General features: G+C 65.7%; 59 protein-coding genes, 1 tRNA gene and 1 pseudogene (1 of these 61 running past the window's edge). 20 read left to right on the top strand and 41 right to left on the bottom strand.

All coding sequences use genetic code 11. The features are described from left to right. From fdx to uvrB, 9 genes are all read right to left on the bottom strand, one after another. A protein-coding gene (gene fdx, locus KDH83_RS02600; RefSeq protein WP_212312616.1) for an ISC system 2Fe-2S type ferredoxin crosses the window boundary here: on the bottom strand, positions 1-28 show its 5' portion. 314 nt of this gene lie to the left of the window's left edge; only the first 28 of its 342 coding nucleotides appear in the window; the start codon lies at positions 26-28; its stop codon lies off the left edge, out of view. Between the two features lie 9 nt (positions 29-37). Further along, complete coding sequence (hscA, locus tag KDH83_RS02595; protein ID WP_212312615.1) at positions 38-1,900, bottom strand: Fe-S protein assembly chaperone HscA; 1,863 nt, start codon at positions 1,898-1,900, stop codon at positions 38-40. A 69-nt stretch (positions 1,901-1,969) separates the two neighbouring features. Further along, positions 1,970-2,482: a Fe-S protein assembly co-chaperone HscB gene (gene hscB / locus KDH83_RS02590; RefSeq protein ID WP_212312614.1), complete on the bottom strand. Its 513-nt coding sequence runs from the start codon at positions 2,480-2,482 to the stop codon at positions 1,970-1,972. Between the two features lie 3 nt (positions 2,483-2,485). Further along, positions 2,486-2,809: an iron-sulfur cluster assembly protein IscA gene (gene iscA / locus KDH83_RS02585; protein ID WP_212312613.1), complete on the bottom strand. Its 324-nt coding sequence runs from the start codon at positions 2,807-2,809 to the stop codon at positions 2,486-2,488. A 1-nt stretch (position 2,810) separates the two neighbouring features. Then, positions 2,811-3,212, bottom strand: a complete 402-nt coding sequence (iscU, locus tag KDH83_RS02580; protein ID WP_212312612.1) for a Fe-S cluster assembly scaffold IscU — start codon at positions 3,210-3,212, stop codon at positions 2,811-2,813. 33 nt (positions 3,213-3,245) lie between these two features. Next, on the bottom strand, positions 3,246-4,457 hold the full coding sequence (locus KDH83_RS02575; RefSeq protein WP_103275063.1) for an IscS subfamily cysteine desulfurase: 1,212 nt from the start codon (positions 4,455-4,457) through the stop codon (positions 3,246-3,248). Between the two features lie 22 nt (positions 4,458-4,479). Then, positions 4,480-5,019, bottom strand: a complete 540-nt coding sequence (gene iscR, locus KDH83_RS02570) for a Fe-S cluster assembly transcriptional regulator IscR (RefSeq protein WP_103275064.1) — start codon at positions 5,017-5,019, stop codon at positions 4,480-4,482. A gap of 188 nt (positions 5,020-5,207) precedes the next feature. Then, positions 5,208-5,699, bottom strand: coding sequence for a low molecular weight protein-tyrosine-phosphatase (locus tag KDH83_RS02565; RefSeq protein WP_103275065.1), 492 nt, complete (start codon positions 5,697-5,699; stop codon positions 5,208-5,210). A gap of 259 nt (positions 5,700-5,958) precedes the next feature. Beyond that, entirely contained in the window at positions 5,959-8,178 is a 2,220-nt protein-coding gene (uvrB, locus tag KDH83_RS02560; RefSeq protein WP_249204777.1) for an excinuclease ABC subunit UvrB, read from the bottom strand. A gap of 76 nt (positions 8,179-8,254) precedes the next feature. Between uvrB and KDH83_RS02555 the strand changes: the two genes are divergently transcribed. The 3 genes from KDH83_RS02555 to KDH83_RS02545 all read left to right on the top strand — a co-directional run bounded on the left by KDH83_RS02555 (position 8,255) and on the right by KDH83_RS02545 (position 10,555). Continuing rightward, on the top strand, positions 8,255-9,454 hold the full coding sequence (locus KDH83_RS02555) for an amino acid aminotransferase (RefSeq protein ID WP_212312611.1): 1,200 nt from the start codon (positions 8,255-8,257) through the stop codon (positions 9,452-9,454). Between the two features lie 165 nt (positions 9,455-9,619). Then, entirely contained in the window at positions 9,620-10,270 is a 651-nt protein-coding gene (lexA, locus tag KDH83_RS02550) for a transcriptional repressor LexA (RefSeq protein ID WP_212312655.1), read from the top strand. Positions 10,271-10,297: 27 nt separating this feature from the next. Then, on the top strand, positions 10,298-10,555 hold the full coding sequence (locus tag KDH83_RS02545; RefSeq protein WP_212312609.1) for a hypothetical protein: 258 nt from the start codon (positions 10,298-10,300) through the stop codon (positions 10,553-10,555). On the opposite strand, the gene lon is transcribed toward KDH83_RS02545, so the two are convergent. The 5 genes from lon to KDH83_RS02520 all read right to left on the bottom strand — a co-directional run bounded on the left by lon (position 10,545) and on the right by KDH83_RS02520 (position 17,452). Beyond that, entirely contained in the window at positions 10,545-12,995 is a 2,451-nt protein-coding gene (lon, locus tag KDH83_RS02540) for an endopeptidase La (RefSeq protein WP_212312607.1), read from the bottom strand. The two genes, KDH83_RS02545 and lon, sit on opposite strands and share 11 nt — an antisense overlap. Before the next feature lie 173 nt (positions 12,996-13,168). Beyond that, a complete protein-coding gene (gene clpX / locus KDH83_RS02535) occupies positions 13,169-14,467 on the bottom strand; it encodes an ATP-dependent Clp protease ATP-binding subunit ClpX (RefSeq protein ID WP_212312605.1) in 1,299 nt (432 codons plus the stop codon). A 102-nt stretch (positions 14,468-14,569) separates the two neighbouring features. Beyond that, a complete protein-coding gene (gene clpP, locus KDH83_RS02530) occupies positions 14,570-15,223 on the bottom strand; it encodes an ATP-dependent Clp endopeptidase proteolytic subunit ClpP (protein WP_212312603.1) in 654 nt (217 codons plus the stop codon). A 5-nt stretch (positions 15,224-15,228) separates the two neighbouring features. Continuing rightward, complete coding sequence (tig, locus tag KDH83_RS02525) at positions 15,229-16,539, bottom strand: trigger factor (protein WP_212312601.1); 1,311 nt, start codon at positions 16,537-16,539, stop codon at positions 15,229-15,231. A 157-nt stretch (positions 16,540-16,696) separates the two neighbouring features. Beyond that, positions 16,697-17,452 (bottom strand): M48 family metallopeptidase, encoded by a 756-nt coding sequence (locus KDH83_RS02520; protein ID WP_212312599.1) that lies wholly within the window; start codon positions 17,450-17,452, stop codon positions 16,697-16,699. A 292-nt stretch (positions 17,453-17,744) separates the two neighbouring features. Between KDH83_RS02520 and KDH83_RS02515 the strand changes: the two genes are divergently transcribed. Further along, positions 17,745-18,293, top strand: a complete 549-nt coding sequence (locus KDH83_RS02515) for a TIGR00645 family protein (protein WP_212312654.1) — start codon at positions 17,745-17,747, stop codon at positions 18,291-18,293. Positions 18,294-18,481: 188 nt separating this feature from the next. Next, positions 18,482-18,841 (top strand): hypothetical protein, encoded by a 360-nt coding sequence (locus KDH83_RS02510; protein WP_212312597.1) that lies wholly within the window; start codon positions 18,482-18,484, stop codon positions 18,839-18,841. A 122-nt stretch (positions 18,842-18,963) separates the two neighbouring features. On the opposite strand, the gene KDH83_RS02505 is transcribed toward KDH83_RS02510, so the two are convergent. The 5 genes from KDH83_RS02505 to KDH83_RS02485 form a co-directional block, all read right to left on the bottom strand. Next, entirely contained in the window at positions 18,964-19,170 is a 207-nt protein-coding gene (locus KDH83_RS02505) for a cold-shock protein (protein WP_103275074.1), read from the bottom strand. A gap of 333 nt (positions 19,171-19,503) precedes the next feature. Then, the gene (locus tag KDH83_RS02500) at positions 19,504-20,067 is read right to left on the bottom strand and encodes a DUF924 family protein (protein WP_212312595.1); all 564 of its coding nucleotides are present in this window, start codon (positions 20,065-20,067) and stop codon (positions 19,504-19,506) included. A gap of 196 nt (positions 20,068-20,263) precedes the next feature. After that, entirely contained in the window at positions 20,264-20,467 is a 204-nt protein-coding gene (locus tag KDH83_RS02495; RefSeq protein ID WP_006220190.1) for a cold-shock protein, read from the bottom strand. 381 nt (positions 20,468-20,848) lie between these two features. Continuing rightward, positions 20,849-21,169, bottom strand: coding sequence for a hypothetical protein (locus tag KDH83_RS02490; protein WP_103275076.1), 321 nt, complete (start codon positions 21,167-21,169; stop codon positions 20,849-20,851). Positions 21,170-21,262: 93 nt separating this feature from the next. Beyond that, positions 21,263-21,661: a hypothetical protein gene (locus KDH83_RS02485; RefSeq protein ID WP_212312593.1), complete on the bottom strand. Its 399-nt coding sequence runs from the start codon at positions 21,659-21,661 to the stop codon at positions 21,263-21,265. Between the two features lie 211 nt (positions 21,662-21,872). Here KDH83_RS02485 and KDH83_RS02480 point away from each other — a divergent pair, with 211 nt between their 5' ends. After that, positions 21,873-22,202: a DUF2513 domain-containing protein gene (locus tag KDH83_RS02480; RefSeq protein ID WP_212312591.1), complete on the top strand. Its 330-nt coding sequence runs from the start codon at positions 21,873-21,875 to the stop codon at positions 22,200-22,202. A gap of 16 nt (positions 22,203-22,218) precedes the next feature. Here the strand turns inward: KDH83_RS02480 and KDH83_RS02475 are convergent, their stop codons facing one another. Genes KDH83_RS02475 through KDH83_RS02465 form a run of 3 tightly spaced genes read right to left on the bottom strand, consistent with a single transcriptional unit; the run spans position 22,219 to position 24,138 of the window. Beyond that, entirely contained in the window at positions 22,219-22,500 is a 282-nt protein-coding gene (locus KDH83_RS02475; RefSeq protein ID WP_212312653.1) for a hypothetical protein, read from the bottom strand. 58 nt (positions 22,501-22,558) lie between these two features. Beyond that, on the bottom strand, positions 22,559-22,951 hold the full coding sequence (locus KDH83_RS02470) for a RidA family protein (RefSeq protein ID WP_212312590.1): 393 nt from the start codon (positions 22,949-22,951) through the stop codon (positions 22,559-22,561). Positions 22,952-22,974: 23 nt separating this feature from the next. Beyond that, on the bottom strand, positions 22,975-24,138 hold the full coding sequence (locus KDH83_RS02465; RefSeq protein ID WP_212312588.1) for a DSD1 family PLP-dependent enzyme: 1,164 nt from the start codon (positions 24,136-24,138) through the stop codon (positions 22,975-22,977). Positions 24,139-24,306: 168 nt separating this feature from the next. Here KDH83_RS02465 and KDH83_RS02460 point away from each other — a divergent pair, with 168 nt between their 5' ends. Continuing rightward, positions 24,307-25,239, top strand: a complete 933-nt coding sequence (locus KDH83_RS02460; RefSeq protein ID WP_212312587.1) for a LysR family transcriptional regulator — start codon at positions 24,307-24,309, stop codon at positions 25,237-25,239. A 33-nt stretch (positions 25,240-25,272) separates the two neighbouring features. Here KDH83_RS02460 and KDH83_RS02455 read toward each other — a convergent pair. Both KDH83_RS02455 and KDH83_RS02450 read right to left on the bottom strand, forming a co-directional pair. Next, positions 25,273-25,671 (bottom strand): annotated as a pseudogene (locus tag KDH83_RS02455) (RidA family protein). Between the two features lie 69 nt (positions 25,672-25,740). Continuing rightward, positions 25,741-26,937 (bottom strand): MFS transporter, encoded by a 1,197-nt coding sequence (locus tag KDH83_RS02450; protein WP_212312586.1) that lies wholly within the window; start codon positions 26,935-26,937, stop codon positions 25,741-25,743. A 135-nt stretch (positions 26,938-27,072) separates the two neighbouring features. Here KDH83_RS02450 and KDH83_RS02445 point away from each other — a divergent pair, with 135 nt between their 5' ends. From KDH83_RS02445 to KDH83_RS02435, 3 genes are all read left to right on the top strand, one after another. After that, on the top strand, positions 27,073-27,657 hold the full coding sequence (locus KDH83_RS02445) for a TetR/AcrR family transcriptional regulator (RefSeq protein ID WP_212312585.1): 585 nt from the start codon (positions 27,073-27,075) through the stop codon (positions 27,655-27,657). A 180-nt stretch (positions 27,658-27,837) separates the two neighbouring features. Then, positions 27,838-29,256, top strand: coding sequence for an MFS transporter (locus tag KDH83_RS02440; RefSeq protein WP_212312584.1), 1,419 nt, complete (start codon positions 27,838-27,840; stop codon positions 29,254-29,256). A 174-nt stretch (positions 29,257-29,430) separates the two neighbouring features. After that, a complete protein-coding gene (locus KDH83_RS02435; RefSeq protein WP_212312583.1) occupies positions 29,431-29,739 on the top strand; it encodes a hypothetical protein in 309 nt (102 codons plus the stop codon). A 40-nt stretch (positions 29,740-29,779) separates the two neighbouring features. Here the strand turns inward: KDH83_RS02435 and KDH83_RS02430 are convergent, their stop codons facing one another. From KDH83_RS02430 to aqpZ, 4 genes are all read right to left on the bottom strand, one after another. Continuing rightward, positions 29,780-30,088, bottom strand: coding sequence for a carbohydrate isomerase (locus tag KDH83_RS02430; RefSeq protein WP_103275086.1), 309 nt, complete (start codon positions 30,086-30,088; stop codon positions 29,780-29,782). 65 nt (positions 30,089-30,153) lie between these two features. After that, complete coding sequence (gene kdsA, locus KDH83_RS02425) at positions 30,154-31,011, bottom strand: 3-deoxy-8-phosphooctulonate synthase (RefSeq protein WP_212312582.1); 858 nt, start codon at positions 31,009-31,011, stop codon at positions 30,154-30,156. 90 nt (positions 31,012-31,101) lie between these two features. Continuing rightward, complete coding sequence (locus KDH83_RS02420) at positions 31,102-31,665, bottom strand: cytochrome b (RefSeq protein WP_212312581.1); 564 nt, start codon at positions 31,663-31,665, stop codon at positions 31,102-31,104. 124 nt (positions 31,666-31,789) lie between these two features. Continuing rightward, a complete protein-coding gene (gene aqpZ / locus KDH83_RS02415) occupies positions 31,790-32,497 on the bottom strand; it encodes an aquaporin Z (RefSeq protein ID WP_212312578.1) in 708 nt (235 codons plus the stop codon). 176 nt (positions 32,498-32,673) lie between these two features. Between aqpZ and KDH83_RS02410 the strand changes: the two genes are divergently transcribed. Then, a complete protein-coding gene (locus KDH83_RS02410; RefSeq protein ID WP_212312576.1) occupies positions 32,674-33,090 on the top strand; it encodes a hypothetical protein in 417 nt (138 codons plus the stop codon). 18 nt (positions 33,091-33,108) lie between these two features. Here the strand turns inward: KDH83_RS02410 and KDH83_RS02405 are convergent, their stop codons facing one another. Beyond that, positions 33,109-33,501: a VOC family protein gene (locus KDH83_RS02405; protein WP_212312574.1), complete on the bottom strand. Its 393-nt coding sequence runs from the start codon at positions 33,499-33,501 to the stop codon at positions 33,109-33,111. Positions 33,502-33,637: 136 nt separating this feature from the next. Between KDH83_RS02405 and KDH83_RS02400 the strand changes: the two genes are divergently transcribed. Both KDH83_RS02400 and KDH83_RS02395 read left to right on the top strand, forming a co-directional pair. Then, positions 33,638-34,036, top strand: coding sequence for a lysozyme inhibitor LprI family protein (locus tag KDH83_RS02400; RefSeq protein WP_212312572.1), 399 nt, complete (start codon positions 33,638-33,640; stop codon positions 34,034-34,036). An 18-nt stretch (positions 34,037-34,054) separates the two neighbouring features. Beyond that, positions 34,055-34,966 (top strand): GNAT family N-acetyltransferase, encoded by a 912-nt coding sequence (locus KDH83_RS02395; protein ID WP_212312571.1) that lies wholly within the window; start codon positions 34,055-34,057, stop codon positions 34,964-34,966. 194 nt (positions 34,967-35,160) lie between these two features. On the opposite strand, the gene KDH83_RS02390 is transcribed toward KDH83_RS02395, so the two are convergent. From KDH83_RS02390 to eat, 6 genes are all read right to left on the bottom strand, one after another. Then, on the bottom strand, positions 35,161-36,639 hold the full coding sequence (locus tag KDH83_RS02390) for a M81 family metallopeptidase (protein WP_212312570.1): 1,479 nt from the start codon (positions 36,637-36,639) through the stop codon (positions 35,161-35,163). 28 nt (positions 36,640-36,667) lie between these two features. Continuing rightward, entirely contained in the window at positions 36,668-37,831 is a 1,164-nt protein-coding gene (locus KDH83_RS02385) for an iron-containing alcohol dehydrogenase (RefSeq protein WP_212312569.1), read from the bottom strand. A gap of 14 nt (positions 37,832-37,845) precedes the next feature. Continuing rightward, complete coding sequence (locus KDH83_RS02380) at positions 37,846-39,243, bottom strand: aldehyde dehydrogenase family protein (RefSeq protein ID WP_212312568.1); 1,398 nt, start codon at positions 39,241-39,243, stop codon at positions 37,846-37,848. A gap of 23 nt (positions 39,244-39,266) precedes the next feature. Further along, complete coding sequence (locus tag KDH83_RS02375) at positions 39,267-40,664, bottom strand: glutamine synthetase (RefSeq protein ID WP_349291592.1); 1,398 nt, start codon at positions 40,662-40,664, stop codon at positions 39,267-39,269. Between the two features lie 256 nt (positions 40,665-40,920). Next, complete coding sequence (locus tag KDH83_RS02370; protein WP_212312566.1) at positions 40,921-41,910, bottom strand: helix-turn-helix domain-containing protein; 990 nt, start codon at positions 41,908-41,910, stop codon at positions 40,921-40,923. 110 nt (positions 41,911-42,020) lie between these two features. Next, a complete protein-coding gene (gene eat / locus KDH83_RS02365; protein ID WP_212312563.1) occupies positions 42,021-43,433 on the bottom strand; it encodes an ethanolamine permease in 1,413 nt (470 codons plus the stop codon). A gap of 435 nt (positions 43,434-43,868) precedes the next feature. Here eat and KDH83_RS02360 point away from each other — a divergent pair, with 435 nt between their 5' ends. Beyond that, a complete protein-coding gene (locus KDH83_RS02360; RefSeq protein WP_212312561.1) occupies positions 43,869-44,078 on the top strand; it encodes a hypothetical protein in 210 nt (69 codons plus the stop codon). Between the two features lie 140 nt (positions 44,079-44,218). On the opposite strand, the gene KDH83_RS02355 is transcribed toward KDH83_RS02360, so the two are convergent. The 3 genes from KDH83_RS02355 to KDH83_RS02345 all read right to left on the bottom strand — a co-directional run bounded on the left by KDH83_RS02355 (position 44,219) and on the right by KDH83_RS02345 (position 45,904). Beyond that, entirely contained in the window at positions 44,219-44,491 is a 273-nt protein-coding gene (locus KDH83_RS02355) for a DUF2164 domain-containing protein (RefSeq protein ID WP_212312559.1), read from the bottom strand. Positions 44,492-44,576: 85 nt separating this feature from the next. Then, the gene (locus KDH83_RS02350; RefSeq protein WP_212312557.1) at positions 44,577-45,509 is read right to left on the bottom strand and encodes a cation transporter; all 933 of its coding nucleotides are present in this window, start codon (positions 45,507-45,509) and stop codon (positions 44,577-44,579) included. Between the two features lie 119 nt (positions 45,510-45,628). Next, entirely contained in the window at positions 45,629-45,904 is a 276-nt protein-coding gene (locus KDH83_RS02345) for a BrnA antitoxin family protein (RefSeq protein WP_212312555.1), read from the bottom strand. Positions 45,905-46,316: 412 nt separating this feature from the next. Between KDH83_RS02345 and KDH83_RS02340 the strand changes: the two genes are divergently transcribed. After that, on the top strand, positions 46,317-46,820 hold the full coding sequence (locus KDH83_RS02340) for a DUF4189 domain-containing protein (protein ID WP_349291591.1): 504 nt from the start codon (positions 46,317-46,319) through the stop codon (positions 46,818-46,820). Between the two features lie 100 nt (positions 46,821-46,920). Here KDH83_RS02340 and KDH83_RS02335 read toward each other — a convergent pair whose 3' ends face one another. The 3 genes from KDH83_RS02335 to KDH83_RS02325 all read right to left on the bottom strand — a co-directional run bounded on the left by KDH83_RS02335 (position 46,921) and on the right by KDH83_RS02325 (position 48,664). After that, a complete protein-coding gene (locus KDH83_RS02335) occupies positions 46,921-47,676 on the bottom strand; it encodes a hypothetical protein (RefSeq protein ID WP_212312553.1) in 756 nt (251 codons plus the stop codon). Beyond that, positions 47,654-48,085: a hypothetical protein gene (locus KDH83_RS02330; RefSeq protein ID WP_212312551.1), complete on the bottom strand. Its 432-nt coding sequence runs from the start codon at positions 48,083-48,085 to the stop codon at positions 47,654-47,656. Before KDH83_RS02330 ends, KDH83_RS02335 begins: the two co-directional genes overlap by 23 nt. A gap of 492 nt (positions 48,086-48,577) precedes the next feature. Beyond that, positions 48,578-48,664, bottom strand: a tRNA-Leu gene (locus KDH83_RS02325). Between the two features lie 46 nt (positions 48,665-48,710). Here KDH83_RS02325 and dapC point away from each other — a divergent pair. From dapC to KDH83_RS02300, 5 genes are all read left to right on the top strand, one after another. Beyond that, positions 48,711-49,907, top strand: a complete 1,197-nt coding sequence (gene dapC, locus KDH83_RS02320) for a succinyldiaminopimelate transaminase (protein WP_212312548.1) — start codon at positions 48,711-48,713, stop codon at positions 49,905-49,907. A 29-nt stretch (positions 49,908-49,936) separates the two neighbouring features. After that, the gene (dapD, locus tag KDH83_RS02315; RefSeq protein ID WP_212312547.1) at positions 49,937-50,758 is read left to right on the top strand and encodes a 2,3,4,5-tetrahydropyridine-2,6-dicarboxylate N-succinyltransferase; all 822 of its coding nucleotides are present in this window, start codon (positions 49,937-49,939) and stop codon (positions 50,756-50,758) included. Next, positions 50,758-51,912 (top strand): succinyl-diaminopimelate desuccinylase, encoded by a 1,155-nt coding sequence (gene dapE / locus KDH83_RS02310; protein ID WP_212312546.1) that lies wholly within the window; start codon positions 50,758-50,760, stop codon positions 51,910-51,912. The genes dapD and dapE overlap by 1 nt, the downstream gene beginning before the upstream one ends. Positions 51,913-52,003: 91 nt before the next feature. Further along, entirely contained in the window at positions 52,004-52,900 is an 897-nt protein-coding gene (gene prmB, locus KDH83_RS02305; protein WP_212312545.1) for a 50S ribosomal protein L3 N(5)-glutamine methyltransferase, read from the top strand. Beyond that, on the top strand, positions 52,897-54,059 hold a 1,163-nt coding region (locus tag KDH83_RS02300; protein ID WP_212312544.1), incomplete at its 3' end, for an ABC-F family ATP-binding cassette domain-containing protein. The genes prmB and KDH83_RS02300, both read left to right, overlap by 4 nt.

Below are 54,059 nucleotides of genomic sequence, written 5' to 3'. Positions count from 1 at the left end.
GGTGAGGCAGTATGGTCAGTTTCGGCATAGCTTGTTATCAGGCGATCTCGTCAAGTTTGCGGCCGGCCAGCGCCGCACGGATGCTGCGGTCCATGCGCCGCGCGGCGAATTCGTCGGTCGCGGCCGACAACGCCTCGACGGCGGCCTTGACCGCGTCCACGTCCAACAGCTCCTGCGCGCCGGCGGCGGCGCTCAGGCAATCGTCCACGCGCTTGCGCTCGTCGGCGTCCAGCAGGTCGCCGTCGGCGGCCAACGCGGCCTGCACCGACTCCACCAGCTGGCGCGCGTCGACCTGCTGCTCGCGCAGCATGCGCGCGCGCGCGTCTGAATCGGCCTGCGCCACGCTGTCGGCCAGCATCCGGGCGATCTCGTCGTCGCTCAGGCCATACGAAGGCTTGACCGAGACAGCCGCCTCGACCCCGCTGCTCTGCTCGCGCGCGGTCACGCTCAACAGGCCATCGGCATCCACCTGGAAAGTCACGCGGATGCGCGCCGCGCCCGCCACCATGGACGGAATGCCGCGCAGCTCGAAGCGGGCCAGCGAGCGGGAATCGCTCACCAGGTCGCGCTCGCCCTGCACCACGTGAATGCTCATGGCGGTCTGGCCGTCCTTGAACGTGGTGAATTCCTGGGCGCGCGCCACGGGTATCGTGCTGTTGCGCGGAATCACGCGCTCCACCAGGCCGCCCATGGTTTCCAGGCCCAGCGATAGCGGAATGACATCGAGCAGCAACCAGTCTTCGCCCGGCGCCCGGTTGCCGGCCAGCAGGTTTGCCTGCAGCGCGGCGCCCAGCGCCACCACCTGGTCGGGGTCCAGGTCGGTCAGTGGCGTCGTGCCGAACATCTCGCCCACGGCCGCGCGGATCACGGGCATGCGCGTGGCGCCGCCCACCATCACCACGCCGCGCACGTCGGCGGGGCGCAACTCGGCGTCGCGCAAGGCGCGGCGCGCGCAATCCAGCGTGCGCTGCACCAGCGGCTGGGCCAGCGATTCGAATTGCTGCCGGCTAAGCGCGAGGTCCAGCTCGCGGCCATCCGACAAGGTCAGGCGCAGGCGCGTTTCGTCGGTATCGGACAGCGCTTCGCGCGCCGCGCGCGCCGCCACCAACAGCGCGCGGCGGTCGGCCGGCGGCAGTTCGGCGGAACCCAGGCCGCTCGCGGCATGGTCGGCGATCAGCGCATCGAAGTCGTCGCCGCCCAGGGCCGTGTCGCCGCCGGTGGAGATCACTTCGAACACGCCGTGCGTCAGGCGCAGGATGGACACGTCGAACGTGCCTCCGCCCAGGTCGTAGACCGCGTACACGCCTTCGGCGGCGTTATCCAGGCCGTAGGCGATGGCGGCGGCGGTGGGTTCGTTCAGCAGGCGCAGCACGTTCAGGCCGGCCAGCCTGGCGGCGTCGCGCGTCGCCTGGCGCTGCGCGTCGTCGAAATAGGCGGGCACCGTGATCACGGCGCCGACCAGGTCGTCGCCGAGGACGTCCTCGGCGCGCTGGCGCAGCACGGCCAGGATCTGGGCCGACACTTCCACCGGACTCAGGTCGCCCTGCACCGTGCGGATGCGCACCATGCCGGGCGCGTCCACGAATTCATACGGCGCGCGCGAGGCCCGCGCCTCTTCCAGCGTACGGCCCATGTAGCGCTTGACCGACACCACGGTGTTCAACGGGTCCAGCGCCTGCTCGGCCAGCGGCTCGCGACCGGTCGTGACCCGGCCTCCGGGGAAATAGCGCACCGCCGAAGGCAGCAGCGCATGGCCTTGCTCGTCGCGCAGGACTTCGGCCACGCTGCTGCGCACCGCGGCGACCAGCGAATTGGTGGTGCCGAGGTCGATGCCCACCGCCAGCTTGCGCTGGTGCGGCGCGGGCGATTCGCCAGGCTCGGAAATCTGCAATAAAGCCATGATTGTGTTTTTCTGCTCAGTGGGCGCAGCCCGGCCGCAAGTTCGGTGGCGGCCGTCCGGCGCCCTGGACTATTCCGCCGGTTGCGCGTGGGCCAGCTCCTGCGCCAGCTTCTCCACGAACATCCATTCCCGCACTTTCTGCCCCGCCGCCGCGTAGTCCTTGTCCACGTCTAGCAGTTGCGCCAGGCGTGCGCGCATCTGTCCGCGCGCCTCCTGCAGCTCTGCTTGCAGCGATGCCAGCGCAGCGGCATCGCCGCGCGCATCGTCCAGCGCTTCGCGCCAGCTCATCTGCTGCATCAGGAACGCCGGATCCATGGACGTGTTGCTCTCGGTCTGCAGGTCCACGCCCGCCTGTTCGCACAGATAGCGCGCCCGCAGCATCGGATCCCGCAGTTGGCGATAGGCCTCGTTGGCCCGCGCCGCCCATTGCATCGCCACCCGGCGCTCGGCCGGGCTGGCGGTGGCATAGCGGTCTGGGTGCACCTGCGCGGCCACAGTGCGCCACGCCGATTCCAGCATTTGCGTATCGAGGTCGAAGCGCGCCGGCAAGCCGAACAGGCTGAAGTGATCGTCTCCAGCCAAGACTTACACCGTGAACGACTCGCCGCAGCCGCAGGTCGCCTTCTCGTTGGGGTTGCTGAACTTGAAGCCTTCGTTCAGGCCTTCGCGCGCGTAGTCGAGCTCGGTGCCGTCCAGATAGGCGAGGCTCTTGGGATCGACGTAGACATTCACGCCGAAGCTCTCGAAGACCATGTCCTCGGGCGCCGCCTCGTCCACGTATTCCAACTTGTACGCCATGCCGGAGCAGCCCGTGGTCCTAACTCCGAGCCGCAAGCCGATGCCCTTGCCGCGCTTTTGCAAGTAGCGGCCGATGTGGTTGGCTGCCTTCTGGGTCAGGGTTACGGACATTTCAGTTCGCCACCTCGGCCGGAACCGAGTGCTTTTCCTTGTAGTTCTGCACCGCGGCCTTGATCGCGTCTTCGGCCAGGATGGAACAGTGGACCTTCACGGGCGGCAGCGCCAGTTCCTCGGCGATCTGCGTGTTGCGGATCGTCAGCGCTTCGTCCAGCGTCTTGCCCTTGACCCATTCGGTCACGAGCGAGCTGGAGGCGATGGCCGAGCCGCAGCCGTAGGTCTTGAAGCGCGCGTCTTCGATCACGCCCGATTCGTTGACCTTGATCTGCAGCTTCATGACGTCGCCACAGGCGGGAGCGCCGACCATGCCGGTGCCGACGGAGTCGTCCGACTTGTCGAACGAACCGACGTTGCGCGGGTTTTCGTAGTGGTCCAGGACCTTAGTGCTGTAAGACATATTGATTCTCCACGTATTTCAAGGCGCGGGCGCTTAGTGCGCAGCCCACTGCACGGTGTTCAGGTCGATGCCTTCCTTGGCCATTTCCCAAAGCGGCGACATGTCGCGCAGCTTGCCCACGCGGCTCTTGAGCAGTTCGACCGCGTAGTCGATTTCCTGCTCGGTGGTGAAGCGGCCCAGCGTGAAACGGATCGAGCTGTGCGCCAGCTCGTCGTTGCGGCCCAGGGCGCGCAGCACGTAGGAAGGTTCCAGGCTGGCCGAGGTGCAGGCCGAGCCGCTGGACACGGCCAGTTCCTTGATCGCCATGATCAGGGACTCGCCTTCGACATAGTTGAAGCTGACGTTCAGGTTGTGCGGCACGCGCTGGTCCATGTCGCCGTTCAGGTAGACCTCTTCGATCTGCGACAGGCCAGCCCACAGACGATCGCGCAGCATGCGAATGCGCTCGTTCTCGGTGCCCATTTCCTCGCGCGCCAGGCGGAAGGCTTCGCCCATGCCGACGATCTGATGCGTGGCCAGCGTGCCCGAGCGGAAACCGCGCTCGTGGCCGCCGCCGTGCATCTGCGCCTCGATGCGCACGCGCGGCTTGCGACGCACGTACAGCGCGCCGATGCCCTTGGGGCCGTAGGTCTTGTGAGCCGAGAACGACATCAGGTCGACCTTGAGCTTCTGCAGGTCGATTTCGACCTTGCCGGTCGCCTGCGCGGCGTCCACGTGGAAGATGATGCCCTTTTCGCGGCAGATTTCACCCAGCGTTTCGACGTCCTGGATCACGCCGATTTCGTTGTTCACCATCATGATCGAGACCAGCACGGTATCAGGGCGCAGCGCGGCCTTGAACACGTCCAGGTCGATCAGGCCGTTTTCCTTGACGTCCAGGTAGGTCACCTCGAAGCCCTGGCGCTCCAGCTCGCGACAGGTGTCCAGCACGGCCTTGTGCTCGGTCTTGACGGTGATGATGTGCTTGCCGCGTTCGGCGTAGAAGTTGGCGGCGCCCTTGATGGCAAGGTTGTCGGACTCGGTCGCACCGGAGGTCCAGACGATTTCGCGCGGATCGGCGTTCACCAGCTTGGCGACTTCCTCGCGGGCGCGCTCGACGGCGTCCTCGGACTCCCAACCGAAGGCATGGCTGCGCGAGGCCGGATTGCCGAAGTTCTCGTACAGCCAGGGCACCATCTTGTCGACGACGCGGGGATCGACCGGCGTGGTGGCCGAGTAGTCCAGATAGATCGGGCGGGTGGTCATTTCTACAAACTCCTGATGCTGCTTATGCGGTGGCGTTGGCGGCGACGGTCGTGGTCGGGGCGTTGGCGGCGTTCGCGCCACCCACCCGGTTCACGCGCACGGCGCAGGCCTGGGCCTGATTGTTGGCTTCCTGCAATTGGCGCACGCGCTGCTGATCCACGAGATCCTGCAGGGACACCGAATCCAGGTAATCGACCATCTTGCGGTTCAACGTGGCCCAGAGTTCGTGCGTCATGCACTTGCCCGGCTTGCCGTCATTGCCGCTGGTACAGTCGCGCTTGCCACCACAGCTGGTGGCATCCAGCGGCTCGTCCACGGCGAAGATGATGTCGGCAACGGTCACGTTGCGCGCCAGGCGGGCGAGCGAATAACCGCCGCCCGGGCCGCGCACGCTGTCCACGAGTTCGTGGCGGCGCAGCTTTCCGAACAGCTGTTCCAGGTAGGAAAGCGAAATATTCTGGCGCTGGCTGATGGCCGCGAGAGTGACCGGACCGCTATGCTGCCGCATAGCCAGATCGATCATGGCAGTCACGGCGAAACGCCCTTTGGTAGTTAACCGCATGGTGGGTTCCCTGTGAATCGGCCATGGCCGCCAGAGAATCCAACGGCCAATACCCGAGTAATTGGCTCAAGTATAGCAAATTCCCGACTAAATTGGTATGGCTCGTAACCAGAAAAAACCGCGCTGACGCGCGGTTGATTCACTGCCAATTCAGTTCGGGCCAGCTATCGCCGACCCGAGCCAGGGGCTCAGGCCGCCTGGTATTGGGTAGCGCGCTTGCGGACCAGTTCGAGCACGCCCTGACAGGCGTCTTCCAGGTAGTCCAGCACCTTGCCGAAACCGTCGGCGCCGCCATAGTAAGGATCGGGCACGGTGGCTTCTTCGAACTCGTTGGCGAAGCGCATCAGCAGCATCAGCTTGTGCTGATAGGCCTTCGGGCACTGCTGCTGCATGGCGGACAGGTTGTCCCAGTCCATGGCGAGGATGAGATCGAATTCGCGGAAATCTTCCGCGGTGACCTGACGCGCCTCGCAGTGCGTGATCTCGTAGCCGCGCTTGCGCGCCGCGGCCTGCGCCCGGGCATCAGGCGCCTCGCCGATGTGAAACGCGTGCGTGCCGGCGGAATCGATGCGAACCACGTCGCCCAAACCCGCGTCGTTCACCAAATGGCGAAACACGCCCTCTGCGCTCGGCGAGCGACAGATATTGCCCATGCAAACGAAAAGTACCTTGGTCATCATGCTGGCAAGTGTGCGGGAAAACCCGCGATAAGGCAAGCTTTTTTTGCACCAAAAAGGGGGTTGCAGGACAAAATGCCGTATCAAAAATTTACTTTGAAATCAATGAATTGGAATAAAAAATCCAGACCTGCCCCGAGCTTGTCCGGGAAAAATCTGCGCAAAATTTGAACGTCCGATTGCGCTGCGCCGGAACAACATTTTTCAGCTTTTCGTCAGCGATCAGACAGGTTCACGGGCGGCCCCATGAGCCGCCCGCAGCTCACACCGCGCCGTCCAGCAGGACGCGCTGCTTCAATGCCGTCAGCGCGTCGCGGGCGGCGGCCGCCTGTTCGAACTCCAGATTCCGGGCATGGTCCATCATCAGCTTTTCCAGGCGCTTGATCTCGCGCGCCAGCGCCTTTTCGTCGTTCAGGAATTCCGCGGGGACCGCCGCTTCCAGCGCATCGTGCTGGACCGGCGCCACAATGCCGTCGATCAGCTCGCGCACCGCCTTGCTGACACCGCGCGCCGTGATGCCGTGGTCCGCGTTGAACTGCAGCTGCTTGACGCGCCGCCGCTCCGTTTCCTGCATGGCCCGCTGCATCGAATCCGTGATGCGGTCGGCGTAAAGGATCGCGTGCCCATTGAGGTTGCGCGCGGCGCGGCCGATGGTCTGGATCAGGCTGCGTTCCGAGCGCAGGAAACCTTCCTTGTCGGCATCCAGGATCGCCACGAGCGAAACCTCGGGAATGTCCAGCCCCTCGCGCAGCAGGTTGATCCCGACCAGCACGTCGAATGTGCCCAGCCGCAGGTCGCGGATGATCTCCACGCGCTCGACCGTATCAATATCGGAATGCAGATAGCGCACCCGCACGCCGTGTTCGCTCAAGAAGTCGGTCAGATCCTCGGCCATGCGCTTGGTGAGCGTGGTCACCAGCACGCGCTCCGACACCGCCACCCTGGCCTTGATCTGGCCCAGCAGGTCGTCGACCTGGGTGCGCGCCGGCAGCACCTGCACCTCCGGATCCACCAGGCCGGTGGGACGCACCACCTGCTCCACCACGTTGTCCGTATGCTCGCGCTCATAGGCGGCCGGCGTGGCCGACACGAACACGCACTGGCGCATGCGCGCCTCGAATTCCTCCAGCTTCAGCGGCCGGTTGTCCAGCGCCGAAGGCAGGCGGAAGCCATATTGGACCAGCGTTTCCTTGCGCGACCGGTCGCCCCGGTACATGGCGCTCAACTGTCCGATGGTGACGTGGCTCTCGTCGATGAACATCAGCGCATCGCCGGGCAGATAGTCGATCAGCGTGGGCGGAGGCTCGCCCGGCGCCGCGCCCGACAGATGCCGCGAATAGTTTTCGATGCCCTTGCAGAAGCCCAGTTCCTGCAACATTTCCAGATCGAAGCGGGTGCGCTGCTCCAGCCGCTGCGCCTCGACCAGATGGCCGTCGTCGACATAACGCTTGACGCGCTCGCGCAGCTCTTCCTTGATGGTCTCGATGGCGCGCAGGACGGTGTCGCGCGGCGTCACGTAATGCGACCCCGGATACACGGTGAAGCGGGGCAGCTTCTGGCGGATGCGGCCGGTCAGCGGATCGAACAGCTCCAGGCTCTCGATCTCGTCGTCGAACAGCGTCAGCCGCAGCGCCAACTCGGCGCTTTCGGCCGGAAAGATGTCGATCGTCTCGCCACGCACGCGGAACACGCCGCGCGTGAACTCGGCGTCATTGCGGGTGTACTGCATGGCAACCAGCCGCGCCAGGATCTCGCGCCTGGAAATCCGGTCGCCCGAGCGCAGGATCAGCACCATGGCGTGGTAGTCGCCGGGATTGCCGATACCGTAGATGCAGGACACCGTGCCCACGATCACCGTGTCGCGGCGTTCCAGCAGGCTCTTGGTGGCCGACAATCGCATCTGCTCGATATGCTCGTTGATGGACGAGTCCTTCTCGATGAACAGGTCGCGCGTCGGCACGTAGGCCTCGGGCTGGTAATAGTCATAGTACGAAACGAAGTACTCGACCGCGTTCTTCGGAAAGAACTCGCGCATTTCGGCGTACAACTGCGCGGCCAGCGTCTTGTTGGGCGCCAGCACCAGGGCCGGACGACCCAGGCGGGCGATCACGTTGGCCATGGTGTAGGTCTTGCCCGATCCGGTCACGCCCAGCAGCGTCTGGTACATCAGGCCGTCTTCCATGCCCTGGGCCAGGCTGTCGATGGCCGTCGGCTGGTCGCCCGCCGGCGGATACGGCTGGTACAGCTGGAATGGACTGCCCGGATACTCGACAAAGCCCGGGGCAGCACCCGGAACGGTGGTGTCTCCACCCCCGCCGCCCTCGCCGGCGCGCGTGCCGGCCTGCCCGGCGGACTCGTCCGCCAGGCCAGTCGCATTCAGGCCTACCTCCAGGCCTTCCCCCAGGCCCGCGCCCAGGCTTTCGTCCAGACTTTCAGCCTGCTTTTCGACCGTTTTCCGGCCCCGTCGCTCGCTCTTGGACATGCTAGACTGTTCCCGAGGTAAACCCCTCATTATCCACAGCACCAATTCCTGCGTCCACCCAGCCAAATAGACTCCCATGAGCACCCTTTTCGATTCCGTCGAACTCGCGCCGCGCGACCCCATCCTTGGCCTGAACGAACAATTCAACGCGGACACCCGTCCCGGTAAAGTCAATCTGGGCGTGGGCGTGTACTACGACGACCAGGGTCGCATCCCTCTGCTGGGCGCGGTGCGCAAGGCCGAAGCTGCCCGCATCGAGGCCGCCGCGGCCCGTGGCTACCTGCCGATCGAAGGCATCGCCGGCTACAACAAGGGCGCGCAGGCGCTGCTGCTGGGCAACGACTCCCCGCTGGCCGCCGCCGGCCGCGTGCTGACCACGCAGGCCCTGGGCGGCACGGGCGCGCTCAAGATCGGCGCCGACTTCCTGCACCAGCTGCTGCCGGGCTCCAAGGTCCTGATCAGCAACCCCAGCTGGGAAAACCACCGCGCCCTGTTCGAGCGCGCCGGCTTCGAAGTCGGCACCTACACGTACTATGACGCCGCCACCCGCGGCCTGAACTTCGAAGGCATGCTGGCCGACCTGAAGGCCGCGCCGGCCAAGACCGTCGTCGTGCTGCACGCCTGCTGCCACAATCCGACCGGCGTGGATCCCACGTTCGAGCAGTGGAAGCAGATCGCCGACGTCGTCAAGCAGAACCAGCTGGTCCCGTTCCTGGACATCGCCTACCAGGGCTTCGGCGACAGCCTGCAGGAAGATGCCGCGGTCGTGCGCATGTTCGCCGAGCAGGACCTGACGATGTTCATCAGCTCCTCGTTCTCCAAGTCCTTCTCGCTGTACGGCGAGCGCGTCGGCGCCCTGACCGTGGTGGCCGGCAGCAAGGACGAAGCCGTGCGCGTGCTGAGCCAGCTCAAGCGCGTCATCCGCACCAACTACTCCAACCCTCCCACCCACGGCGGCACGGTGGTGTCGACGGTGCTGAACTCGCCCGAACTGTTCGCCCTGTGGGAAGAAGAACTCGCTGGCATGCGCGACCGCATCCGCCTGATGCGCAAGCAGCTGGTCGAGAAGATCAAGGAACACGGCGGCAAGCAGGACTTCAGCTTCGTGCTGGCCCAGCGCGGCATGTTCTCGTACTCGGGCCTGAGCGCCGCCCAGGTCGACCGCCTGCGCGAAGAGCACGGCGTGTACGCCGTCTCCAGCGGCCGCATCTGCGTCGCCGCGCTGAACAGCGGCAACATCGACAAGGTGGCCAAGGCCATCGCCGCGGTGCTCTGAGCCTGACGCCCGGCGCGGCGCCATGCCGCCGCTGGCAACTGGCGATGCAAGACGGGACCCATGCGGGTCCCGTTTTGTTTTGGCGGCGTGCGCTTGCATTTTTCCGTTATGTCCCCCAGAATGGCGCTGTATATATGTACAGTCCGCAAGCAACGGATCATCGCCATGGCCAGCAAACTCACGGAACGCCAGCAGCAAATCCTCGACCTCATCCGGCAAACCGTCGCGCGCACGGGCTTTCCGCCCACTCGCGCCGAAATTGCCCAGGCATTGGGTTTCCGATCTCCCAACGCGGCTGAGGATCACCTCAAGGCGCTGGCCCGCAAAGGCGCCATCGAGCTTACCGCCGGCGCCTCGCGCGGCATTCGCCTGAAGGACGCCGCCACGACACCAGCGCAAGCCATGCTGCCCCACCCTGCCCTGGCCCAGCTGCTGCTGCCGCTGGTTGGCCGCGTTGCCGCGGGCAGCCCGATCCTGGCGGCCGAGCATGTGGAGCGCGAGGTCGGCGTCGACCCCGGCCTGTTCGCCCAGACACCCGATTACCTGCTGAAAGTGCGCGGCATGAGCATGCGCGACGCCGGCATTCTTGAAGGCGACCTGCTGGCGGTCAAGCGCGCCACCGAAGCGCGCAACGGCCAGATCGTCGTCGCCCGCCTGGGCGACGACGTGACGGTCAAGCGCTTGCAGCGCCAGAATGGCCGCCTGGAACTGCTGCCCGAGAACCCCGATTTCGCCCCCATCATCGTGGACGCCGAACAGGAATTCGCGCTGGAAGGCATCGCTGTCGGGTTGATCCGCACTCAAGCCCTGCACTGAGCACTCGCCATCGCGGCCGACGCGAGCTTGGCCAAGCCCGGCCGCCGCAACATCGATCGCTACACCGCGACAGGAAACCCCGCCATGGCGGGGTTTTTGTTTGGCGATGCATCGGGGCACGACACCATGCCGGCCCGGCGCCGACACGCACCTGGTATCGGCGACAGCTCGACCAAAAGCCCAATGCCGACGCCAGGCGCATCCATCGGATCCATCGGCGCCGCCAAAAAAGAAAAGCGCCGCGTAAGCGGCGCCTTTCTCATCTACCCAGGTTTCAGTGCTTGAGCACCGGATCCGTGCTACCCGGTTCCGCCGGCTTGGCCACCAGCGGTTCCTTCACGGCTTCTTCCTCGGCCAGCGGCTCCGGCAGACGCTCCAGGGCCAGCTCCAGGACCTTGTCGATCCAGCGCACCGGCACGATTTCCAGATGGTTCTTGACGTTGTCCGGAATCTCCGCCAAGTCCTTGACGTTTTCTTCCGGAATCAAGACCGTCTTGATGCCGCCGCGATGCGCCGCCAGCAGCTTTTCCTTCAGGCCGCCGATGGGCAAGACTTCGCCGCGCAGCGTGATCTCGCCGGTCATGGCGACGTCGGCGCGCACCGGGATGCGCGACAGGGCCGACACCATGGCCGTGGTGATCGCGATACCTGCGGACGGACCGTCCTTGGGCGTCGCGCCTTCCGGCACGTGCACGTGCATGTCGTGCTTCTCGAACACGCTGTCCGCGAAGCCCAGGCGCCGGGCGCGCGAGCGCACCACGGTGCGGGCGGCCTCGACCGATTCCTTCATGACGTCGCCGAGCGAGCCCGTGCGCTGGATCACGCCCTTGCCGGGCATGTCCGCCACTTCGATCGTCAGCAGGTCGCCGCCGACTTCCGTCCAGGCCAGTCCGGTGACCTGGCCGATCTGGTTTTCCTTCTCGGCCATGCCAAACGTGTAGCGACGCACGCCCAGGTAGTCGGACAGATTCTCACCGGTGACGTTGACCACCTTGGCTTCCGGGGTCTTGCCCTCGGCCTTGGCCTTGTCGCTCTGGGTGAGCAGCTGCTTGATGACCTTGCGGCAGATCTTGCCCACTTCGCGTTCGAGCGCACGCACGCCGGCTTCCCGGGTGTAGTAGCGCACGATGTCGCGCAGCGCGGACTCGTCGACCGTCAGCTCGTTGTCCTTGACGCCGTTGTTCTTCATCAGCTTGGGCAGCAGATGGTCGCGGGCGATATGGATCTTTTCCTCTTCGGTGTAACCCGACAGGCGGATCACTTCCATGCGGTCCAGCAGCGCCGGCGGAATGTTCAGCGTGTTGCTGGTCGCGACGAACATCACGTCGGACAGGTCGAAGTCGACCTCGATGTAGTGGTCCTGGAACGTGTGGTTCTGTTCGGGATCCAGCACTTCCAGCAGCGCCGACGAGGGATCGCCGCGGAAATCCATGCCCAGCTTGTCGATCTCGTCCAGCAGGAACAGCGGGTTGCGCACGCCGACCTTGGTCATGTTCTGGACGATCTTGCCGGGCATCGAGCCGATGTACGTGCGGCGATGGCCGCGGATCTCGGCTTCGTCGCGCACGCCGCCCAGGGCCATGCGCACGAACTTGCGGTTCGTGGCCTTGGCGATGGACTGGCCGAGCGAGGTCTTGCCCACGCCCGGAGGCCCGACCAGGCACAGGATCGGCGCCTTGACCTTGTCCACGCGCTGTTGCACCGCGAGGTATTCAAGAATGCGTTCCTTGACCTTCTCGAGGCCGTAGTGGTCGTTGTCCAGCACCGTCTCGGCGTTGCTGATCGAGTTGTTGATCTTGCTCTTCTTCTTCCAGGGAAGATTGATGAGCGTATCGATGTAGTTGCGCACCACCGTGGCTTCGGCGGACATGGGCGACATGAGCTTGAGCTTCTTGAGCTCGGCGTCGGCCTTCTTACGGGCCTCCTTGGGCATGTGCGCGGCGATGATCTTCTTTTCGAGTTCCTCGATGTCAGCGCCTTCCTCGCCTTCGCCCAGTTCCTTCTGGATGGCCTTGACCTGTTCGTTCAGGTAGTAGTCGCGCTGGCTCTTCTCCATCTGCTTCTTGACGCGGCCACGGATACGCTTTTCGACCTGGAGGATGTCGATTTCGGTTTCCAGCTGCGTCAGCAGGCCTTCAAGGCGCTCGGAGGTGCCGACGATCTCGAGCATCTTCTGCTTCTGCTCAAGCTTGAGCGGCAGGTGCGCGGCGATCGTGTCGGCCAGGCGGCCAGCGTCGTCGATACCGGCGAGCGAGGTCAGGATCTCGGGCGGGATCTTCTTGTTGAGTTTGACGTACTGCTCGAACTGGGCAACGATCGCGCGGCGCAGCGCCTCGGTCTCGGAGCCCTGGATGGCGTCCGGCTCAATCGGGGTGACCTGGCAGGTGAAGTGCGAATCCGCGTCTTCAATGGTGTTGATGCGGGCGCGCTGCGTGCCCTCGACCAGCACCTTCACGGTGCCGTCAGGCAGCTTCAGCATCTGCAGGATGCCGGCGACGCAGCCAATTTCGTAGACGTCTTCGGGAGTGGGATCATCCTTGCCGGCGGACTTTTGCGCCACCAGCATGATGCTCTTGCCCGCTTCCATCGCGACTTCCAGCGCGCGGATCGAGCGCGGACGGCCGACGAACAGCGGGATGACCATGTGCGGGAACACCACCACGTCGCGCAGCGGCAACAGCGGCAGGTCGATCGGGTCGGAAGGCAGGGTCTGGCTGGCAGACATAGATGGTTCCTCGGTATGACTCGGCGTATCGGGGACAGAGAAGGCCCGGAAACACGGGCGCCCTCGTCAGTTACGTCTGTTATGGGAACAATAGCCGAAAATTCAAGATCCCGGCGTCCTGGTGGCCAACAAGGCCAAAAAAACCCGTTACATGAACGGGTTTTCTTGAAATGTCAGGCTGCGGCGTCGCGGACTTCCCCGCGCTCCGGCTTTTCCGAAGCGCCAGCCTCGTCAGCGTAGATCAGCAGGGGCTTGCCGTCGCCTTCGATGACATTCTCGTCCAGCACCACGCGCTTGACGTTGCCTTGGGAAGGCAGGTCATACATGGTGTCGAGCAGCGCCTGCTCGATGATCGAGCGCAGGCCACGCGCGCCGGTCTTGCGCTTGAGCGCCTTGCGGGCGATGGCCGCCAGGGCGGTGGTACGCACGTCCAGTTCGGCGCCTTCCATCGCGAACAGCTTCTGGAACTGCTTGAGCAGCGCGTTCTTCGGTTCGGTCAGGATCTGGATGAGAGCAGCCTCGTCCAGCTCATCGAGCGTGGCGACCACCGGCAGGCGGCCGACCAGTTCGGGGATCAGGCCGAACTTGATCAGGTCTTCGGGCTCGACTTCGGAGAAGAGTTCGCCCACGCCGCGCTCGGACTTGGCCCGGACCGAGGCCGAGAAGCCGATGCCGGACTTTTCGGTACGGTCGCGGATGACCTTTTCCAGGCCGTCGAAGGCGCCGCCGACGATGAACAGGATGTTGGTCGTGTCGACCTGGACGAAGTCCTGGTTCGGGTGCTTGCGCCCGCCTTGCGGCGGCACCGAAGCCACCGTGCCTTCGATCAGCTTCAGCAGCGCCTGCTGCACGCCCTCGCCCGACACGTCGCGGGTGATGGACGGGTTGTCGGACTTGCGCGAGATCTTGTCGATTTCATCGATGTAGATGATGGCGCGCTGCGCCTTCTCGACCTCGTAGTTGCAGTTCTGCAGCAGCTTCTGGATGATGTTTTCGACGTCTTCGCCCACGTAGCCGGCTTCGGTCAGCGTGGTGGCGTCGGCCATGACGAAGGGCACGTTCAGCATGCGCGCCAGCGTCTGGGCCAGCAGGGTCTTGCCCGAGCCGGTCGGGCCGATCAGCATGATGTTGCTCTTGGAGAGCTCGACCTCGTCGCCCTTGATCTCGCCGTGGCGGATCCGCTTGTAGTGGTTGTAGACCGCCACCGCCAGCATGCGCTTGGGCAGCGACTGCCCGATCACGTACTGGTCCAGGAAGGTCTTGATTTCAGCCGGAGTGGGCAGTTCGGAACGAATCGCCGCGCGCGCGGTTGCCTGCGCTTCCTCGCGGATGATGTCGTTGCACAGGTCGATGCACTCATCGCAGATGAATACCGACGGACCTGCGATCAGCTTGCGGACTTCGTGCTGGCTTTTATTGCAAAACGAGCAATGCAGCACCTTAGCGTCTGCCGATCCCTTTTTTTCAGGCATATGTATTTCGTATCTCAGGTAACGACGCGCCAGGCCCGAAGGACCCGGCGCAGCCTACGCATACTCGAACGTGATGGCAGCTGGTTCGGACGAGCCGGAAAGTCAGCCTTCCGAACGGGAGGTCATCACCTTGTCGACCAGTCCATACGATACCGCATCTTCGGCGGACATGAAGTTGTCACGTTCCGTGTCCAGGGCGATGCGTTCGACGGGCTGGCCGGTGTTCTGGGCCAGAATGCGGTTCAGGCGCTCGCGCAGATCCAGGATTTCGCGGGCCTGGATCTGGATGTCGGAGGCCTGGCCCTGGGCGCCGCCCGAGGGCTGGTGAATCATGATGCGGGAGTTGGGCAGCGTGAAACGCTTGCCCTTCTTGCCCGCCGCCAGCAGGAACGCACCCATGCTGGCCGCCAGGCCGGTGCACAGGGTGGACACGTCCGGCTTGACGAACTGCATCGTGTCATAGATGGCCATTCCCGCGTACACCGACCCGCCGGGCGAGTTGATATACAGGGAAATGTCCTTGTCAGGATTCTCCGATTCCAGGAACAGCAACTGGGCGACCACCAGGTTGGCGGTCGCGTCGTTGACCGGGCCCACCAGGAAGATGAGCCGCTCGCGGAGCAGACGCGAGTAGATGTCGTAGGCGCGTTCGCCGCGCCCCGACTGCTCGATCACCATGGGAATGTAGCCCAGGCCGGTGGGGGTCACCGAAGACCCGCCATTCATTGCCGCATAGAAATCGGTGAATCTCTGCATAGTAGTTACGCCATCCCCATCAACTGATCGAAAGCCACCTTTTCGTCGGTGACCTTGGCTTTTTCCAGAACGTGCGCGACGACATTGTCTTCCAGCACGATAGCCTCGATTTCAGCACGACGCTGGCGGTCAGCCAGGTAATAGCTGACAACCTGGGCGGGTTGTTCGTAGTTCTGGGCGAACTCTTCGATGCGGGCGCGGACCTGTTCCGGCTTGGCTTGCAGCTGGGCTTGCTTGACCAGCTCGGACACCAGCAGGCCCAGGCGCACGCGGCGCTCGGACTCGGTGGCGAAGGCTTCGGCGGGGATCGGCACCGACTCGGCGTTGGGGATGCCGCGCTGCTTCAGCTCTTCGCGGGCGGCGGCCACGCGGCCTTGCACGTCGTTGTCAACCAGGGCCTTCGGCACGTCGAACTTGCCGGCTTCGACCAGGGCGTCCATCACGCTGGCCTTGGTGCGGCCTTGCGAACGCGTCTTGACTTCGCGCTCGATGTTGCTGCGGATGTCGGCCTTGAGCTTTTCCACGTCGCCTTCGGCCTGGCCGAGGGACTTGGCGAATTCGCCGTTCAGCTCGGGCAGCACGCCTTCAGCCACTTCCTTGACGGTGATGGTGAATTCGGCGGTCTTGCCGGCGACTTCCTTGCCCTGGTAGTCATCGGGGAACTTGAGCGGGAAGACCTTGGTCTCGCCGGCCTTCAGGCCACGGGCGGCTTCCTCGAACTCGGGCAGCATGCGGCCCTGGCCCAGCACGAAGGGGAAGCCTTCGGCCTTGCCGCCTTCGAAGGGCACGCCGTCGATGGTGCCGGCGAAGTCCAGCGTGACGCGGTCGCCGTCTTGCGAGGCGCGGCCTTCACGGGCTTCGAACGTGGCGCGCTGCTTGCGCAGCACGTCCAGGGTCTGCTGGACTTCAGCGTCGGTCACGGCGGTTTCGTAGCGCGTGACGGCCAGGCCCGACAGGTCAGGCACGGCGACTTCGGGATAGACCTCGAACGTGGCGGTGAACGCCAGCGTGTCGTCCGAGACGCCTTCGGTCTTGGGTTCCAGGTTCGGGGCACCAGCGACGCGCAGCTTGGCGCCGTCGACGGCTTGTTCGAAAGCGCGGCCGACCTGGCTGTTGATCACGTCATAGCGGATGCCGGGGCCATGGCTGCGTTCGAGCATGGCGAGCGGAGCTTTGCCGGGACGGAAGCCGGGCACCTTGGCGGTGCGGGCCACGCGCTTGAGCTGCGCCTGGACTTCCTTTTCGACGTCGGCCACCGAAACGGCCAGATCAACACGGCGCTCCAGGCCGGAGAGGGTTTCAACCACAGGCTGCATTAAAAGACCTATTTTCCGAAAAATGAATGGTGACGGGCGGATAAACGCGGCATTTTACCGGAAACTTCCGGATCCCTGACGCGACGGGGCGCGGGCCCCGGATAAATCCGGATGCCCGCGCCCCGTTTTCCTCCCGGTGGAAGCGGGATCGAACGCCTTACTTGGCCTTGGCGATGCGCTCTTCGATGTGCTGAGCGCGCTTGGCCGAGGACGGATGCGAGCTCATCATATCGCTCTTGCCGCCGTCCAGCTCGGCCAGCTTCTGGAACGCCGTGACCAGGCCGCGGGCGTTGAGCTTCTTGGCCTGGATCAGGTCGAACGAGTAATCGTCGGCGGCGCTTTCCTGCGATTGCGAGAACTGCGCGTTGATGAACTTCTCGGTCAGGTCGCCCAACTGCGACTTGTTCAGCGCGGCGACCGTCGCGCCGCCGGCGGCGTCGGCGGCATCGCGGGCGGCCGAGACCGTGTAGGCGGTCTGCATGGCCTTCTTGCTGTGGCCCAGCGCGACGTGGCCGATTTCGTGGCCCACCACGCCCAGCACTTCGTCGTCGTTCATCATGTCCATCAGGCCGCTGTAGACGCGGATGCAGCCGTTGGCCATGGCCCAGGCATTGACGTCCTTGGTGATGTAGACCTTGTAGTTGGCGGGCTGGCCATTGACGCTGGCGCCGAGCGACTTGGCCAGCTTCTGCAGGCGGGCGTCGTACTTGCTGCCGGGCGCGGCGATCTTTTCCTGCGAATCGCTTTGCGCGCAAGCCTTGTCCGACAGGGTCTTGATGTCGGCATCGCTCAGGGTGGCGGCCTGCACGACCTTGCTGCCGGCGCCGACCAGGCCGCCGATGTCCAGGGCATGCGAAACGGAGTACGGGGCGAGCGCGAGCGCCAGGGCTGCGGCGGTGTACCGGATCTTCATGGGAACAAACTCCTCTTTGACAAGCTCTATGCGAATTCGCCGGCAATTCTATATATGGGAAAACCGGCGCAGACGTTTCGCCACAGAGTTTCGCAAATGCGAATTTCCCTTACATAAAAGCCATGCAAACCCGCATGGGGCATGCTAGGCGCGGGATGACGCCACCCCGAATCCGCGCAAATGCAAGGCCTGGAAATCGTCACAGAAACAGGTGTCCGCTGTCGCCTCGCATTGATAGAATTGCCGCCGCGCTTTTTCCCGCAAACACCAAACGGCTCGCAACCCACCCATGATGTCCACCAACACCCCTCCCCGCCTCGGCCTGCTACCCGGCCTGATCTTCAGCTCGCGCTGGCTGCAGTTGCCGCTGTACCTGGGGCTGATCGTCGCGCAAGGCGTCTATGTCATGCTGTTCCTGAAGGAACTGTGGCACCTGCTGACGCACGCCACCAGCTTCGGCGAGATGGAGATCATGCTGCTGGTGCTGGGCCTGATCGATGTGGTGATGATCTCGAACCTGCTGGTGATGGTGATCGTCGGCGGCTACGAGACCTTCGTGTCGCGCCTGCGCCTGCAAAACCACCCGGACCAGCCCGAGTGGCTCAGCCACGTCAACGCCAGCGTGCTGAAGGTCAAGCTGGCCATGGCGATCATCGGCATTTCGTCGATCCACCTGCTGCGCACCTTCATCGAGGCCGGCACGCTGGGCACGCCCAATGCGCGCTTCACCGAGGCCGGCGTCATGTGGCAGACCATCATCCACGCGCTCTTCATCGCCTCGGCCCTGGGCATCGCCCTGGTGGACCGACTGTCGTCGCCGCCCCACGCCAAGCATCACTGAGTCACTGCGCGGCACTCGCCGCGTGTAAATGTGGCGGGCTGCCGGATTTCCGGTGGCCGCCGACACGCCGCGCATGCTGAAGCGTGATTGACGCATGGACCATGGCCGGGCTGGGCTTGCCGGAAAACGGCGACATTGCTACCTTTGCCACGCTGCCCCCCCTCATTCCCGACAGGAGTGCGCCCACCATGACCATCCTCGTTTACGCCGCCAACGCCCGCGCCCTTTGGGACACGATCCAGGCAGACATCCCGGCCATCGGCGCCAAGGGCACCGCCAGCAGCAACACTTGGCGCAAGGACGACAGTGGCCGTGCCACCAAGATCTATCGCGCCATGCCTACCGGTGAGCACGATGAGCGCGCCTATTTCGTCGGCACGGTGCGGACCGGCCAGTTGCTGCTGCTCGATCTGCTGCCCGGCAGCGAGACGCTCACCTGGTCACTGTTCGGCGCCTTGCACGGCCATCTGTCGGGCATGCTGTTGGCCACCTACTCCGATGCCGTCCTGTCGTTGAACCTGTACCCCAACCGACCGATCGAAGCCTGAAAGTCCGCGCCTGCGAACGCCCGGCAAAAAAAATGCCAGTCAGCGTCACCGACTGGCATTTTTTCATGCAGGAAGCTTTGGAAGCGCGGGCCTGCCGCCCCACGAACCTCAGGCGCGGCGGATCAGGCCGAAACCTTGATGTTCTTCGCGCTCGGGCCCTTGGGGCCGGTGCCTACCTCGAAGCTGACGCGCTGGTTCTCCTGCAGCGTCTTGTAGCCTTCGCTGCGGATTTCGGAGTAGTGGGCGAAAAGATCCTTGCTGCCGTCGTCGGGAACGATGAAGCCATACCCTTTTTCGGCGTTGAACCACTTGACGATGCCGGTTGCCATATGCGGATGTCCTTGAATCCAGGGGAAGCGATTGCTCGCGGGGTGCCAGATCGTCAAGGATGGGAGAGGAAGCAACCGCAACAGCATTGACGGCGACAAGTTAAACGCAGACCGCGTCGCTTGAAAATCTCGCTGGAATCAGTGTATTGGCGAATTCCGAAAAACGTCAATTGTGCAAATCCCGCCCCTGCTGCCGGCGGCCGGCCAGAGTCTGGCGGCAGGACACGGGCATCAACCAACCGATTCACCATGCATTTTTGGGAAATGCATGGATATTTTCAAATTGGTATTCGTTGACACACAAAGAAACCAGGACAAACAACACCCCATCCATCAGCCCGAGAAGCCGCCCCCATCCAGGAAGGCCTGCTCGGCCGGCGTGGTCAGGCGACCCAGCGCCGCGTTGCGATGGGGGAAACGGCCGAAACGCTTGATGATGTCGCGATGCAGGACCGCCCAGCGCAGCGTATCGCCGCCCAGGGCCTCCATCAGCGCCACGCCGCGCTCCTGCGCCTCCAGATCCTCTGCGTGCTCGAAGGGCAGATAGAAGAACTGGCGCAGCTGCGCCTCGACCGCCAGGTCATGGCCGACGCCGATCGCGTATTCGGCGCAATAGCGCGCCAGCGGATCGGTGGCGAACATGTGCGCCGTGCCGCGATAGGCATTGCGCGGGAACTGGTCCAGCAGAACCATCAGCGCCAGCGCCCCGGTGGAATCTCCCAGCCAGTCGTCCAGCTCGCGGGCCGCGGCGGCGATGTGGGCGCTCTCGAATCGCCGCCGGAATTCGGCGTCGAAGGCCGCGTTCTTGCTGAACCATTGCTGAGGGCCCGCGTCGCGCCAGAAGGCAACGACCTCGGCGGGCTGCGGAAGCGGCGTGGGCGAGGAAGATGAGGACATGCGGGACATCCAGGAAAGGAGAAATACGGCAGCGCGGGCGCGCACTCGCAGCATACAACGCCGCCAGGCCGTTCCTGCCCTTGGCTCCAGGACTACATCGTCGCCAGACGCTCGATGCCGGCTTCCTGGCGGGCGCCAGGCGCGGCGCGGCAACAAAAAAGCCCCCTGACGGGGGCTTTTCCGAAAAATCAGGTCCTTACAGGACTTGAATCTTCGTAGCTTGCGGACCCTTCGGACCATTGGCGGTCACGAAGCTGACGCGCTGGTTCTCTTCCAGAGACTTGAAGCCCGAACCCTGAATCTCGGAGAAGTGGGCGAACAGATCCTTACCACCCGCTTCCGGGGTGATAAAGCCATAGCCTTTTTCCGAGTTGAACCACTTAACGACGCCGGTTTCCATACTGTATTTCCTAGAGATAATGGGCAAATGCCCGGAGGTCACGAATCAATCAAGGAGGGGACAGTAGAACAATAACACTGAGCCGGAAAAGGCACGGCACTGAACGAAAATCGCAACGCTTGTGATCGTGTGCCGACACTATCGTTAGGTTCCCCTCACAAGTCAATATAATCTTAAAAAACGCGTGCCAATAATGCAACAAAGAGAAACTGACGAATATTCACGCACGTTTTTATAGAAAACAAAAAGCCCTGCACTGGTGCAAAACACCAACGCATGATCAAAAAACAAGCAAGGCTTATATAAATGCCGTGTAAACCCTTATACGAGCAAACTCTTCATATACGTCGTTTACACAGGCACCATGGTTTGCCGCCGGGCTTACTCGTCGATGGGCAAACCAAGCAGATCGAGCGCCGCGCCGAAAGCGTCGGTGTCCGAGCACAGGAAAACCGCCACGTCGCCGGGGTTCATATTTTCCAGGACCTGGTCGATCTGGTCTTGCGCATTATCAATATTGTCGACATTGGCTGCGTGTATGTCCGCTCCGGCCTCGACTTTCTCGCGGGGGACGATCTCTGCGATCGCATTGAGATCGGTGACGCCCGTCACGACGTAGACGCTGATGCTCTCGCCGTCCAGCGTCGTGTGCAGTTCGACGCCGCCCGCCACGTCGGCAAGGTGCCGACTTTGTATTTCCATGATCCTTCTTCCTTGATGCGCGGGCCAAGCCCGCTTGAGCATGCCTCATGACGGTGCATGATCACGCCCAGGCGCGACTATAACAGCCTTGTGCTACCGATTCCTGACTTTCGGCCCGAGCGACGGGCGTGCCGCCCCCGACGTGGCCGCCACGCTACGGCTGCGCACCCCGGCATCGGCCAGCGTCCGCCCCAGCGCCTGCTGCGTCGCCAGGAACGCGGCCTTCTCGTCACCCGTCAGTTTGCACAGGAACAACTGCGCCAGCAGCTGGGTGCGCCGGGCCTTGCGATTGTCGGATTCTTGCGACAGCCACTCGCCCACCCAGGCGGCGGCCTCGTCGGCCGTGCCCTGCAGCTTGACGTGGCCCAGCAGGTCGAAAATGGTGACGCCTGCGAGGCGGCCTTCCTCGTCGCGGGCCAGGTACAGCTTCGCGACCTGGCCGGTATAGCCGGGCACCACGGCGACGCAGTCGCGTTCAGCGGGCTTCATCATCGTCCGGCCATCCAGGGAAAAGCGCCCTCCAGACCGGGGCGGAAAACGCGCGCGGCGCGCGCGGCGTGCATAGCTTCATTCATACGTGTAGCGCCATTGCGGTGAACCAACGATCCCGGACTGTAACCCAGCCGCCGGACCTGTCGCATCGCTGCCGCGGAACTCTGCTATTGTCGGCCTGTTTCTTTCTTACCCCCACATGGTGGACATCATGCAACGCGATTTCGATCTGGTCGTCACGATCCTGGGAGCCCTGCGCGACGCGCCCGGCCCCAACCTGAGCACCCTGGACATCAAGAACGCCGCCCTGGCGCCGCACCCCGAAGAGCAAGGCCTGCAGCTCATCGCGCACCACATGGACCTGCTTGCCGACGCCGGCCTGGTCAAGCAGATCAGCGAAACCGCCGCCAATGCCGGCGCGACCCGCTGGCGCATTACCTGGAAGGGCTATGACGCCCTCGAGCAGGACGACGAAGACGAAGAGGAATACGAAGAGGACGAAGACGAGGACGGCGAAGAGGAATACGAAGAAGAGGAGTAATCCCCTTCCCGCCCGCTCAGCGTTCCGCGCGGCGCAGCAGGATGCGCCGCGTGAGCAGCGAGGCCGCGGCGGCGATCACCAGTCCGAACATGAAGGCGGCGATGGACAGCATCGCCGCCAGATCCGCGAATCCGTTCAGACGCGACAGCACCAGCACCGCGACGAAAATCGCCACCGCCAGCGCCACCACCCCGATCAGGGTCTGCTTGACTGATCCCAGCCGGCCGCACAGCGCGCCGCCAGCCAGCGCCGCCGCCACGACGGCGGCCATGGACCAGAACAGATATTCATACTGCATCGCGGACATCCTCCGTAGCCTGGAATCGCCCGCATTATAGGCAGCCGGCCGGACGGGATTACTCCTGCGCCAGCGCGACGGCGCTGATTTCAACCAACGCGCCGTAATGCAGTTCGCCGGTCGGCACGATGGCGCGCGCGGGCTTGTGCGCCCCGAAGCGGCGCTCATAAACGCGGTTGACCTCGTCCCACAAGCCCACGTCGTGCACGTAGACAGTGACGTTGACCACGGCCGCCAGCGACGAGCCCGCCGCCAGCAGGATGGCTTCCATGCTGCGCAGCGCCTCGTCGGCCTGTGCGGCCGCGCCCTGAGCCAGCACGGGCCGGGCGCCCGGCCCGGCAGGCGCCAGGAAGCCGAGCTGTCCCGAGACAAAAACAAAGCCGTTGGCGCGCACCGCCTGCGAATAATGGCCGGCGGGCGGCGTGGCGTCGGGGGTGTAAATCAGGTCCATGCGGATTCCAGTCCAGGCGCGGCTCACCAGCCGCGGAAACGTTCCCAGTGCGCGACGACCTCGGGCGAGGCTCCGCGCACCACTTCATAGGCCTCATGCTGCGCGCAGGTGGCGCAGGCATGATTGGGCAGGATGCGCAGTTTGGTGCCCAGCGGCAGATCCGGCAAGGCCGCGCCGCTGCCGGCGCGCAGCTTGATGATGCCCTGCTCCTGGTTGGTCTCGGCCAGCAGCAGGTCGGGATACGGCCTGCCCTGCGCATCGCATACCAGGCCGTACAACTGGTCCACGGGCTGCTTCGCCGTGCCTCGGTCGCGCGACATCGCCATCCAGCCCGCGTCCACCAGGATCCAGCCCTTTTCGAGCTGATGACCGATCACCGTGGTCAGCACCGATGCCGCGATATCGTCGGCCTGGCATACGCCCAGCCCCGCCATCACCAGATCGAAGAACACGTAGACGCCGGCGCGCACCTCGGTCACGCCTTCCAGGCTGCGGGCGAAGTGGGCGGTGGGCGTGGACCCCACGCTGACGACCGGACACGGCAGGCCGGCGGCGCGGATGGCGTCGGCGCAACTCACCGCCGCTCGCCGCTCCTGCTCGGCCATGTCGGCGATGGCCTCGACGCTGCGGCAGCCATAGGATTCGCCGGCATGCGTCATGACGCCGCGCAGGCAACCCGCGCCCTGCAGCTTGCGGGCGATCGCCAACAGCTGCTCGGTATTGCCCGGCTGGACGCCGGCGCGGTGGCCGTCGCAGTCGATCTCGATCAGCGCGGGAATGATCTCGCCCTCGGCCTGCGCGCGCTCGGCGACGGCGCTGGCGGCCAGGAGGCTGTCGACCACCACGGTCAGGTCCGCGCCCTGGCGGCGCAGCGCCAGCACGCGGTCGAGCTTGGCCGGCGCCACGCCCACGGCGTACAGCAGGTCCGTGATGCCGGCGGCGGCGAACTGCTCGGCCTCCTGCAAGGTGGAGACCGCCGCGGGACCGGTGGGCTCCGTCATCACGCGGCGCGCCACGTCGATGGACTTCGGCGTCTTCAGGTGCGGCCGCAGGCGCACGCCGTGCCCGGCCATCAGGCCGTTCAGGCGCTCGATGTTGCGCGTCATCCGCGTCTCGTCCAGGACCAGGCAAGGCGTGTCCAGGGATTCCAGGGTCGGGCGCTGCGAGGCGCTGGGCGTGTCGTTCATGGCGGATTCTGTGGTCGTGAGTCGGTCGCCCGGTCAGCCCGGGTGGCTATGGCGGCGGCTGCGCGGACGCAATCCCGCCGAGTCCGCAGTATGGCGCGCATGCGCGTCCGCATGTTTAATATGGCCTTAATTGTCAGTTAATTCCATTCTGAACACCCAGGCGGCCGCATGATCACCACCGACGATCTTCGTTTCTTCCTGAGCCTGGCGTCGACCAGCTCGCTGGCGCAGGCGGCGCGCGCGCTCGACGTGACGCCGCCTGCCGTGACGCAACGGCTCAACGCGCTGGAAAAGCGGCTGGGCGTGCGCCTGGTGAACCGTTCGGGCCGTGGCACCGCCCTGACCGACGAAGGCCGCCTGCTGGCGCAGCGCGCCACGCAGATCAGCAATGAAATCAATGACCTGGCCGACGAGCTGGCGGGCCGCCGCGGCATGGTGGCCGGCCATCTGCGCGTGGTGGCGCCGCTGGGTTTCGGGCAACGCCACATCGCCGGCCTGGTCGCGCAGTTCCGCCAGCGCAGCGCGGGCATCACCGCCAGCCTGACGCTGTCCGACGGCCCGCCTCGGCTGTCCAGCGACGACTGGGACGTGATGGTGCACATCGGCGAGTTGCGCGACTCCACGCTGGTGGCCTATCCACTGGCGCCGAACCGCCGCATCCTCTGCGCCTCGCCCGCCTACCTGGCGCGCCATGGCGCGCCGGCCAAGCCGGAGGACCTGCGCGAGCACGATTGCATCGCGCTGCGCGAGAACGACGAGGACGTGACCCTGTGGCGCTTCAAGAAAGGCGGCGGCCCGGCGGTCGGCGTGCGCATCGCGCCGGTGCTTTCCAGCAACACGGGCGCGGCGGCGCTGCAATGGGCGCTGGACGGCCAGGGCATCGTGGCCCGCTCGGAATGGGACGTGGCGGACCACGTGCGCGCCCGCAGGCTGGTGCCGCTGCTGGCCGGATGGGCGCTGCCACCGGCCAATGTGGTGGCGCTGGTGAAATCGCGCCAGGACCTGCCCGCGCGCACGGCGGGATTTCTCGCGTATCTGAAAGAGGCCTTCGCCGCCCCCCCGTGGCGCGACAAGCCCGCGCGCGGCGCGGCGTCCGCCTAGCGCCAGCGGCATCGCGGCCCCGCCTCCCACGCCCTAGTCGAGCATGGCCTCGGCTTCGATCTCGATCAGCCATTCCGGCAGCGACAGGCCGCTGACGACGATCCACGACGAAGGCGGCGGATCGGACTTGAAACGATCCCGCAGCGCCTGCGCGATCACCTACTGGTCTTCACGCGCCGTTTCGCAGATATAGATGCGCAGCATGATGACCTGATCGATCCGCCCGCCCGCGGCGGCGAGCACGCGCTCGATGTTGTCCAGCGCGGCCTCGGTCTGTTCCTGCAGGCCCGGCCCCACGGTACGCTCGTGGACATCGATGCCGACCTGTCCCGACAACAGCATGCGCCGGCTGCCGGTGACGACCACGGCCTGGCTGAAGCCGTATTGCACCGAGTTGAAGACGGTGTCGGGATTGATCACGGTTCTGGACATGCTGTTCTCCTGATGATCACGCGCCCCGCGGCGCGCATGCCAGGAATTCTATCTGCGCCGGCACGCCGTTCAGGCCGCCGATGATGCGCCCGCGTCACGCCTGCGCAAGGCGCCGGACAGCACGATCGCCAGCACCGCCGCGCCCGCGCCGACCGCGGCGCCGAAGCCCGCGCGGATGCCATGCACGTCCACGAGCCAGCCCGCCAGCGCGGCGCCCGCCGCCACGCCGGCGAACAGGCCGGTGATCAGCCAGGTCAGGCTTTCGGTCAGGCGATGCGCGGGCGCGGCCGCCTCCGCCATGCCCATGGCGATGATCATGGTCGGGGCGAACGACCCGCCCGCCGCCAATACCGCCAGCGACAGGCCCAGCAGGTCGTCCACCCACAGCAGCGGCAGCGTGGTCGCCGCCGTCATCGTGCCCGCAATGGCCAGCATGCGCGGCAAGGGCATGGACAGGCGCATCGCGCCGAACGCCAGTCCGGCCAGGCAGGAACCCAGCGCATACACGGACAGCACGATGCTCGCGCCCGCCGGCACGCCCTGGCGCGTGGCGAAGGCCACGCTCATCACGTCGATGACGCCCACGATCACGCCCATCGCGGCCAGCATCAGCGTCAGCTGGCGCAAGGCCGCCAGGCGCAGCACGGTGGGCTCGCGGCCGGCGCGCGCCGGGTTCGCCGGCGGCGCGGTCCGGGTCTGCAGGCTGAACGCGGTAATGCCGACGGCCAGCAGCGCCGCGGCGGCCAGCGGCCCGGCCTGGGGAAACCAGGCCACGCTCAGCCCCACCGCCAGCGGCGGGCCGACGATCAGCGTGACCTCGTCCAGCACCGATTCCAGCGCGAAGGCCGTGCGCAGCAGCGGCTGGTCTCGGTACAGCACGCTCCAGCGCGCCCGGACCATGGCCGGCATGCTGGGCATGGCGCCGGCCGCCGCCGCGCAGGCGAACAGGGTCCAATCCGGCCAGCCCCCATGCGCGCCGGCCGCCAGCCCCACCAGCGCCAGGATGCTCAGGCCCGCCGCCAGCGGCAGCACCCGGGTCTGCCCGTGCCGGTCCACCCGGCGCGATATCCACGGCGCCAGCAAGGCGGTGGACAGCGAGAACGTGGCCGCCACCGCCCCCGCCAACGCGTAGGCGCCTCGCAGCTGGGACAGCATGGTGATGATGCCGATGCCCGCCATGGGCAGCGCCAGCCGCGCCACCAGCCCGGCCAGCACGAAGCCGGCGGCGCCGGGCGCCTTGAACAACTCTCGATAGGGATTTCGCAACCGCGCACCTGTGAAACAAAGGGCGCCACCGTCCAGGCCGCGCCAGATTGACATACGAAGCGTATGCAAAATCTTATTAACATACATGCCGTATGTCAACTAACATACGCAGCGTATGCCACCAGGAAACCCGCCATGTCCCGAACCCGCGCTGAAATGATCGAGGCAACCCGTGTGAAGCTGCTGGCCGCCGCCCGCAAGGCGTTCCGCGAATCGGGCTATGCCGCGGCGTCCATGGACGAGCTGACCGCCGCCGCCGGCCTGACCCGCGGCGCGCTCTACCACCACTTCGGCGACAAGCAGGGACTGCTGGCCGCGGTAGCCGCCGAACTTGACCAGGAAATGGACCAGCGGCTGCAGCGCATCTCGGACGCGGCGCCCGACGCCTGGACGGCGCTGCGCGAACGCTGCCGCGCCTGGCTGCACATGGCGACCGAACCCGAAATCCAGCGCATCGCGCTGCAGGACGCGCGCGCCGTGCTGGGGCCGGCCTCGGAGGCGGCCCTGCAGCCCTGCATCGCGTCGCTGGCCGCCATGCTGCAAAGCCTGATGGATGAGGGCCAGGTCCATGCCGCCGCACCTCAGGCGCTGGCGCGGCTCATCAACGGGGCGCTGATGGACGGCGCCTTCTGGATCGCCGCGGCGCCCGACGATGGCGAGCGGCTGGAGCAGGCGCTGCGCGCGCTGGACCTGCTGCTGGATGGGCTGCGCCGACGCTGAAGCCGTCTCCGGCAAGCGCCGGACACAAAGATCCATGGAACGGCTGGCGTGGCGCCTTGCATGCCCGACCCCGAGGAACCCCACGCCGCCATCGCCCTTGCCGGCCCGGCCGCTCCCCTTTATTATTCAAAGATAATTCTTGTTTAAATACCCCCAAGCCCGCAGCGGCAGGAGCACACCGTGAATTCAGACACCGCGCAGACGCCCGGCGCCAGCTGGGCCGACCTGCTGCATGGCGCCAATGCGCTGCGTTCCATCGCGCTGGCCGGCGGCGTCGCCCTGCACGCCATCAACGTCTACATCGTCACCACCATCCTGCCCAGCATCATCAAGGACATCGGCGGCCTGGAGTACTACGCCTGGAACACCACCCTGTTCGTAGTGACCTCCATCGTGGGCTCGGCCCTGTCGGCGCGGCTGATCCAGGCATTGGGCCCCAAGGCGGCGTACCTGCTGGCCGTGGCCGTCTTCTCGGCCGGCTCCGTCGTCTGTGCGCTCGCGCCCTCCATGCCCTGGATGCTGGCGGGCCGCAGCATCCAGGGACTGGGCGGCGGCGTGCTGTTCGCGCTGAGCTATGCGTTGATCCGCATCGTGTTCGATTCGGCGTTGTGGTCGCGCGCGATGGCGCTGGTGTCCGGCATGTGGGGCGTGGCCACGCTGTGCGGCCCGGCCATTGGCGGCATCTTCGCCCAGACCGGGCACTGGCGCCTGGCGTTCTGGACGCTGCTGCCCGTCGGCGCGCTGCTGGCCCTCATCGTGGCGGCCAAGGTGGGCGGCAAGTCGACGGTGAGCGATGCGCGGCCCAGCCCAGTGCCGCTGGCCACGCTCGGGCTGCTGGTGGCCAGCGTGCTGGCCATCACGCTGGCCAGCCTGTCCAAGGACCTGCGCTGGAACCTGGCCGGCATCGCCGCCGGCCTGGCCATCGCGCTGCTGATCGCGCGGGTCGACACGCGCGCCGGCAAGAAACTGCTGCCCAGCGGCGCCTATACGCTGGCGACGCCGCTCGGTTCGCTGTACGCCATCATATGCCTGGTGGTGGCCGCCATCACCACCGAGATCTTCGTGCCCTACTTCCTGCAGACCATCCACGGTTTCTCGCCGCTGGCCGCCGGCTACATGACGGCGGCGATGGCGGCGGGCTGGACGCTGGCCGCCATGCCCAGCGCCACGCGCAGCGGCGCGGCGGCCGATGGCATGATGCGGCTGGGGCCGGCGGTGGTGCTGGCCGCGCTGGTACTGCTGGCGATCCTGATGCCGCTGCCCGACGCCTTCGGATCGCCGGCCGGCCTGGCCGGCGGCGCGCTGGCGCTGGCCGCGGTGGGCTTCGGCATCGGCCTGGGCTGGCCGCATCTGCTGACCCGCGTCTTCAATGCCGCGCCGGCGGGCCAGGAAACCCTGACCTCCTCGTCCATCACCACCGTGCAGCTCTATGCGACGGCGCTGACGGCGGCGCTGGCCGGCGTCATCACCAACAGCGCGGGACTGGCGCAACCGGGCGGCGTCGAAGGCGCGCGGCAGGCCGCATTGTGGCTGTTCGCCGCGTTTTCCGTCGCGCCCGCGCTGGCCCTGGTCCTGCTGATCCGCCACCTGCGGCGCTAGTGCGCTGTCCCGCGGGTGCGTCGGCATGGCGCAATCCATCCATGGACGTCAGGGCCAGGCGCGAACCGTTGCGCGCAGCCGACGACGGGCGCGCCTCGCCCAAACGCCGTATGGAAGGCCCGGATCATCTTTGATACGCTGGCCTCACCCTGGATGCAAGATCGGGTAGAGGCCATGAAAGAGACGATCCGCATGCTGCGCGTGCAACCATCCTCCCTCTCGGCGCGCTTCGCCTTCCTGGCGATCGCATTGCGCTGGACGCTGGGCGCGACCCCGCGGCCGAACCGGTTGATGATCGGCCCGCACGACCTGGAGCCTGTCGGATCGGAAGGCGCCTTCTGGCTGTTCGCCTTCCGGCACGCCTGCTCCGGCCAGTCCATCCTGGTGACGCGCGGCGGGCGCTGGGATCTGGGCGCCTCGTTCGACGGCGACCAGGTGCATGCCTTCGGCCGCAGATTCGCCCTGCGGCAGTGCCTGTTCTGATCGATCTCGGGCCGCCGCCACGCGCGGCCCGCCCGCCGGGCTAGAACTCCGGCAGGTCGAACAAGGTGTGCAGCGTGGAGCTGGGCGCCGGCGCCGAGGCCAGCCGCTCACGCCCCTCGTCGTCAGTCAGCACGCGCACCGGTCGCGACGCCACCGACGTGCCCTCGACGCTGAATGCCGTCTCCACTTCCGCCCCCTGCCTGATCAGCTCGATGACTTCGGACGCGGCCGCCGTGACCGGCTCGCTGACCCAGCCCGGCACACCGCGCTCGGCCTGCCCCCAGCGCACATAGGCCACATGGCCGCTGAGCGGCTCCTTGCGGACGGCGACGATCACGTACAAAGACATCCTGGCCTCCTTAGCATCCGGCCAGGATCGTATAACAGCATGACTGTACGAGCGTGACAGCCGGCTCAGGGTTCGATGTCGATGGGCGCAAAGGATTTCACCAGGTCGTCCAGCTGCTTGAGCTGGGTCAGGAACGGCTCCAGCTTGTCCAGCGGCAAGGCGCTGGGGCCGTCGCACTTGGCGTTCCTGGGATCCGGATGGGCCTCCAGGAACAGGCCGGCCAGCCCCACGCCCATGCCGGCGCGCGCCAGGTCGGCCACCTGCTCGCGGCGTCCGCCCGAGGCGGCGTCCAGCGACGAGCGCTGCTGCAGCGCATGCGTCACGTCGAAAATCACGGGACGGTTGCCGGTGACTTTCTTCATCACGCCGAATCCCAGCATGTCGACGACCAGATTGTCGTAACCGAAGTTCGTGCCGCGATCGCACAGGATCAGCTGGTCATTGCCGGCCTCGACGAATTTCTCGACGATGTTCAGCACCTGGCCCGGGCTCAGGAATTGCGGCTTCTTGATGTTGACGATGCGCTGGGTCTTGGCCAGCGCCACCACCAGGTCGGTCTGCCGCGCCAGAAAGGCCGGCAGCTGCAGCACGTCGACCACCTCGGCCACCGGCGCGGCCTGCCAGGGCTCGTGCACGTCGGTGATGACGGGCACGCCGAACGTGTTCTTCACGGCCTCGAAGATCTTCAGGCCTTCTTCCAGCCCCGGACCGCGATACGAATGGATCGAGGATCGGTTGGCCTTGTCGAACGAGGCCTTGAACACATAGGGAATGCCGAGCTTGGACGTGACGCGCTGGTATTCCTCGCAGGCGCGCAACGCCAGGTCCTTCGATTCCAGGACATTGATGCCGCCGAACAGCACGAAGGGCCGGTCGTTGGCGCAGGCAATCGAGGAAGAAATGAGGACTTCAGGGGCGCTCATGAGGGAATCCTGTAAAAAATGGAGCAGACGACAGTGCGTAATGTACAACCTGCGACCGCCCCGCCCCGGATTCCGCCCGCGGCGCGGCGCTCAGCGCCACGGCAGCATCCGGCGCAGGATCCCGTCCTTCAGCCAGTAGTGATGCGCCAGCCCCGCCAGCGCATGACAGCCTGCCAGGATGATGATCGTCCAGGCCACCGTGTCGTGCAGGCCGCCGATGGCGCGGCGCTGCTCGCGATCGATATGGATCAGCGTGGGCACATCGAACAGGCCGAAAAAGGTGAACGCTTCACCCTGCGCCCAGCGGAACAGGAAACCCAGCACGACCTGCGCCGCCATCAATACATAGAGCAGGACATGCATGCTCGAGCCGGCCAGCCCCCAGAATCCGCCGGACGCTCGCGGCAGACGCCGCCCCGCCGTCCAGCGCCAGACGATGCGCGCCGCCAGCACGGCCGCGAACAGCAGGCCGAAGGAAACGTGCAGCGACTGCAGCAGTTTGCGCGTGGGCGTGCCGCGCGGCAGCGCGTCCCATACCTGGGCCAGGGCGAACAGGCCGACCACGAGCAGGGCCGTCAGCCAATGCAGCAGGATGGTGGGCGTGTCGTAGCGCGTCGGCGAGCCAGCGTCGCCGGACAAAGGAAGGGGATTCACGGATCAGGCCCGGAAAATGGCGGAGTCCATGAGCGTATCGAGCAGCGACTTACGGCGTCCTGAGTCCCGCCAGGACGCCGCAAGGCGCAAGCCGGCCCTGCACCTGGGCCGTCGGCAAGCCTGCTTACTCGTTCTCGGGCCGGCTGACCAGGCGGTAGGCGATCGCGCCCACCACGGCGCCGGCGATCGGCGCCACCCAGAACAGCCACAGCTGTTCCACCGCCCAACCGCCGACGAACAGCGCCGGGCCGGTCGAACGCGCCGGATTCACCGAGGTGTTGGTCACCGGGATGCTGACCAGATGGATCAGCGTCAGGGCCAGGCCGATGGGAATGCCCGCGAATCCGGCGGGCGCGCGCTTGCTCGTGGCGCCCAGGATCACGAAGATGAAGCCGGCGGTCAGCACCAGCTCGGCGGTGAAGGCAGCCGCCAGCGAATACTTGCCGGGGGAATGGTCGCCATAGCCATTGGCGGCGAAGCCGCTGGCGTGCAGGTCGAACCCCGTCTTGCCGGTGGCGATGCAGGCCAGCACCGCCGCAGCCGCGACGGCGCCCAGCACCTGGGCCACCACATAGGGCAGGACCTCCCGGGCGGGAAAGCGCCCGCCCGCCACCAGCCCCACGGTCACCGCCGGATTGAAATGCCCGCCCGAGATATGGCCCACGGCGAAGGCCATGGTCAGCACCGTCAGGCCGAACGCCAGGGCGACGCCCGCATAGCCGATACCCACGTCGGGCACGCCGGCCGCCAGCACCGCCGCGCCGCAGCCGCCCAGCACCAACCAGAAAGTTCCGAAAAACTCGGCTCCGCACCGTTTCGACAATGCATGCATGATTGAGGCCCCTGGACTGAAAATCCAACGATATCGCGCCGCGCGATCCCAGACTTCAAAGCATTGCAAAGTCGGCGCCGGCGCCACAGCGCCGGGAGGCAGCCTTAAGTCGCCTTGCGGATTGCCGTCAACCCGGCAACGCAAGCTCCAGATATCGCCAATTCGGAACCGATTTCATGTCCATCCCGGATGCCTCCGCCGCGCTGCCAAACCTGTATCAGTCCAAACCCGCGCAATTCGTCGACGGCCCGACGCGGCCGCTGGCCCCTATGTCCGGCCAGCCCCTGGCCGCCAGTCCGGCCCGCGAGCTGCCGGCCGGCACCATCGTCGACCTGCCCAGCGTGCGCTACAGCAACGGCCAGATGGAAATGCGCCCGTCGGACCGCGCCACGGCCGCCCTGATGGGCGTGGTGCAGCCGCGCGCGTTCGAAGCCTTCAAGGCGGCGCTGCTGAACGACGGCGACTGGCGCACGCTGCTGCATGCGTTCGAGCGCAGCATTCCGCAGAATCCGGAATGGCGGTTGGGGGAATACCGCATCGCGGCCGGCGAGTTCCTCAAGAGCACCGGCTATCTGCTGGACCTGCGGGCCTGAGGCGCGCGGGCCGGCACCTCATCCCTGGATCGGGCTGCACAGTTCGACCAGCGATCCGTCCGGGCATCGGACGTAGGACACCACCTGGCCCCACGGCTTGGTTTCCGGCGCGCTGAGCTCGGTAGCGCCGGCGTCGACCGCGCGGGCGTGCGCGGCGGCCACGTCCTGCGTCACGAAGGCGATTTCCATGCCCAGCGGCCTGGCCGATGTGGCCGCCTGTACCACTCCGCCATCGAAATGCATGTCGGCCAGCTCATTCGCGGCGAAGGCCAGCGTGGTTTCGCCGGTATCCAGTTCGCCGTAGGTGTTCGATTCGTGCAGGAAACGGCGCGCAAGGCCGAAGGCCTGCTCGAAAAACCGCAGCGAGGCCGGGACGTCCGGCACATAGATAATGGTGTAGCCGAATTTCATGGCTCTTCCTGATTCGGTTATGGTTCAGCGGCGGCCGGCCGATCCGGCCACGCAACATTCTGCGATTATCCACGCCTTCCGACTTGCTGTACGAAGATCCCGACCTGGCCAGCTGCTACGACGCCGACAACCAATCATGCCCAACCCGATCTCCCGCCTGCTCCACGCCCTGCCCCTGCTGCTGCCCCTGGCCGCCATCGCCGCGCCGGCCGTCGACTACAACAACCTGTATGACCGTTGCCTGACCGAGGCCGGCGCGGTCAACAACACATCGGTGCTGAGCTGTTCCGAGTCGGTCTCTGGGCAGGTCAAGCGCGAGATCAACACGCTCTATGCGCGGCTGCATGCCAAGCTCGCGCAGGAAGCGCCCGAGGATGCCGACAAGCTGGAGCAGACACAGAAGGCCTGGCTGCAGTACCGCAACGGCCATTGCGCGCTCGCCACGTCCTATGTGGGCTCCCCGATGTACGGTCATTGCCCCATGCTGCTGAACATCGCCCGCGCGCTGGAACTGCGCGAACTGGCCGGCGACTGAGACGGCCCGGATCCGGCGATGACGATCACGCTCGAACGCGTTCCCTCCTGCGGCCCGGCGCGAGATGAACTCGCCGCCCTGCTGCCCGACTACCTGCGCGGCCTGGGCGCAGACCCCGACTACCCATACCTGCCGCTGTATTGGACGGAAGCCGGCCGCTTTCCCTATCTGATCCGCGAGCAGGGTCGGACCGCCGGCTTCGCGCTGGTCCGGCAACTGCCCGACAGCCGCGTCTTCGAAATGGCCGAGTTCTGCGTGCTGCCGGAATTCCGCGGACGGGGCCTGGGCGCGCGGGCGGCGCGCGCGCTGTTCGCCGCCCATCCGGGCCCCTGGCGCATCGGCGTGATGGCCGACAACGCCGGCGCGCTGAGCTTCTGGCGCAGGGTCGCGCCGCAGGCGGCCGTGCAGCCGCCGCGCGAAGCAGACGGCGCAGACGGATTCTGGATGCTGTCCTTGCCTGGCGCGCCTTCGATCCGCGCATCCGGCCAGACCGCGCCGCCCCAGGATACGCATGAGGTCCGCGTGGCGACGCCGACGGACACGCCAGCCATGCTCGCGATCGACGTCCTGGCCCTGGCGGATCCCGCGCGCGCCTGGCAGATCACGCTGGCCGTCGAACAGGGGCAATGCCGGGTCGCGGTCGACGCCGGCCGCATCGTGGGCTATGTGATGCAGGACCACGGCTTTTTCGGACACGGCTTCGTGTCGCTCATCGTCGTCGCCGCCGCCTGCCGGCGCCAGGGCGTGGCGCTGCGCCTGTTGCAAGCGGCCGTGGCCGCTTGCGATACAGCCAAGCTTTTCACGTCGACCAACCAGTCCAATGTCGCCGCCCAGCGCCTGATGGCCAAGGCCGGTTTCGTGCCCAGCGGCATGATCGAGAACCTGGACGAAGGCGACCCTGAACTCGTCTACGTCAAGTTCGTCCGCTGAACGCCAGGCTCGGTGGCAAATTCACAACCACAACAATCCTTCACACAACTTCATACCCTGCGCCCCCGCGCTTGCTAAGCTTTCCCTGCTACCGTTCCTGGCATCCCCCGCCCGTAACCGGTGGCACTGCGCCCCAGGCAACGTGCGGTTGCCTGGGGCGTTTTCTTTGCCATTGAAACTCGCGCCCGACGCCGCTACAGGATCTCGACGCCGTCGCGGAGCTTGCTGAAGGTCAGCGTGCGCAGGTTCGCGGTGTTGACGCCCGGCGCCTCGACGACCAGGATCTCCCGGGCAAGGCTGCCGAAATCGGCGCGGAAATGCACCGAGCTTTTCAGCGCCAGCACCCGATACCGCGCCGGGTCGGCGCCGACATGCCGGAACATCTCGCGATCGGCTGCCTGCTGCTTGCGGCTCGACACGATGATCTCCAGGCCAGCCCCGTCTGCAATGCGCACACGGGCCATGGGCCCAAGGTCCATGCGACAGCCCGAATAGAACGGCCCGGTCCCCACGAATCGTCCGTCGCCGACGGCAAGCACCTCGAACCGGGCTTGCACCGGCCCCGCCCCCGTGCCGCCCTGGCCGCCGAGCGCCGCCGTCATGGCGCCGCCCACGCCTGCGCGGATCGCCGCCTGGACGAAGGCCGGGTCGCAAACCACCCCGGCGCAGGCCCCTGCGACCTGCTCGCGAATCAAGGCATGTATGAGGTCCGTGGTATTGCCGGGCGCGCCGCCGCCCGGATTGTCCTGGGTGTCGGCCAGGATCAGGGTTCCACCGTCTCCGGCCGCGACAAACGCGCCGGCGGCGCGTACGGCCTCGTCGACCGAATGGAGCTTCCCGCCGAATTCCGCCTTCCTCCGGACGATGTCCCGATACAGCTCCGCCACGACCCGTTCGGCGTCCTCGCCGTCCGTTGCGTAGGCCACGATGGACGGACCGCAATGAGGGATATCGGCCAGCGGAAAGCCGGGCGCGAAGTCCAGACTGGCGATGCCGGCGGTGGCAAGCGCCCTGACCCGTTCCGCTATCCCGGCCATCGGGCTTGCCAGCGTGCTCTGCCAGGGCATGGAGATGATGAACGGAACTTGCCGATACGCACGATGCAGCCGCTCGCCCGCCAGCAATCGGGCCAGCACCGCATAGGCCCGCTGCCCCGAGGCCGCCATGTCGACGTGCGGATAGCTGCGATACACGATGAGCGCCGTGGCGCGCTCGACCATTTCGGGCGTGATGTTGGCATGGAAGTCCAGCGCCACGACGATCGGCAGGGCGTCTCCGACCAACGCCCGAACGCGCCGCAGCCACTCGCCCTCGCCGTCCTCCAGGTGCTCGGTCACCATCGCGCCGTGCAAATCGAGAAACAGCGCGTCCAGCCTGCCCGCGTCCCGCAGCGCCCGCTCGAACAGGAACCACATCGCTTCGAACGCATCCCGCGTCACGGGGCCGCTGGGGTTCGCCGATGCCCACACCAGCGGCGCCAGCTCGTGATGCCGCCGCGCGGCTTGAATGAATCCGTCGGTGGCGAGGTTGACGCCGCTGACCGCCGCGATCATCTCGTCGCCGATCAGCAGGCCCGGCCAGGCATCCGCCTCGACGAACGTCCGGAAGTCCGCTCGACTGTCGGCGAACGTGTTGGTCTCATGCAGAAAGCCGCCGATCCCGATTCTTGCCATCGCCGCCCCTCGCCTGCCGCCCGGGGCGCTACAACACGCCTTCGACCGCGTTCACCAGGATGCCCGCATACGCCTGCGGCGTGAACGGAATCGGATTGGTGCCGGCCGAGCCGTCGGCATGCGCCATCCTGCCGATGCGTTCCGCCTCCTTCGCGTCGATGCCGATCTCCGCGAGCGTGTGCGGAATGCCCAGGCTGGCGCGCAACGCCAGCACCCAGTCCAGGAAGCTGTCGAACGACGGATCCGGCAGCTCCAGATAGCGCGCCAGCAGGCCGATGCGTTCAGCGATGACGCTCTCGTTGGCGCGCAGCACGTATGGCATCAGGATCGCGTTGAGCAGGCCGTGATGCGCGTCGTACACCGCGCCCAGCGGGTGCGCCAGCGCGTGCATCGCGCCCAGGCCGCGCTGGAACGCCGTCGCGCCCATGCTCGAGGCCACCAGCATTTGCAGGCGCGCCTCCAGGTCCGCGCCGTTCTCGCAGGCGCGCGGCAGATAGTCCTTGACGAGACGGATGCCTTCCACCGCGATGCCGACGGCCATCGGATGGTAGAACGGCGAACAATACGCCTCCAGGCTGTGCGACAGGGCGTCCATGCCGGTGGCGGCCGTGATCTTCGGCGGCAGGCCGACCGTCAGTTCCGGGTCCAGGATGACCACCGCCGGCAGCATCTTCGCGTGGAAGATGATGCGCTTGACGTGCTCGCGTTCATCGGTGATGACCGAGGCGCGGCCGACTTCCGAGCCGGTGCCGGCCGTCGTCGGAATGGCGACCACGGGCGCCATGCCCGCGACGTTCACCCGCAGGTAGTTGTCGCCGACGTCCTCGAAATCCCAGAGCGGCCTGTCCTGGCCCGCCATCAAGGCGATGGCCTTGGCGGCATCGAGCGCGGAGCCGCCGCCGAATGCGATGACGCCATCGTGGCCGCCGGCCTTGAACGCCGCCACGCCGTCGTCGACGTTCTTGCCGGTCGGATTGCCCTTGATGGCATGGAACAGGCCCGCGTCCAGGCCCGCCGAACGGCATGAATCCAGCAGCTTCACCGTCATCGGCAACGTCGCCAGCCCCGGGTCCGTCACCAGCAGCGGCCGCTTCATGCCCAGGCTGGCACACCATTGCGGCAGTTCGCTAGCGCGTCCCGCGCCCACCTTGACCGAGGTCGGATAATTCCAGTTTGCAATCGGGAGAGTCATGTTCTTCTCAAGGACTAGGGTTGGACCTGCAGTTTCAGATGGAAGGACTTCGGACGGGTCAGATGCTCATAACCGACCTGCGAGAGCGTGGCCCCGCGCCCCGTGTTCTTCACGCCGGTCCATGCCAGCGCCGGATCCAGGTAGTCGCAGCGGTTCATGAAGAACGTGCCCGTCTCCAGGCGCTGGCCGATGCCGATCGCCGCCTGTTCGTCGGTGGTGAATACGCTGGCGGTCAGGCCGTAGGGGCTGGAATTCATCAGCGCGATCGCCTGTTCGTCGTCCCGAACCGGCATGATGCCGACGACCGGGCCGAAGCACTCGTCGTTCATCAGCGTCATCGTGTGATCCACGTTGACGAACAGTCCCGGCGCCAGATACGGTCCGCCATCGCCGGCCCTGCCGAACGCCTGCGGATCGATGAGATTCTTCGCGCCCTTTGCCAGCGCGTCCGCAATGACGGCGCGCACGCCGTCCGCCGCCGAGCTGCGTACCACCGGGCCCAGCGTCGTCGCCGGATCCAGGGGATTGCCCAGCACATACTGGTTCGTCAGGGCCACGGCGCGCTGGACGAACGCGTCATAGTGGCGCTGCGCGACGTAGATGCGCTGGATGCCGCAGCAGGACTGCCCGCTGTTGAAGAACGCGCCGTCCACCAGCGTCTCGACGGCATGGCCGAGGTTGGCGTCGTCGCGCACATAGGCCGGATCATTGCCGCCCAGTTCCAGGCCGACGCCGATGAAGCGGCCGGCGGCCGCCTGCTCGATGGCGCGACCGCCGGACACCGATCCCGTGAAGCAGACGAAGTTGACCTGGTTCGATTCGATGATGCGGCGAACGGCATCATGGTCGACGTGCAGGTACTGGAACAGTCCCGGCGGCAGATCGGCCTCGACAAAGGCCTGGTGGATCCATTCGGCGCACAGCGGCGTCTGGTCCGAGTGCTTCAGGATGACCGCGTTGCCGGCCGCCAGCGCCGGCACGATGCTGTTCACCGCCGTCAGCAGCGGGTAGTTCCACGGCGCGATCGTGAAGACCACGCCTACCGGTTCGCGCGTGATGTAGCGGGTATAGCCTTCCTGCGGCGGCACCTGGATCGGCCGCAGCGACGCCTCGGCGATCGACAGCATGTGGCGGGCGCGCGCGGCGAATCCGTCCACCTCGCCGCCGGCATAGCGTATCGGCCGCCCCATCTGGCGCGTGATGCCTTCGGCGATGATCTCCTTGTTGGCGACAAAGCGGTCGATCGCGGCGCTCAGGATCCTGACGCGATGCGCGATCGGCTGCCTGGCCCAGTCCTTCTGGACTTCGTGCGCGCGCGTCAGCGCCTGCGCGATCTGCGTGTCCGTCGCCAGGTCGCGCTGGACGTATGCGCTGCCATCGATGGGGCTGATGGTGGTCAGTTGCTTTTTCATGACGGTATCTCGACGACTGGAAACTAGATGATTTCGAAATAGCGCTTGAGCTCCCAGTCCGTCACATGACGGCGGAACTGACGCTCCTCCCACTCGCGCGTGGCCACGAAATGCTCGACGAACGCATCGCCGAACAGCTCGCGCCCCACTTCCGATCCGCGCAGGCGCTGCGCCGCGTCCCATAGCGAGCTGGGCAGCTTCAGATGATCGGGAAACTGCTGCGTGTAGGCATTGCCCGTGACGATGGGCTGGAGTTTCAGCTTGTGCTCGATGCCGTAGAGACCCGCGCCCAGGGCCGCGGCCAGGGCGATGTACGGGTTCGCGTCCGCGGAGCCGATGCGCACCTCGACGCGCTGCGACTTTTCCGTGCCCGGAATCAGGCGCAAGGCCGTGGTGCGATTTTCCACGCCCCAAGTGGCGTCCAGCGGCGCCCAATAACCCGGCACCAGGCGTGAGTAGCTATTCACCGTCTGCCCGTACATGCTCATGAATTCCGGCAGGAATTGCTGGACGCCGGCGATGAACTGCTCCTGCACCACGCTCATGTTGTGCGGTCGCGATTCATCGTGGAACGCCGATTTCCTCGATTCCTTCTCGCGCAGCGACATATGGATGTGGCCGCTCTGGCCGGGCTCGTTGTGCGACCATTTCGCCATGAACGTGGCCATCAGGCCGTTGCGCTGGGCCAGGGCCTTGGTGAAGCACTTGAACAGCATGGCCTTGTCGGCCATCGCCAAGGCTTCGTCGACCGCCAGCGCGGCCTCCAACACGCCGGGCCCCGTCTCGGTATGCAGCCCCTCGATCGGCATGTCCATGGTCTCGGTCATGTCGATGAGGTCGCGATAGAAATCGCTGTTCACCGTGCTGCGCAGGATCGAATAGCCGAAGTTGCCGGGCGTCCAGCTCTTGAGGTTCTGGTAGTTCTTCTCGCGCACGCTGTGAGGCGTTTCCTCGAACACGAAGAACTCGTATTCCAGCGCCGAATACACGTCGTAGCCCAGGTCGGCGGCGCGCTTGATCACCCGGCGCAGGACGCCGCGCGGGCAGATCTCCTCGGCATCGCCGGCGAACTCTGCCAGGAAGAACAGCATCGGCTCGCCGTTCATGATTTCCAGCGGCAGGCGGCGGCAGCTTTGCGGGATGATGCGGACCTGCGCATCCGGGTAGGCCGTGTGCCAGCCCGTGTACGAGGCGTTGTCGTACATCTGGTCGTCGGCGTCCCATCCCAGCACCACGCTGCAGAACGCGAACCCCGAGCGCAACGCGCTGACGAACTTGTCCTTGCGCAGATACTTGCCGCGCAGGATGCCGTCGACGTCGGACAGCCCCACCTTGATGTGAGTCAGCTTGCTGGCCTCGACCAATCGAATGGCGTCCTCGACCGTCTTGATATCGATACCCGACTTACCCTTCGCGTCCACGATAAACGTCTCCACTTTTGCTGTCCTCGATACAAGCCCATCGAACGCGGCGGCCTTGTCGCCCCGCACTTTCGATGCGTCCATGGTAATGAGGGGCATCGCACGACAGGTATCGACTTTTGGCAAAGAATCGCCCTCTACTGGTTAACCACGAGCAGGGCGAATCGAGCGCGATTGCAATCGCCGACGGCGCGCGCGCATGGCCACGCCGCTCGCGTGGCGGGCATGCCAGCGATGCGATGTGGCGTGAGCCTGCTCAGCCCGCGCTTGCGCCGCCCGCGAACAGGGTGTCGGAAGGCAGCACGCCGAACAGCGTCCGATAGTCCTGGGCGAACTGGCTCATGTGCCAGAAGCCCCAGGACGAGGCAACCTGGTGGATGGTGGTCGAGCCGCGCTCGCGCGCTGAAAGCTCTCGACGCACGCCATTCAGCCGCAACGCGCGCAGGTAGTTCTGCGGCGTCGTGTCGTAGGCGTATTCAAAACAGTATTGAAGCGTTCTGCGGCTGACGTGCAGCACGCCGCAGAGTTCCAGGATGCCGACCGCCCTGTCCCGATTGGCCAGCGCGAAATCGCGGGCATCGGAAGCGATCTGGACCCGGCGTGCGCTTGAGATGTGGCGGGCCTTCTGGCGCGTCGTCGGCAGCACGCCGGACTCGACCAGCGTGGCGAATATCGTCGTTTCCACGTTGTGCTGCGCGGCGCCCCCCGAGGCATCGGCGGCGCTGCGCCCTTCCCGCAGGATCATCTGCAGCATCTCGCTCAGCGCATGCCGTCTTTGCGCGCCGATACAGATGATCTCGTTGCTGGTGTGGATCTGCCGCAAGGTCGATTCACAGTACTGCTCGGCATAGCGCATGAGCGCATCCGCGTTCACCACCACGCCAAGAATCGAATAGTCGGGCGGCGTCAGCAGTTCGAATTCACAGCCGCCTGGACGAAAGGCAAGCACCTCCGTCGAGATGGGCGTGGCATGGATGCTGCCGGCGGCATCGCGTCCGACCGGAATGCCGAACCACCATGCGCCATCCGGAATCTCGCACAGCTGATGCAGCTTGTGGCTGGTCGTTTCGCAAAACAGATGCGTGGCCGCGAAATTCAGCTCGGTGAGGCTGCCGACAAACTGGCCGGGAGTCAGCTGGTCGTAGGTCTGCTTCCAGCCGAACAAGGTCGCCGCCTGCTCGTCGGCATCGTGCGACACGATCTGGCGCGCCTTGAACTCGCGGACTGATGTTGGGGTTTCGAGCATCTCGTGGCGACCTCATCGATTGCCATCAGGCGGCTGCGGCAGCGCCCCATGTCGAGGCCGCGGCCGGCTTGGCATCACGAAGAATCGGTTGGCGCCTGGCATCATGTCCCCTACTCCGGCCTCACGGCCTCTTCGAGCAACTCGGCCGCATCGTCCTTGCGCCTTCCCCTGGTCATCAGGAAGTAGACGTAGCCCAGCGCCATGAAGGCCGCGAACAGCAGCGCGACCTCGCGGTTATAGTAGATCATCGTCACCAGACAGACGATGGCCGCCACCAGGGAAAACCCTGGGAAGAAGGGATACAACGGCGCGCGGAACGGGCGGGCCAGCCCGGGCTCCGTTTTCCTCAGCTTGAACAGCGAGAGGATGCTGATGATGTACATCACGATGGCGCCGAACACCGACATCGTCACGATGTTCGCGGTGAGCGCCTGACCGGCGAACTGCACGTACTGGTCGCTGAAGATGGCGATGATGCCGACCACGCCGCCGGCCAGGATGGCCCGGTGCGGCGTCCGGAAGCGCGGATGCAGCTTCGCCAGCCACGCCGGCAGATAGCCTTCGCGGCCCAGCGCGTAGATCTGGCGCGAGTAGCCGAGGATGATGCCGTGGAAAGAGGCGACCAGGCCGAACAGCCCGAGCCAGATCAGCATGTGCATCCAGCCGCTGTTTTCCCCCACGATGAGCTTCATCGCCTGCGGCAGCGGATCGTTGATGTCCGCCAGCAGTTTCCAGTCGCCCACGCCGCCCGCGAACAGCATCACGCCCATCGCCAGCACCACCAGCGTCAGGATGCCCGTGATGTACGCGATCGGAATCGAACGCCTGGGATTCTTGGCTTCCTCCGCCGCCATGGCGACGCCCTCGATCGCAAGGAAGAACCAGATGGCGAACGGCACCGCGCCGAGGATGCCGCCAAACGTGCCCATTGAAAAGTTGTCGGCGCCAGCCCAGCCGCCCTGCGTGAAGTTCGACCAGTGGAATCCCGGAGCCACGACGCCCATGAACACGAGCAGCTCGAACACGGCCAGCAGCGTGATCGTGAGCTCGAACGCCGCGGCGATCTGCACGCCAACGATGTTCAGCGACATGAAGATGAGATAGGCGCCCACCGCCGCGGTGGTGGGCGAAAGCCCGGGAAACTGGATATGGAGGTAGGCGCCGATGGCCAGCGAAATGGCAGGCGGCGCGAACACGAATTCGACCAGCGTCGCCATGCCGGCGATGTACCCGCCCACCGGGCCGAACGCCCGCTTGGCGTAGGCGAAAGGCCCGCCCGCGTGCGGAATCGAGGTGGTGAGTTCGGTGAAGCTGAAGATGAACGTCGTGTACATCGCCGCGACGAAGGCCGACGTGACCAGAAAGCCCAGCGTCCCGGCCTTCGCCCAGCCGTAGCTCCAGCCGAAATACTCGCCGGAGATCACAAGTCCGACCGCGATGCCCCACAGCTGCCAGGTGCCCAACGTCTTCTTCAGGCCGCCGTGGGCCGATTCGCCATGGGGATGGGAATTCACATTTGACATGCTTTCGTTTCCCGATGAGTCTGATATAGGACGTCCCGATGCTCGAACGGCATCCGGTGACGAGGGTCCACGCCGCCGTGCCGCGGGCGAGAGAGGATGGCTCCCCCGCCTTCGGGACAACTCAGTCAGCGCGTTCTTGCCTGCGACCTTCCGCGAACGGGCCATCAAAGCCTCTGGACGCGGACCATGCCCCTTGCCATGTTCTGGGTTGCGCCGGCGGGATCATCCGCATGCGCAGCCTTGGTGTTGCGTACCCTTCCGCCGCGCTCGGCCCGACTTGCCGGAGTGGCCGCGCGCAAGCAGGAAAGGTACGCTTTTGATGCTAATGACCAAAAGACTCAACGGGTTATCAAGATTTGGCAAACTTTCCCGGGATTAGGGATATCCCATATCCCGGCCGCGCAGCGTCCATCCGACGTGGCGCCAGGAGCGACGATGGAATTCGACATCTACGGTAGATTCAGGCTGGAAATCGTTCCCACGGCGGCGGGAGGCTGGCAGGCCTATCGCGTGGCGGCGGGAAAACGCGTGCCGGCCAACGGGATCATCATTCCCGCGGACCTGGCCGCCGGAGACCTGGCCGAGTACCTGGACGATCTGCTGCACGAGCTTTCGCCACCGGGCGGAAAGATCATCCGCCTCTGATCTAGCAATACCGCCAGGGCCGGGACTCTCCACGGCCATCCCCTGGCGCGGGCAAAAGAAAGCCCCGGAGCACTTGCGTGCCACGGGGCTCCAGACGGCGCCGGCCTGGCGCCGGATCAACGCCCGCGCAGGGCATCCGGTCACCGGCCGCGCTTGGCCTTGTCATACTTGCGCCAGTAGGCGAATTCGTCCTCGTGGACTTCCAGGTCCAGTTCGGCAACGCGGGCCTGCAACCTTTCCTGTACGTCGGCAACCGCCCGGTTGTATATGACCGGCCCGATTTCCTCCAGGAAGAATCCCAGCAGCGCGCCGGCGGCGATATTGCCGATCGGCTCTTCCATGTTCTGGTCGAAATACCGCTGGATCGACGCGACCGCCGTATCGCGCAATTCCCGTTCAAGTTCGATAGCCATCCTGTCCGCCTCGTTTTGCATGCGTGAGGAACACGAGGCTAGAACAAAGCGCGCGGCAGGACAACGCATGCCCGGCCGCGCTGCCTCAGACCGCCCACTCCAGGTCCGTCGTGAAGGCGATGGTCAGCCAGCGGTCCGGCGTATCGTCGCCCACGGCACGGCTCACCTCGTCGCGGATCCGGTCCCATTCCTCCAGCGGCTTGGCAGGCAGGTCCTTGGGCACGATGAAATACAGCTCGATCTGCTTGCCGCGTCCCACTTTCGCCACATAGGAACGATGCGACGTGAAACCGTAGCGCTGCGTGAACGTCCTGGCCACCTCGTCCACGTGCTCCTTCAGGTCCGGCGGCGTGATCAGCAGTACATCGGCCAGGGCGCGCCGTATGGTGCCGATAGGCATCGGAATGATCACCAGGCACACCAGCGCCAGCACGGCCGGGTCGATATAGGGCGTCAGGTAATCGAGCGAGGTGCCCTCGATGGCATAGCCGACGCTGAAGGCCAGCAGCAGCGCCGCGGTGATCCCGCCCGACATGATCCACGCCTTGGCATCCAGCGCCACGAATTCCGAACGCAACTTCCGGTTCACCCGCATTTCGTAGATGGCCATGCCGATGCAGGCCACCAACGCGAAGGCGGCATAGAAGATCGCATAGCTGAACTCCAGGTCGCGGCCGCCCTTCATCAGGCTGCCGACGGCATTGATCAACGCGTAGATGGCGACCCCGGTCAGCATGAGGCTGTTCAGGCCCAGCACCATGGGCTCAAGGTGCCAGAAGCCCATGGTGAAGCGGTCGCGCAGCTTGCCGGTCGGTCCGCCCGGCGCCGTGGACAGTGCGATGAGACGGGCGACGATCAGCGCCAGGCCGCTCATGCCCGCGTCCGCCAGCATGTAGACGCCGTCGAACACGATGGAGAAGGACCCGGACAAGAGGCCGAAGAGGATGCCGCTGCCGGCGACCACGATGGTGACGAGAATGGAAGTGCGAAGTATCGATTGTTCAGTGTGCTTGTGCATATGGCCTCCCCTCTTCGGACGACAGCGCGCCGCCGGCGATGGTTGCGCCAGCATCGCGTCGCCCGTCGAAAGTTCGGTTGACTGCGTTTTCCTTGGGATTGAGGGAATGATCGGTCGGCTCAGGAAGGCGGGTTCTGCTTGAGCCAGTCTTTCAGGGCGCTATCGACACGGGTCTGCCACCCGGCGCCGGTCGCCTTGAACGCGTCCACCACGTCCGCCGACAGGCGGATGGTGACCACCCGCTTGAGCGGCGCCTTCTGGGGACCGCGCCGGCGCACGCCGGCGGACTCCGCTTGCGGGGATGCGCCATCGCTGCCGGACGCCTCGACGGGCTTGCCCGCAAGGATGTCAGGGTTGTCATGTTCCGATGAATCAGGAATGCGCTTGGTCGTCATGATGTCCGACTCCCGGAGCGGCCTGTCAGCCAACCGATCATGCGAACTTCGTCCGGTTTCCCCGCAATGCCGGCCAAACCGGATGTATTCGATGGGGGAAACGCATGCCGCAGATGCCGTTGTCTTCCTGACGGTGCGCACAAGGAGGATGCGCAAGGTCCGCTGCGTGGGGTGATTGTTCTTTTAATGGATGAAAGCGAAGTTCACGGGGCAGATTGTATTTACAATCAAACAAGGCTGTCAAATCGGCAAGCCTGCGCGCCGCGCCCCATATACAGCCTGCCGGTGCGCGCGGAATCTCGTTACACCAGCCGATTCAGCATTGCCATCGACTTGGCCTGTCCCTAGAATTTGCACATCCTCCGCCCCCACCAACCAGGTGACTCTGATGAAAATCCTCCACCGCCTTGCCGTGGCGCTGGCAACGCTGACCGCGGCCCTGGCCCTTACCAATCCCGCAGCCGCCGAAAACGGCTGCGCCGACGGCTATACGCCGGCGGCTCCCGGCTCCGGCTCAAGCGGGTGCGTGCCCATCCCCGGCCTGTACCAGGTCCCGGGCGGAACACAGGGCGAATCCGCTGCCCCATCCGTCCGCTGGGAAGATCGCTGGGGCGCGATCGCCGTGGACAGCGTCACCGGCAAGACCGGCGTCGCGGGCAGCAAGGCGACCCGCCGGCAGGCCGAAGAAGCCGCGCTGGCGATATGCGCCCAAAAAGGCGGCGGCGACTGCAAGGTGAACCTGTCGTATGCCAATCAATGCGGCGTGATCGCGTGGGGCAACAACCGGACGTCCGCCCGGTTCGCGGCCACGCTGGAAGAAGCATCCCGGCTGGCGCTGAATGAATGCGCGCAGGTCAGCGGCGGCACCTGCGAGGTCTTTTTTTCCGATTGCAGCATGCCGGTGCGCGTGCAATAGCCGACAAAAAGAAAAGCCTCGGGACACTTGCGTGTTCCGGGGCCGTGGACCCAGGCCGACGAAGAAGCCGCCCTACCCGCGCGCTCGGCGCAGCAGGCATTCAGTCAGCAATGTTGTTCAGGGTCTCTTGAACAAATTCGAGAGAATGCGCCTGCGTCCCGGATACGCGCAGCGTGACCGACTTGTCACCGCTGCGCCAACGCACCATGGTCATCTCTTCCTTGTCCTCGGACCGAACCAGTCGCGAGGCAATCACGCCCCGCTCGATTCCCCCCACCAGGAGTTTCGCATTCACATCATCGGCGGATGCGAGGCTGAGCATGCCGCCTTTGTTCAGCATATCTTCCGTCAGGATGACAGGCCCGATCCTGGAACAATCGAACACCCGAATCTGGCCGGTGAGCTTGCCGTCCACTTCGACGCCCATGGGAGTCGCCTGACCCAGCGTGCAACGACCGAGCGGGCTCTTCGAAACGTCAGAAGGAATCACCCATGGCGTGTGCAGATGTTCGGGAAGCGAGCCGCGAGTCTTGGCGAGCTGCTCCACCCGCTCGCGCATGGGCTTGAACGATCGCTCGATGACAGGTATCGAAGCAAGGTTGGTGGCCGGACTCGAATCAAGTGCACGCGGTGTCACCTTGCTTGCGTTGGCCCGTTGCTTGTCCCAGATCGCCTTGGCCTCGGCCGGCATATTGGCCGGTGGCTTGATTTCGCTGGCCGCCGGAAACTCGGTTGCCACGGCGCCGGCCGCGGATGCAACGCCGCCCACGAGCAAAGCCGCGATGAAGACGGCGGATCGAGTGATTCCACTACCCATATACATCCCGATTTCCTTAGAAGCTGCAGTTGTCAGCATAGGTTTGCACGCAATCCTCAAGATCGTCAGTGGCGCCGCCGAAACTATTTGGGCAATAGGTGGCTATCAAGGCCCATCCTTCATTCTCATCGGTCTTGGGTGCAGGCTGGATTTGATGGTTACCTTCTACTTGCCAAAACCCCTCTCCCGCGGCGAACCAGGATATAGCGGCGGATCTCCAAGTTACTGCTGGTCCAGCGGTCACATAGACCTGGGTGAAGTCATCCAGATTAATTTGGAGCGAAGTTGTATACAGTTTCCAGTACGACGCTCCGCTGGGGTCCCATGAAATCGACTCATTGTTGATGCAGTTCGCCCTCGAGAACATGCTCATATTCCAGGACGGAAAGTCTTTGGTCGGGTCTGGTGCCGCGTAAGCCGATGTCGCAAGCAAGAAACCAAACGTCATGTGAATCGATGCGACCACTCCGACTGCCTGTCTCGCGCATCGGCCAAGCACAACCATTACCGCCTCCTCCCGTGATAGGCATCCTCGAACCATTTGTCTGCTCTCTCTACCGCAAGCGACATTTGATTTTCACTTTCCCATAACAATAACGAGATTCGATATCATTATCAACTATTCAAAGATGCTTTGAATGCAAAAACCCGCCGGCTTGCGCGTGGCGGGTTTTCTAGTCTAGATGTACTTCTAAGGGAATCTGTTGAGGTTTGTTCTGAGGGCGAAAACCCGCAGTCCAGTGTCAAACACTACGGGCGGATAGCCGCCTCATCACGGCACCGCCTGAGCTTCGACTGTAGCGGCCTGCCGAACGCCGACCACAGGATCTTCACCGCCCAGCGTTTTGCGCCTCTCTCGGGCGTAGCCCAAACAGCCAAAAACAATGACAAGGCAAAAACCTGAGCCATTGCTAAGTCACTGTTTTACTGGGAGGATTCTTGGTGCGAAGGAGGGGACTCGAACCCCTACACCTGTTACGGCGTCAGGACCTAAACCTGGTGCGTCTACCAATTTCGCCACCTTCGCTTACGGCCAAGCCCGCTATTGTAGCTTGCTTGTTAAAATCGTGCGCATGAACCCGCGCCTAGATGCTCTACACCCCTACCCGTTCGAGAAATTGCGGGCCTTGCTGGCCTCGGCCGGCACGCCGCCGGACGGGCTTGCCCCCATCAATCTGTCGATCGGCGAACCCAAGCACGCCGCGCCGGAGCGCGTCGCGCAGGCCATCCGCGACGGCATGGCGGGGCTGTCGGTCTATCCGTCCACCAAGGGCGATCCGGCGCTGCGCCGGGCGATCTCCGAGTGGCTGGCGCGGCGCTACAGCATTCCGGCCCCGGACGCGGAAACCCAGGTGCTGCCGGCGCTGGGTTCGCGCGAAGCGCTGTTCGCCTTCACCCAGACGGTGATCGATCCGTCGGCCGGCTCGGTGGTGGTCTGCCCCAACCCGTTCTACCAGATCTACGAGGGCGCGACGCTGCTGGCCGGCGGCACGCCCTATTACGTCAATGCCGACGCGGCGCGCAATTTCGGCTGCGACTGGAACCAGGTGCCGGAAGACATCTGGCGCAAGACGCGGCTGGTGTTCGTGTGCTCGCCGGGCAACCCGGCCGGCAACGTGATGTCGCTGGAAGAGTGGAAGACGCTGTTCCAGCTGTCCGACCGCCACGGTTTCGTCATCGCCTCCGACGAATGCTATTCCGAGATCTACCTGGACGAAGGCAATCCGCCGCTGGGCGGGCTGCAGGCGGCGCGCCGCCTGGGCCGCGACGACTATCGCAACCTGGTGGCGTTCTCCAGCCTGTCCAAGCGCTCCAACGTGCCCGGCCTGCGCTCGGGCTTCGTGGCCGGGGACGCGGCGCTGATCGGCCGCTTCCTGCTGTACCGCACGTATCATGGCAGCGCCATGAGCCCCATCGTCACGGCCGGCAGCATCGCCGCCTGGACCGACGAAGAACACGTGAAGGAAAACCGGCGCATGTACCGCGAGAAATTCGACGCGGTGCTGCCCATCCTGCGCAACGTCCTCAACGTGGACCGCCCGCAAGCCTCGTTCTACCTGTGGGCCGGCACGTCCGGCCCCGACACCGCCTTCGTGCGCGACCTGTACGGCCGCACCGGCGTGACGGTGCTGCCCGGCAGCTTCCTGGCGCGCGACGCGCACGGCGTCAATCCCGGCGAGAACCGGGTGCGCCTGGCGCTGGTGGCGCCGCTGGCCGAATGCGTCCAGGCCGCCGAGCGCATCGCGCATTTCATCAAGACTTCCGTTTGACCAACCCCTCTTTGAAAAGCTGAGCCGTTATGACTCTCGACCTGCAAACCACCATCGAAAAGGCCTGGGAAGACCGGACCAACCTGTCGCCCGCCGACGCCAGCGCCGAAGTGCGCGAAGCGGTCGAGCACACCATCGACGGTCTGGACCTGGGCCGCCTGCGCGTGGCCGAAAAGATCAATGACGACTGGGTCGTGCATCAATGGATCAAGAAGGCCGTGCTGCTGTCGTTCCGCCTGAGCGAGAACGCCATCATGGGCCAGGCCCCGCTGCAGTTCTACGACAAGGTGCCGCTCAAGTTCTCCGAGTACGGCGACAACGCCTTCAAGCAAGGCGGCTACCGCGTGGTGCCGCCGGCCGTGGCCCGCCGTGGCGCCTACATCGCCCGCAACGTGGTGCTGATGCCCTCCTACGTCAACATCGGCGCCTACGTCGATGAAGGCACCATGGTCGACACCTGGGCCACGGTCGGCTCGTGCGCCCAGATCGGCAAGAACGTCCACCTGTCCGGCGGCGTCGGCATCGGCGGCGTGCTGGAGCCGCTGCAGGCCAACCCCACCATCATCGAGGACAACTGCTTCATCGGCGCCCGTTCCGAAGTGGTGGAAGGCGTGGTGGTCGAAGAGAACTCGGTGCTGGCCATGGGCGTGTTCCTGTCGCAAAGCACCAAGATCTATGACCGCGCCACCGGCAAGATCACCTACGGCCGCGTGCCCTCGGGCTCGGTCGTGGTGCCGGGCTCGCTGCCCTCGGCCGACGGTTCACACAGCCTGGCCTGCGCCGTGATCGTCAAGCGCGTCGACGCGCAGACGCGCGCCAAGACCAGCATCAACGACCTGCTGAGGGCTTGATGAGCACGTCTTCCGGATCATCGGCCGTCCTGGACCTGGTCAAGGACCTGATCGCCCGCCCGTCGGTCACCCCGGCCGACGAGGACTGCCAGGCGACGCTGGCCGCGCGCCTGGAACGCATCGGTTTCCGCTGCGAGACCATCGCCCAGGGCGGCGTCACCAACCTGTGGGCGCGGCGCGGAAGCGCCGCCCCGCTGGCGGTGTTCGCCGGCCACACGGACGTGGTGCCGCCGGGCCCGCGCGAAAAATGGCAGAGCGACCCGTTCACGCCGACCGAGCGCGACGGTTTCCTGTACGGCCGCGGCGCGGCCGACATGAAGAGCTCGATCGCCGCCTTCGTGGTGGCGGCCGAGGAATTCGTGGCGGCCCATCCGCAGCACGGCGGCTCGATCGCGCTGCTGATCACGTCCGACGAGGAAGGCCCGTCGATCGACGGCACCGCCATCGTCTGCGACGCGCTCAAGGCGCGCGGCGAACAGATGGACTTCTGCATCGTCGGCGAGCCCACCTCGGGCGACACGCTGGGCGACATCTGCAAGAACGGCCGCCGCGGCTCGCTGTCGGGCACGCTGACGGTCAAGGGCGTGCAGGGCCACGTGGCCTACCCCCACCTGGCGCGCAACCCGGTGCACCAGTTGGCGCCGGCGCTGGCCGAGATCGTGGCCATCGAATGGGACCAGGGCAACGAGTACTTCCCGCCCACCACGTTCCAGGTGTCGAACCTGAACTCGGGCACCGGCGCCACCAACGTGGTGCCGGGCGATGCCGTGGCGCTGTTCAACTTCCGCTTCGCGACCGCCAGCACGCCCGAAGGGCTGAAGGCGCGCGTGCATGAGGTGCTGGACCGCCATGGCCTGGAGTACGAGCTGGACTGGGAGCTGGGCGGCGAGCCCTTCCTGACCCCGCGCGGTTCGCTCAGCGAGGCGCTGTCCTCGGCCATCCTGGCCGAGACCGGCGTCACCACCGAGCTGTCGACCACCGGCGGCACGTCGGACGGCCGCTTCATCGCCAAGATCTGCCCGCAGGTCATCGAGTTCGGCCCCTGCAACGCCACCATCCACAAGGTGAATGAGCGCATCGAGATCGCCTCGCTCGATCCGCTCAAGAACATCTACCGGCGCACGCTGGAAAACCTGCTGCCCGTCCAGCCCTGACGAGCCACACCCCGCGCCTGCCGCGCGGGACCGCCGCCCCCATGAAGGCCCGCCGGGCCGGACGGGGGCGGCTTCACGAATCCGAGCACACATGAATCCTGCCGCCCGCCACGAACTGCAAACCCTGCGCGACCTGATCCGCTACGGCGTATCGCGCCTGAACGCCGCCCAGGTGGCGCTGGGCCACGGCAGCGACAATGCCTGGGACGAGGCGGTGTACCTGACGCTGCACGCGCTGCACCTGCCGCTGGACACGCTCGATCCCTTCCTGGACGCCCGCGTGCTGACCGAGGAACGCGAGCGCGTGCTGGACCTGATCGACCGCCGCGTGACCGAGCGCGTGCCGGCCGCCTACCTCACCAACGAAGCCTGGCTGCGCGGCCACCGCTTCTACGTGGACGCGCGCGTCATCGTGCCGCGCTCGCCCATCGCCGAACTGCTGGACCAGGGCCTGACGCCCTGGGTGCAGGATCCCTACGCCGTCGAGCACGTGCTGGACATGTGCACCGGCTCGGGCTGCCTGGCCATCCTGGGTGCGCTGGCCTTCCCGAATGCGCAGGTGGACGCCGTTGACGTGTCCCCGGACGCGCTGGACGTGGCCCGCCGCAACGTCGACGACTACGGCCTGGCCGACCGGCTGGAACTGCACCAGAGCAACCTGTTCGACGCGCTGCCCGCGCGCCGCTACGACGTGATCCTGTGCAACCCGCCCTATGTGAACAGCGGCTCGATGGACGCGCTGCCGCAAGAATACCTGCACGAACCGCAACTGGCCCTGGCTGGCGGCACCGACGGCATGGACCTGGTGCGCCGCATCCTGGAAGCCGCGCCGCGCTATCTGAGCGACGAGGGCGTGCTGGTGCTGGAAATCGGCCACGAGCGCGACTTCTTCGAAGCCGCCTTCCCCGAGCTGTCGCCCGTGTGGCTGGACACCGAGGAAGCCAGCGACCAGCTTCTGCTATTGACCCGAGAACAACTGAAAACGTGATACGCGCCCAAGGATTGACCGTGCGCCGCGGCACCAAGGTGCTGCTGGACGGCGCTGAATTTGTTGTACACCCCGGCGAACGCGTGGGCATCGTCGGCAAGAACGGCGCCGGCAAGTCGACGCTGTTCGCGCTTCTGACCGGCGAGATCGACCAGGACGCCGGCGACCTGAGCCTGCCGGCCGGCTGGCGCATCGCCAGCGTCGAACAGGAAATCCACGCCGACGAACGTCCCGCCCGCGAGTTCGTCATCGACGGCGACACCCATCTGCGCGAACTGCAGGCGCGCCGCGCCACGCTGGGCGACGACCAGGGCACGCAGATCGCCGAGACCGAGGCGGCGCTGGTGGAAGCCGGCGCCTGGAGCGCGGCCTCGCGCGCCGAGCAGCTGCTGGCCGGCCTGGGCTTCAAGCCGCAGGAATGGATGCAGCCTGTAGAGAGCTTCTCCGGCGGCTGGCGCATGCGCCTGGCGCTGGCGCGCGCACTGATGGCGCCGTCCGAGCTGCTGCTGCTGGACGAACCCACCAACCACCTGGACCTGGACGCCATGCTGTGGCTGGAGAAATGGCTGGCGGCCTATCCCGGCACGGTGATGCTGATCTCCCACGACACCGAGTTCCTGGACGCGGTGGCGAAATCCATCCTGCATTTCGACCATGCCAAGCTGGTGCGCTACCGCGGCGGCTACAACGACTACCTGACGCAGCGCGCCGAGCGCCTGCGCCTGGGCAACATCGCCTACGAACGGCAGCAGCGCGAAGCCGCACGCCTGCAGGGCTTCATCGACCGCTTCAAGGCCAAGGCGTCCAAGGCCAAGCAGGCGCAGAGCCGGGTCAAGGCCCTGGCGCGCATGCAGGTGCTGGCGCCGCTGCAGGCCGAGGCCGGCATCGATATCCGCATTCCCTCGCCCGACCAGGTACCGGATCCGCTGCTGACGCTGGAACACCTGTCCGCCGGCTACACGGACGCGGCCGGCAACACCGTGCCCATCCTGCGCGACGTGACGCTGATGGTGCGCGCCGGCAGCCGCGTCGGCGTGCTGGGCGCCAACGGCGCGGGCAAGAGCACGCTGATCAAGACCCTGGCCGAAGAGCTGCCGGTGCAGGCCGGCGAGCGCCGCGCCTCGCGCGGGCCGGCCATCGGCTATTTCCCCCAGCCCCA

This window comes from Achromobacter sp. Marseille-Q0513 (assembly GCF_018195695.1).
GTDB lineage: Bacteria > Pseudomonadota > Gammaproteobacteria > Burkholderiales > Burkholderiaceae_B > Achromobacter.
This window is presented reverse-complemented; position numbering and strand designations above follow the sequence as displayed.

Coding starts and splice junctions, on each gene's coding strand:
- hscA (WP_212312615.1), bottom strand. CDS start 1,900: ATGGCTTTATTGCAGATTTCCGAGCCTGGCGAATCGCCCGCGCCGCAC.
- iscA (WP_212312613.1), bottom strand. CDS start 2,809: ATGTCCGTAACCCTGACCCAGAAGGCAGCCAACCACATCGGCCGCTAC.
- iscU (WP_212312612.1), bottom strand. CDS start 3,212: ATGTCTTACAGCACTAAGGTCCTGGACCACTACGAAAACCCGCGCAAC.
- KDH83_RS02575 (WP_103275063.1), bottom strand. CDS start 4,457: ATGACCACCCGCCCGATCTATCTGGACTACTCGGCCACCACGCCGGTC.
- iscR (WP_103275064.1), bottom strand. CDS start 5,019: ATGCGGTTAACTACCAAAGGGCGTTTCGCCGTGACTGCCATGATCGAT.
- KDH83_RS02565 (WP_103275065.1), bottom strand. CDS start 5,699: ATGATGACCAAGGTACTTTTCGTTTGCATGGGCAATATCTGTCGCTCG.
- uvrB (WP_249204777.1), bottom strand. CDS start 8,178: ATGTCCAAGAGCGAGCGACGGGGCCGGAAAACGGTCGAAAAGCAGGCT.
- KDH83_RS02555 (WP_212312611.1), top strand. CDS start 8,255: ATGAGCACCCTTTTCGATTCCGTCGAACTCGCGCCGCGCGACCCCATC.
- lexA (WP_212312655.1), top strand. CDS start 9,620: ATGGCCAGCAAACTCACGGAACGCCAGCAGCAAATCCTCGACCTCATC.
- lon (WP_212312607.1), bottom strand. CDS start 12,995: ATGTCTGCCAGCCAGACCCTGCCTTCCGACCCGATCGACCTGCCGCTG.
- clpX (WP_212312605.1), bottom strand. CDS start 14,467: ATGCCTGAAAAAAAGGGATCGGCAGACGCTAAGGTGCTGCATTGCTCG.
- clpP (WP_212312603.1), bottom strand. CDS start 15,223: ATGCAGAGATTCACCGATTTCTATGCGGCAATGAATGGCGGGTCTTCG.
- tig (WP_212312601.1), bottom strand. CDS start 16,539: ATGCAGCCTGTGGTTGAAACCCTCTCCGGCCTGGAGCGCCGTGTTGAT.
- KDH83_RS02520 (WP_212312599.1), bottom strand. CDS start 17,452: ATGAAGATCCGGTACACCGCCGCAGCCCTGGCGCTCGCGCTCGCCCCG.
- KDH83_RS02515 (WP_212312654.1), top strand. CDS start 17,745: ATGTCCACCAACACCCCTCCCCGCCTCGGCCTGCTACCCGGCCTGATC.
- KDH83_RS02510 (WP_212312597.1), top strand. CDS start 18,482: ATGACCATCCTCGTTTACGCCGCCAACGCCCGCGCCCTTTGGGACACG.
- KDH83_RS02505 (WP_103275074.1), bottom strand. CDS start 19,170: ATGGCAACCGGCATCGTCAAGTGGTTCAACGCCGAAAAAGGGTATGGC.
- KDH83_RS02500 (WP_212312595.1), bottom strand. CDS start 20,067: ATGTCCTCATCTTCCTCGCCCACGCCGCTTCCGCAGCCCGCCGAGGTC.
- KDH83_RS02495 (WP_006220190.1), bottom strand. CDS start 20,467: ATGGAAACCGGCGTCGTTAAGTGGTTCAACTCGGAAAAAGGCTATGGC.
- KDH83_RS02490 (WP_103275076.1), bottom strand. CDS start 21,169: ATGGAAATACAAAGTCGGCACCTTGCCGACGTGGCGGGCGGCGTCGAA.
- KDH83_RS02485 (WP_212312593.1), bottom strand. CDS start 21,661: ATGATGAAGCCCGCTGAACGCGACTGCGTCGCCGTGGTGCCCGGCTAT.
- KDH83_RS02480 (WP_212312591.1), top strand. CDS start 21,873: ATGCAACGCGATTTCGATCTGGTCGTCACGATCCTGGGAGCCCTGCGC.
- KDH83_RS02475 (WP_212312653.1), bottom strand. CDS start 22,500: ATGCAGTATGAATATCTGTTCTGGTCCATGGCCGCCGTCGTGGCGGCG.
- KDH83_RS02470 (WP_212312590.1), bottom strand. CDS start 22,951: ATGGACCTGATTTACACCCCCGACGCCACGCCGCCCGCCGGCCATTAT.
- KDH83_RS02465 (WP_212312588.1), bottom strand. CDS start 24,138: ATGAACGACACGCCCAGCGCCTCGCAGCGCCCGACCCTGGAATCCCTG.
- KDH83_RS02460 (WP_212312587.1), top strand. CDS start 24,307: ATGATCACCACCGACGATCTTCGTTTCTTCCTGAGCCTGGCGTCGACC.
- KDH83_RS02445 (WP_212312585.1), top strand. CDS start 27,073: ATGTCCCGAACCCGCGCTGAAATGATCGAGGCAACCCGTGTGAAGCTG.
- KDH83_RS02435 (WP_212312583.1), top strand. CDS start 29,431: ATGAAAGAGACGATCCGCATGCTGCGCGTGCAACCATCCTCCCTCTCG.
- KDH83_RS02430 (WP_103275086.1), bottom strand. CDS start 30,088: ATGTCTTTGTACGTGATCGTCGCCGTCCGCAAGGAGCCGCTCAGCGGC.
- kdsA (WP_212312582.1), bottom strand. CDS start 31,011: ATGAGCGCCCCTGAAGTCCTCATTTCTTCCTCGATTGCCTGCGCCAAC.
- aqpZ (WP_212312578.1), bottom strand. CDS start 32,497: ATGCATGCATTGTCGAAACGGTGCGGAGCCGAGTTTTTCGGAACTTTC.
- KDH83_RS02410 (WP_212312576.1), top strand. CDS start 32,674: ATGTCCATCCCGGATGCCTCCGCCGCGCTGCCAAACCTGTATCAGTCC.
- KDH83_RS02405 (WP_212312574.1), bottom strand. CDS start 33,501: ATGAAATTCGGCTACACCATTATCTATGTGCCGGACGTCCCGGCCTCG.
- KDH83_RS02400 (WP_212312572.1), top strand. CDS start 33,638: ATGCCCAACCCGATCTCCCGCCTGCTCCACGCCCTGCCCCTGCTGCTG.
- KDH83_RS02395 (WP_212312571.1), top strand. CDS start 34,055: ATGACGATCACGCTCGAACGCGTTCCCTCCTGCGGCCCGGCGCGAGAT.
- KDH83_RS02390 (WP_212312570.1), bottom strand. CDS start 36,639: ATGGCAAGAATCGGGATCGGCGGCTTTCTGCATGAGACCAACACGTTC.
- KDH83_RS02385 (WP_212312569.1), bottom strand. CDS start 37,831: ATGACTCTCCCGATTGCAAACTGGAATTATCCGACCTCGGTCAAGGTG.
- KDH83_RS02380 (WP_212312568.1), bottom strand. CDS start 39,243: ATGAAAAAGCAACTGACCACCATCAGCCCCATCGATGGCAGCGCATAC.
- KDH83_RS02370 (WP_212312566.1), bottom strand. CDS start 41,910: ATGCTCGAAACCCCAACATCAGTCCGCGAGTTCAAGGCGCGCCAGATC.
- eat (WP_212312563.1), bottom strand. CDS start 43,433: ATGTCAAATGTGAATTCCCATCCCCATGGCGAATCGGCCCACGGCGGC.
- KDH83_RS02360 (WP_212312561.1), top strand. CDS start 43,869: ATGGAATTCGACATCTACGGTAGATTCAGGCTGGAAATCGTTCCCACG.
- KDH83_RS02355 (WP_212312559.1), bottom strand. CDS start 44,491: ATGGCTATCGAACTTGAACGGGAATTGCGCGATACGGCGGTCGCGTCG.
- KDH83_RS02350 (WP_212312557.1), bottom strand. CDS start 45,509: ATGCACAAGCACACTGAACAATCGATACTTCGCACTTCCATTCTCGTC.
- KDH83_RS02345 (WP_212312555.1), bottom strand. CDS start 45,904: ATGACGACCAAGCGCATTCCTGATTCATCGGAACATGACAACCCTGAC.
- KDH83_RS02335 (WP_212312553.1), bottom strand. CDS start 47,676: ATGCTGACAACTGCAGCTTCTAAGGAAATCGGGATGTATATGGGTAGT.
- KDH83_RS02330 (WP_212312551.1), bottom strand. CDS start 48,085: ATGACGTTTGGTTTCTTGCTTGCGACATCGGCTTACGCGGCACCAGAC.
- dapC (WP_212312548.1), top strand. CDS start 48,711: ATGAACCCGCGCCTAGATGCTCTACACCCCTACCCGTTCGAGAAATTG.
- dapD (WP_212312547.1), top strand. CDS start 49,937: ATGACTCTCGACCTGCAAACCACCATCGAAAAGGCCTGGGAAGACCGG.
- dapE (WP_212312546.1), top strand. CDS start 50,758: ATGAGCACGTCTTCCGGATCATCGGCCGTCCTGGACCTGGTCAAGGAC.
- prmB (WP_212312545.1), top strand. CDS start 52,004: ATGAATCCTGCCGCCCGCCACGAACTGCAAACCCTGCGCGACCTGATC.